Source organism: Pseudomonas sp. TWI628, assembly GCF_039673865.1.
In the GTDB taxonomy this organism is placed as follows: Bacteria; Pseudomonadota; Gammaproteobacteria; order Pseudomonadales; family Pseudomonadaceae; genus Aquipseudomonas.
Window position 1 is genome coordinate 1 of the sequence record NZ_JBDJMM010000040.1, and the last position, 53,715, is coordinate 53,715.

At 61.3% G+C, this 53,715-nt stretch carries 38 protein-coding genes, 5 tRNA genes and 1 pseudogene; 20 read left to right on the forward strand and 24 right to left on the reverse strand.

The genetic code is table 11. The features are described 5' to 3' along the window. Window positions 1–158: 158 nt before the first annotated feature. From ABE528_RS24880 to ABE528_RS24890, 3 genes are all read left to right on the forward strand, one after another. Window positions 159–569, forward strand: coding sequence for a PA2817 family protein (locus ABE528_RS24880; RefSeq protein WP_346654347.1), 411 nt, complete (start codon window positions 159–161; stop codon window positions 567–569). 171 nt (window positions 570–740) lie between these two features. Beyond that, a complete protein-coding gene (locus ABE528_RS24885; RefSeq protein ID WP_346654348.1) occupies window positions 741–1,286 on the forward strand; it encodes a fimbrial protein in 546 nt (181 codons plus the stop codon). 58 nt (window positions 1,287–1,344) lie between these two features. Then, window positions 1,345–2,085 carry a molecular chaperone gene (locus tag ABE528_RS24890; RefSeq protein ID WP_152959124.1) on the forward strand — a complete coding sequence of 247 codons (741 nt, stop codon included), beginning with the start codon at window positions 1,345–1,347 and terminating at the stop codon, window positions 2,083–2,085. 9 nt (window positions 2,086–2,094) lie between these two features. Here ABE528_RS24890 and ABE528_RS24895 read toward each other — a convergent pair whose 3' ends face one another. From ABE528_RS24895 to ABE528_RS24925, 7 genes are all read right to left on the reverse strand, one after another. Then, a complete protein-coding gene (locus ABE528_RS24895) occupies window positions 2,095–3,564 on the reverse strand; it encodes a hypothetical protein (RefSeq protein ID WP_346654349.1) in 1,470 nt (489 codons plus the stop codon). Window positions 3,565–3,626: 62 nt separating this feature from the next. Beyond that, a complete protein-coding gene (locus ABE528_RS24900) occupies window positions 3,627–5,786 on the reverse strand; it encodes an autotransporter outer membrane beta-barrel domain-containing protein (RefSeq protein ID WP_346654350.1) in 2,160 nt (719 codons plus the stop codon). Window positions 5,787–5,952: 166 nt separating this feature from the next. After that, window positions 5,953–7,929 carry a hypothetical protein gene (locus tag ABE528_RS24905; RefSeq protein ID WP_346654351.1) on the reverse strand — a complete coding sequence of 659 codons (1,977 nt, stop codon included), beginning with the start codon at window positions 7,927–7,929 and terminating at the stop codon, window positions 5,953–5,955. Window positions 7,930–8,105: 176 nt separating this feature from the next. Continuing rightward, window positions 8,106–12,164: a sugar-binding protein gene (locus tag ABE528_RS24910; protein WP_346654352.1), complete on the reverse strand. Its 4,059-nt coding sequence runs from the start codon at window positions 12,162–12,164 to the stop codon at window positions 8,106–8,108. Window positions 12,165–12,217: 53 nt separating this feature from the next. Further along, on the reverse strand, window positions 12,218–15,100 hold the full coding sequence (locus ABE528_RS24915) for a hypothetical protein (RefSeq protein WP_346654353.1): 2,883 nt from the start codon (window positions 15,098–15,100) through the stop codon (window positions 12,218–12,220). Further along, window positions 15,097–17,829, reverse strand: coding sequence for a hypothetical protein (locus ABE528_RS24920; protein WP_346654354.1), 2,733 nt, complete (start codon window positions 17,827–17,829; stop codon window positions 15,097–15,099). Before ABE528_RS24920 ends, ABE528_RS24915 begins: the two co-directional genes overlap by 4 nt. 39 nt (window positions 17,830–17,868) lie before the next feature. Continuing rightward, the gene (locus ABE528_RS24925) at window positions 17,869–19,659 is read right to left on the reverse strand and encodes a hypothetical protein (protein ID WP_346654355.1); all 1,791 of its coding nucleotides are present in this window, start codon (window positions 19,657–19,659) and stop codon (window positions 17,869–17,871) included. A gap of 223 nt (window positions 19,660–19,882) precedes the next feature. On the opposite strand from ABE528_RS24925, the gene ABE528_RS24930 reads away from it, so the two are divergent. The 5 genes from ABE528_RS24930 (at window position 19,883) to ABE528_RS24950 (ending at window position 30,484) form a co-directional block, all read left to right on the forward strand. After that, a complete protein-coding gene (locus ABE528_RS24930; protein WP_346654356.1) occupies window positions 19,883–20,416 on the forward strand; it encodes a hypothetical protein in 534 nt (177 codons plus the stop codon). Between the two features lie 21 nt (window positions 20,417–20,437). Further along, window positions 20,438–21,445, forward strand: coding sequence for a hypothetical protein (locus ABE528_RS24935; RefSeq protein ID WP_346654357.1), 1,008 nt, complete (start codon window positions 20,438–20,440; stop codon window positions 21,443–21,445). 15 nt (window positions 21,446–21,460) lie between these two features. Continuing rightward, window positions 21,461–26,632 carry an RHS repeat-associated core domain-containing protein gene (locus ABE528_RS24940; protein WP_346654358.1) on the forward strand — a complete coding sequence of 1,724 codons (5,172 nt, stop codon included), beginning with the start codon at window positions 21,461–21,463 and terminating at the stop codon, window positions 26,630–26,632. 349 nt (window positions 26,633–26,981) lie between these two features. After that, window positions 26,982–29,378 (forward strand): fimbria/pilus outer membrane usher protein, encoded by a 2,397-nt coding sequence (locus ABE528_RS24945; RefSeq protein WP_346654359.1) that lies wholly within the window; start codon window positions 26,982–26,984, stop codon window positions 29,376–29,378. Between the two features lie 29 nt (window positions 29,379–29,407). Further along, window positions 29,408–30,484, forward strand: a complete 1,077-nt coding sequence (locus ABE528_RS24950; RefSeq protein WP_346654360.1) for a fimbrial protein — start codon at window positions 29,408–29,410, stop codon at window positions 30,482–30,484. A 131-nt stretch (window positions 30,485–30,615) separates the two neighbouring features. Here ABE528_RS24950 and ABE528_RS24955 read toward each other — a convergent pair. The 5 genes from ABE528_RS24955 to ABE528_RS24975 form a co-directional block, all read right to left on the reverse strand. Further along, a tRNA-Gly gene (locus ABE528_RS24955) sits at window positions 30,616–30,691 on the reverse strand. Between the two features lie 86 nt (window positions 30,692–30,777). Further along, a tRNA-Gly gene (locus tag ABE528_RS24960) sits at window positions 30,778–30,853 on the reverse strand. A 3-nt stretch (window positions 30,854–30,856) separates the two neighbouring features. Further along, window positions 30,857–30,932: transfer RNA gene (locus tag ABE528_RS24965), tRNA-Glu, on the reverse strand. Window positions 30,933–31,024: 92 nt separating this feature from the next. Continuing rightward, window positions 31,025–31,100: transfer RNA gene (locus tag ABE528_RS24970), tRNA-Gly, on the reverse strand. A gap of 4 nt (window positions 31,101–31,104) precedes the next feature. Further along, window positions 31,105–31,180, reverse strand: a tRNA-Glu gene (locus tag ABE528_RS24975). Between the two features lie 337 nt (window positions 31,181–31,517). Here ABE528_RS24975 and ABE528_RS24980 point away from each other — a divergent pair. Beyond that, on the forward strand, window positions 31,518–32,285 hold the full coding sequence (locus ABE528_RS24980) for a hypothetical protein (RefSeq protein WP_346654361.1): 768 nt from the start codon (window positions 31,518–31,520) through the stop codon (window positions 32,283–32,285). A 73-nt stretch (window positions 32,286–32,358) separates the two neighbouring features. Here the strand turns inward: ABE528_RS24980 and ABE528_RS24985 are convergent, their stop codons facing one another. Both ABE528_RS24985 and ABE528_RS24990 read right to left on the reverse strand, forming a co-directional pair. Then, window positions 32,359–32,841 carry a GAF domain-containing protein gene (locus ABE528_RS24985; protein WP_346654362.1) on the reverse strand — a complete coding sequence of 161 codons (483 nt, stop codon included), beginning with the start codon at window positions 32,839–32,841 and terminating at the stop codon, window positions 32,359–32,361. 2 nt (window positions 32,842–32,843) lie between these two features. After that, on the reverse strand, window positions 32,844–33,731 hold the full coding sequence (locus ABE528_RS24990) for an ATP-binding protein (protein ID WP_152958051.1): 888 nt from the start codon (window positions 33,729–33,731) through the stop codon (window positions 32,844–32,846). Window positions 33,732–33,807: 76 nt separating this feature from the next. Here ABE528_RS24990 and ABE528_RS24995 point away from each other — a divergent pair, with 76 nt between their 5' ends. Beyond that, window positions 33,808–36,162 carry a response regulator gene (locus ABE528_RS24995; protein WP_346654363.1) on the forward strand — a complete coding sequence of 785 codons (2,355 nt, stop codon included), beginning with the start codon at window positions 33,808–33,810 and terminating at the stop codon, window positions 36,160–36,162. Here ABE528_RS24995 and ABE528_RS25000 read toward each other — a convergent pair. Further along, window positions 36,152–36,640 carry a glutathione peroxidase gene (locus tag ABE528_RS25000; protein ID WP_152958049.1) on the reverse strand — a complete coding sequence of 163 codons (489 nt, stop codon included), beginning with the start codon at window positions 36,638–36,640 and terminating at the stop codon, window positions 36,152–36,154. The genes ABE528_RS24995 and ABE528_RS25000 overlap by 11 nt on opposite strands. Before the next feature lie 2 nt (window positions 36,641–36,642). Beyond that, window positions 36,643–37,044: a peptide-methionine (R)-S-oxide reductase MsrB gene (msrB, locus tag ABE528_RS25005; protein WP_152958048.1), complete on the reverse strand. Its 402-nt coding sequence runs from the start codon at window positions 37,042–37,044 to the stop codon at window positions 36,643–36,645. A gap of 178 nt (window positions 37,045–37,222) precedes the next feature. Between msrB and ABE528_RS25010 the strand changes: the two genes are divergently transcribed. Together ABE528_RS25010 and htpX are read left to right on the forward strand one after the other, a co-directional pair. Further along, on the forward strand, window positions 37,223–38,434 hold the full coding sequence (locus tag ABE528_RS25010; RefSeq protein WP_152958047.1) for a pyridoxal phosphate-dependent aminotransferase: 1,212 nt from the start codon (window positions 37,223–37,225) through the stop codon (window positions 38,432–38,434). 292 nt (window positions 38,435–38,726) lie between these two features. Next, window positions 38,727–39,614 (forward strand): protease HtpX, encoded by an 888-nt coding sequence (gene htpX / locus ABE528_RS25015; RefSeq protein WP_003259721.1) that lies wholly within the window; start codon window positions 38,727–38,729, stop codon window positions 39,612–39,614. Window positions 39,615–39,664: 50 nt separating this feature from the next. On the opposite strand, the gene ABE528_RS25020 is transcribed toward htpX, so the two are convergent. Continuing rightward, window positions 39,665–40,312, reverse strand: a complete 648-nt coding sequence (locus ABE528_RS25020) for a thiopurine S-methyltransferase (protein ID WP_152958046.1) — start codon at window positions 40,310–40,312, stop codon at window positions 39,665–39,667. 101 nt (window positions 40,313–40,413) lie between these two features. Here ABE528_RS25020 and ABE528_RS25025 point away from each other — a divergent pair, with 101 nt between their 5' ends. After that, window positions 40,414–41,166 (forward strand): class III extradiol ring-cleavage dioxygenase, encoded by a 753-nt coding sequence (locus ABE528_RS25025; protein ID WP_346654364.1) that lies wholly within the window; start codon window positions 40,414–40,416, stop codon window positions 41,164–41,166. A gap of 72 nt (window positions 41,167–41,238) precedes the next feature. Here ABE528_RS25025 and ABE528_RS25030 read toward each other — a convergent pair. Next, window positions 41,239–42,967 (reverse strand): annotated as a pseudogene (locus tag ABE528_RS25030) (DEAD/DEAH box helicase). Window positions 42,968–43,264: 297 nt separating this feature from the next. Beyond that, the gene (locus ABE528_RS25035; RefSeq protein ID WP_346654365.1) at window positions 43,265–44,020 is read right to left on the reverse strand and encodes a spermidine synthase; all 756 of its coding nucleotides are present in this window, start codon (window positions 44,018–44,020) and stop codon (window positions 43,265–43,267) included. Between the two features lie 117 nt (window positions 44,021–44,137). Between ABE528_RS25035 and ABE528_RS25040 the strand changes: the two genes are divergently transcribed. Continuing rightward, window positions 44,138–45,484: a 3-deoxy-7-phosphoheptulonate synthase class II gene (locus ABE528_RS25040; protein ID WP_152958042.1), complete on the forward strand. Its 1,347-nt coding sequence runs from the start codon at window positions 44,138–44,140 to the stop codon at window positions 45,482–45,484. Here the strand turns inward: ABE528_RS25040 and ABE528_RS25045 are convergent. Further along, window positions 45,465–46,685 (reverse strand): crosslink repair DNA glycosylase YcaQ family protein, encoded by a 1,221-nt coding sequence (locus tag ABE528_RS25045; RefSeq protein ID WP_346654366.1) that lies wholly within the window; start codon window positions 46,683–46,685, stop codon window positions 45,465–45,467. The two genes, ABE528_RS25040 and ABE528_RS25045, sit on opposite strands and share 20 nt — an antisense overlap. A 73-nt stretch (window positions 46,686–46,758) precedes the next feature. Beyond that, entirely contained in the window at window positions 46,759–46,977 is a 219-nt protein-coding gene (locus ABE528_RS25050) for a DUF1127 domain-containing protein (protein ID WP_152958040.1), read from the reverse strand. A gap of 96 nt (window positions 46,978–47,073) precedes the next feature. On the opposite strand from ABE528_RS25050, the gene ABE528_RS25055 reads away from it, so the two are divergent. Beyond that, window positions 47,074–47,925: a LysR substrate-binding domain-containing protein gene (locus ABE528_RS25055; RefSeq protein ID WP_152958039.1), complete on the forward strand. Its 852-nt coding sequence runs from the start codon at window positions 47,074–47,076 to the stop codon at window positions 47,923–47,925. A gap of 2 nt (window positions 47,926–47,927) precedes the next feature. Here the strand turns inward: ABE528_RS25055 and ABE528_RS25060 are convergent, their stop codons facing one another. Next, on the reverse strand, window positions 47,928–48,677 hold the full coding sequence (locus ABE528_RS25060) for a sulfite exporter TauE/SafE family protein (RefSeq protein ID WP_152958053.1): 750 nt from the start codon (window positions 48,675–48,677) through the stop codon (window positions 47,928–47,930). A 113-nt stretch (window positions 48,678–48,790) separates the two neighbouring features. Here ABE528_RS25060 and ABE528_RS25065 point away from each other — a divergent pair, with 113 nt between their 5' ends. The 3 genes from ABE528_RS25065 to ABE528_RS25075 all read left to right on the forward strand — a co-directional run bounded on the left by ABE528_RS25065 (window position 48,791) and on the right by ABE528_RS25075 (window position 50,828). Then, the gene (locus ABE528_RS25065; RefSeq protein WP_346654367.1) at window positions 48,791–49,747 is read left to right on the forward strand and encodes a LysR family transcriptional regulator; all 957 of its coding nucleotides are present in this window, start codon (window positions 48,791–48,793) and stop codon (window positions 49,745–49,747) included. Between the two features lie 55 nt (window positions 49,748–49,802). Then, the gene (locus ABE528_RS25070; RefSeq protein ID WP_027919493.1) at window positions 49,803–50,258 is read left to right on the forward strand and encodes a MarR family transcriptional regulator; all 456 of its coding nucleotides are present in this window, start codon (window positions 49,803–49,805) and stop codon (window positions 50,256–50,258) included. A gap of 141 nt (window positions 50,259–50,399) precedes the next feature. Continuing rightward, the gene (locus tag ABE528_RS25075; RefSeq protein ID WP_152958037.1) at window positions 50,400–50,828 is read left to right on the forward strand and encodes an organic hydroperoxide resistance protein; all 429 of its coding nucleotides are present in this window, start codon (window positions 50,400–50,402) and stop codon (window positions 50,826–50,828) included. A 57-nt stretch (window positions 50,829–50,885) separates the two neighbouring features. On the opposite strand, the gene efp is transcribed toward ABE528_RS25075, so the two are convergent. Then, window positions 50,886–51,455 (reverse strand): elongation factor P, encoded by a 570-nt coding sequence (gene efp, locus ABE528_RS25080; RefSeq protein ID WP_012271109.1) that lies wholly within the window; start codon window positions 51,453–51,455, stop codon window positions 50,886–50,888. Window positions 51,456–51,503: 48 nt separating this feature from the next. Then, on the reverse strand, window positions 51,504–52,637 hold the full coding sequence (gene earP / locus ABE528_RS25085; RefSeq protein ID WP_152958036.1) for an elongation factor P maturation arginine rhamnosyltransferase EarP: 1,134 nt from the start codon (window positions 52,635–52,637) through the stop codon (window positions 51,504–51,506). Window positions 52,638–52,767: 130 nt separating this feature from the next. Between earP and ABE528_RS25090 the strand changes: the two genes are divergently transcribed. Further along, the gene (locus tag ABE528_RS25090) at window positions 52,768–53,166 is read left to right on the forward strand and encodes a hypothetical protein (RefSeq protein WP_346654368.1); all 399 of its coding nucleotides are present in this window, start codon (window positions 52,768–52,770) and stop codon (window positions 53,164–53,166) included. 2 nt (window positions 53,167–53,168) lie between these two features. After that, window positions 53,169–53,663 carry a transcription elongation factor GreAB gene (locus ABE528_RS25095; RefSeq protein WP_346654369.1) on the forward strand — a complete coding sequence of 165 codons (495 nt, stop codon included), beginning with the start codon at window positions 53,169–53,171 and terminating at the stop codon, window positions 53,661–53,663. Window positions 53,664–53,715 lie beyond the last annotated feature (52 nt).

A 53,715-nucleotide genomic window follows, 5' to 3' on the forward strand; every position in this document is an offset into this window, starting at 1 on the left:
AACTGGCTCTACGAAATTTTATCTTTGTGTATGCATTCTACATGGGGCTGTTACGGCCGTAACATGGCATGGTCCGTTGTGGGGTGGGGCCGTTTTGCGGCCCCTTCTCCATCCCGCGTATACTCCGCGCCCGTTTCAACCATCCCGAGGACCGCCCCATGGCCAATCCCCACCTGGAATACCACCTGCAACTGCTGAACCACCTGCGCACCATCCTGGTAGCCCTCGGTGAGGCCGAGCAGGTGCCGGAGGAAAGCCACGCCCTGTTCCTCGAACGCTTCGACGAACTGCTGACCTTGCTGCCGCAAGAACCGCTGGAAAGCCAGTACCTGGGCCAGGACCTGCTCTGCCAGGTCATCCAGCGCTACCCGCAGATCGCCCACCTGGTGCCGCGCGACCTGTTGTGGTTCTTCGGCGGTGACTGCCTGCACTACATGCCCGACGAAGAGCTCGCGCTGTACCAGCAACTGGAGGAACTGCGCTACGAGGCCTCCGAGCGGGGCGAGCCATTCGACTGGCACCAGCAGAAGCAGCTGCTGAGCCTGCCAGACAACGGCCACAATCACTGACGCCACGCTCCCCTGCCAAATGGCAGGGGACATCGTTGTAAATATCCCCCGATTTGCGCGACTCGGCTTACAGCTAGACGCCGTCGCAGTCCCTACCCTGATCGGCGCACCGGAATCATCCAGTCGCCGTGCGTATGGCGCACGCCAACCCTCAGCGTAGGAACGAGCTTCATGAAAATAAACATAATCCCCCTGGCCCTGGCGTTCGCCAGCACGGCTGCCTTGGCAGCGCCAGAAGTCGGCACCATCAATTTCTATGGCAAAGTAGATGCTGGCAGCCCATGCCCCATTGAGGTCATCGACCCCTCCACGGGCGCCAGCCGTATCGAATTGGGCTCCCCCAACTCGGCCCACTTCGCGAACGTGGGCGACAAGTTCGAAGTGCGTGATTTTGCGCTCCAGATCACCCCCAAGGCCGGTGTCTGTACTATCCCGCCAGGCACAGAAGTGGACGTCGTGTTCGCCGCACTAGGCAGCCCTGTCGGCCCGGCAAACGACCTGTATCCGCTGTTGCCAGGCTCCACCCCGGATATGGCCGTCTCGATCCTCGACAAGAACAACACGCGCCTGGCTCCCGGCGATGCCTCGGCAAAATACCAGATAGACGAATTGCGACCCACGCTCATGGCGTTCTCCGCCCATTACGAAGCCATCAAGGTACCGGTTACCGAGGGGTCCGCGCTGGCCAACGTGAACTTCACCGTCAACCTTCCATAACGCTGCAATCCGGGCACGCAAGTGCCCGACCTTGCCCCACAATCGCCAGGCCAATCCCATGCCCCTCACATTTCCTCTCCTGCGCTCGGCCGCCTGTCTGTTCGCCCTGCTCGGCTGCCTGAACCACGCCCATGCGGCGCTTACCCTCAGCAACAACCGCATCATCCACCAAAGCGACAAGAACAGCAGTTCGGTCACGGTCGGCAATCATGCCAAGAAAACCTATGCGGCGCAGGCCTGGGTCAACACCGAAGCAGACGATACCACCACCGCCGTGCCGTTGATCGCCTCGCCCGCCCTGTTCCGTATCGCGCCGGGCGACGAGCAAGCGGTGCAGATCAACCGCCTACCCAACGACCTGCCGCAGGACCGCGAGTCGCTGTTCTTCTTCAACCTGCAGGAAATCCCCCAGACAGAGCCTGGTGAGGCGAGCAATACCCTGAACATTGCGCTGCGCACCCGCATCAAGCTGTTCTACCGGCCTAGCCAGTTGAAGGGCAACCCTCAGAGCCTGATCAAGGACCTCACCTGGTCAGTGCAACGCATCGAGGGCAAACCGCACCTGGTAGTGGACAACCCAACACCCTTCCACTACACGTTCGGCCTGCTCGAAGTGACCGGCAACGGCAAGTCCGAACAGCTCAAAGGACGTGAAATGGTGCCGCCGTTCGGGCGCCAGCGCTACGCACTCGCCAGTACCGCGCCGTCAGCCAAGCTGTCGGTGACGTTCACCACCTTCAATGATTACGGCGGCGTCAGCCCGGCGATTACCCAGCCCTTGGGCAACATCACACCTTGAGGCAGCCCGTTATTTGAGGGTCAACTTCATTTCTTCGAAGCTCGGGACAAGTGGCCAGGTATGACCATCGTCATAGCTGAGCGTACAGCTCACTATCAACTGCGTTCCGAGCTCCAGCCCCTTCACGAAATCCAGGTCGATGGTCACGTCATCTCGGCTGCCGATACCCCCGGTCACGTCCAGGTCGATCAACTTGTAGCGGGTCAGTACGGGATGAGTGACCCAACCGGAGGGTGTCTTGCCTCTCGCCTCGAGCGTGATCCGCTGGTCGGTGGAAATATGCTTCCACTTGGCCAAGGTGACCCGAGGGTTGGAGGTCAACTTCCACACTTCCAGTGAGTCGCCGGTACGCTCTGGGATCTGCGGCGCGGGCAGCTTGTTACGGGGCATGGGTAGCACTGTCACCTCACGCTCACCGGAGTCCAGCGTGTCGTCAGGTAAAACAATCCGATAACGCAACTTCACCACCTGGCCTGCCATGGCGACCACATTGCGCATCGGAACAGCATATTCGCGCTGCCCTTCGACCCAGGGTTCGAGCCAGCTTCCGAAACTGCCCTCCTCCCCCAGGAGCAGCTCCACATGCTCCCCAGCTTTTATGACCGCGTCCGCTGGAATGATCACATCGAGCGGCGCGGAAAAGTCCAACAAGGCCAGTTCGACCGACGTCCTGTCACCCAACGTGGGGGTTTCCAAGGCTGGAGTGTGACGCGGCAATGGTTGCGCAGCCACATCCAGGCTCGCTGGCACGGGATAGGGGCTGGAATTGCCAGCGCGGTCGCGGATGAGATAGTGCGCATAGCGCAGACCGTCGAGTCGGTCGCGAATCATCCCGCCCTCATAGACGAACTGCAGGGGCTTGCCAAGGTCGTCCTCGGTCAGCGTCCAGTGGCCGGCCTCATTGTTCTGGTACGGGGCGCTGTCCCAGTAGTAGGTGATCTCATCCCCCACCTCGGCAACCGCGTAATCAGGTATCAAGGCCAGCAATTGGTCATCGTGGCGGAGCAGGAAATCCTCCGTAAGCTGACCGCCGCCCAACGTGGGAAACTGCAAGCGCCCATCATCGTCGCCCAGTTCGGGTTTCGTCTTGTCGACCGTCACGGTGAGCTTACCCGAGCTCAGTTCGGCGTGGTTCCACACATGCCCTACATAGTCAAACCGTAGTGTCCCCTCTGCAAAGTAGCGAGGCTCGATGTCCACGAAGCGCTCGCTTTCGGGCAAAGCCTGCGTCCATTCCCTGTGGCCCACATTGACCGCTTCGCCGTCGTTATCGACACAGTAGATATCGACCCACTCGGGCCAATCGGGACTGGGTTTGGAATGGGTCCACAAGGTGAATTCGACACGCACCGGACCGGCCAGCGCCTCGATGGGGATCAGGTTAGGCGCCCCGCCCGGAATGTCCTTCAGGGCATCCGGAATGACCGGTGCTGGCAGATCCGCGACAATGTCTGCCGATAGAGTGTTTGTCATACGCATGGGCCTGCTCCCAATCCGCAGCAAAAAAAGGGTAGGCCCATTGCCTACCCTGTATTCAGGTCCTACCAGCTGTAGCGCACCCCGACATTCGCCCCCCAGGGCTGTTCGATGTGATCGCCATTGCTGTAGTCAAAATCGGCATGCAATTGCAGCCTTTCGTTGAGCGATACGGCCAGCCCCGCCCCCAGCTCACCGCGCGAGCCGGACAAGTCGTTGTCGAAGCGGTTGTCATTGACCTTGACGTCGTTACCGTTGACGAACTCATGGGCATAAGCCAGGCGCAGGTAAGGCTGCGCAAAGCGGCCCTGGCCCAGATCGAAGGTACGCCCCGCGGTGGCACCGACCTTGCCCAGCAGCGAGCGGGTGTCATCACCCTGTGCCTGCAGGCCGTTGTCCAGGTGGTAGTCCTTGCCCTGGATGGTGACGGCGGACCATTGGGTATAAGGCGCGACGAAGTAGCCATCGTCCAGTTCGAACTGGCGGCCGAACTCGGCGGACACACCCAGCCCGAGGTTGTTGTAGTCACCTTTGGTACGCTTGCCGTCGCTCAGGGTCACATCGGACGAATTGTCGAACCGGTTGAGCTTGACCACGCCATCGAAGTAGTAACCGCTGGCGGCGTCCAGCCATGTCCCATACAGGCCCAGGTAGTAACTCTTCACCTCGGCCGAGGCACCGCGCTCAAGGTTCAGGTCCGAGCTGCTGTGGCCCGCCATCACACCCGCCAGCCATTGCCCGTCACCAAATGGCAGTACGCCATCAGCGCCGAGCGAGAAACCCTGCTGGACCTGCTGATAATCACTGCCGGTTGCGGTCGCGACATTGAACTTGTTGCCATAGGCCCTGCCCCAGGCGCCCGACTTGCCTTGATCCCGACGCACCTCACCCATGCGGCTGCGCAACGTCGTCAGTTCGCCATACCAGACCGTGGGCGAGGTGTTGAACAGGGCAAGGACAGAAGCCGTTCCCGGGCTGATGATCTTGCGCGAACCGTCGAGGTACCAATCGTTGCCACGCTGCACCAGTTCGTAGGAAAACGCACCAAGATCGACAGGCCCATTGAGCAACGAGAACTGCGCATCGCCGCTGGCGGTGTGAACCAGATGCAACTGGTTTTCCGCCACCGGATCGGCGCCGCTGCTACCCACCAGCAGGCTGTGCTGCCCCGTGGCCGAGCCGGTCACGTCGAGGAAATCGGTTTGCCCCGTACTGAAATCGGCATCCATGATGAAGGTACCGTTACCGCTCAGTTCGCCGACCGTCAGGCGCTGGTACTGCCCGGCCTCGCCGAAGCGCACCGAGCCTGCATTCAGGGCCAGGCTGCCCACGCTGCTGTCTTCGACCATGTTCCAGCGCGCCTGGTTGGCCACGGACAAGGCCTCGACATTGTCCAGGCGCCCGGTCAGGCTGGCATGGTTGTCCAGGCTGATGCTGGCGCTGGAGCCCGCTTCCACTTTGACGTCCCCTACCAGGTCACTGGCATCGACCGCCAGGGTCGCCGCCGAGTTGCCCTGCACTTCCAGCAAGACGCCATTGCTGCCTACCAGGTTGGACCCCGCCCCCACCTTGATGTCGGCCTTGGCGGCAAGGCCGGGATCGCCCACGACGATCGCCGACCCGTTCCTGCCCTCCACCGTACTGCCCACCAGGTTGACTTGCGCCGCATCGCTGAAGGTGTCGTCAGCGGATACCTGCACGCCGGCACCGGCCCCCACCAGGTGGCTGCCCTGGGCATTCAGTTCGGCATTGCCGAACAGCACAGCCGCACTGGACGTGCCGGTGCCCACCAAGGTACTGCCCTGCAGGTTCAGGACCGAGTTGCCCGAAAGCAGCGCCCCGCCTTGTGCACCTTCCACGTAGCTGTCAACCACGGTGGCCGTGGACCCGTCGAGGCCCCTGCGCTGCAAGCGCAAGCCTGTCCTGTCGCTGACGATCCTCGACCCGCCGTCGATGTTGGCCTTGGCATTGACCAGTGCCACGCCATTGGCACCGTTGGCCGTTACGGTGCTGCCTGTCATCTGCAGGCTCGCCCCTTCACGTACATCGATAGCTTCGGTCGTTGCCTGCTCGGCGATCAGTTTCCCACCCGGGCTGACCCGATAGCTGTCCACCGGGGTGCCCTGGCCGATGTTCAATTCTCCTTCGACCAGCGTCAACGCGTAGGCGCCTGGTGATGCCGTGACCGCCGAGGCCAGCAGCAACGCACGGGCGAGCGGATGCATTCCTGAATATCCAGGAGTCATGGGTTTACCTCGTTAATGCTTCGTTCAAATGAAAGTACGGTTAAGACGAAGTTACGAGCCTACAAACTTAGATCCGAAATACCTGTAGGAAAATTCCGATGTCGTGCAGGATTTATCCTCACCCTCGCGTGCATCGCAATGCTATTCAGGGTTTGGGCCGTAACGGGCAACTTCCTATCCCGTTGTGCATGACAACGAAAACTTCACGCACGTCTGACTCCCTGGGTTTTCCACCTACAGTGAAAGAGATTTTCACTCGCCCACGACCCTCCGGTTGCGCGGGCGTATAAACCTGTTTCACGTATGTTTCGAAGGGGATCCGCCAGACAAAGCCATTTATATTTGTCTCGTCCAGCGTAATGACGGGCTCGTAGAGGGCGCCGTCGACCGGGTCGTTACTGCCATCCTCGCCATCGCCGTGCACTGCAGACCAGTGCATGGTTATCTTGTCAGTTACGACGAGACCGTATTGGGTGAGGTCATCAACCTGAACTCGCACGGCCGGGTCCGTGTCATCGTCATCTTCATAAATCGATTGGCAAGTCAGCAGCGTGAGTCCACCACTTTGCACAACCCCCAGGAACTCAGGCTGGACGGGATACACACCCACAGCCTCGACCAACACATTGGTATCGAGCGACCGGATCGGGTTAGGGTTACTGGGTCGCTCTACCCGGTAATGGACGGGCACGTTGCCATTGCGGCCGGGCTTGATGACCTCATCCCAGCTGACCGTTTTGGTGATCGTGGTCCCGGGTTCGCCAACCTGGACCTCATGTTCGAGACCTGCAATCAGTGCCCCCCCCCAATAAAACGTGAGCACATCCTTCGCTTGCAAGGTGGCGTTGATCACAACCGTCAGCGTTGCATCCTCGAACTCGTCATCGGGATCGGTCAGGTGGTTGTCCTCACCCGATGCACTCGTAATCGTCACCTTTTCCAGGTACTGGTTTTCCGGGTCGGGTACTTCGGGTTCAGGATCCACGGGGTCCACCGGCCCGAAGCGCTCGAGGTTGACCTTCACAGTGGTATCCATCGTGCCTTGCGGCACGGTGCCACGCCGAAGCTCGTAGGTGACTACGGTGTCCTTTTCCCCCGTGCCGTCTACGCCATAGTCCGCATACAGCACTTCTTTGCTCAGGGTGAATTCCACCGGGAATGTGCCCGTATCAGACATCGCACGCCATTCCGAGGCGGGCTGGTTCCCCCAGATGACGCGCAGTTCGTCCTTAGGCTTCCAGTTGTCAAATGCCAATACCTGCACAATGACCCCGGCAAAAGCATCGTCCTTGATGATCCGTCCTTTCGCAGCCTGCGGCACGACAGGGGCCTTGAGATTGGCAGGTAGAGCGCCCAGAGCGACGCCTACGTAGGTCGGAAAGGAAAAGTTGCTTCTATTGCCCGCCTTGTCGATCAATACATACACGACTGCGATGCCGCCATCCCCGGCGTCATCAATCACTGCTTTGGAAACAGGAATGTTCTGGGGGCGTGACGTGACCTCCACAGCAATATGCGGATCAAGATCTTCGGGAATCTCGGTAACTGAAGCGTCCAGCCACCAGACTCCTACCTTGTCTTTGGGCTTGAAATCAGCGTAATCGGGCAACTCGATTACAACCTTGTCTTTATTGGCATCCGTGACCGGTGCGATATCCGCCATCTTTTTGGGCGGTGTCTGGTCGTAAGGGGCCTTGCGGTCGAAGATAAGGGTCAGGGGCAGCGAGTCACTGAAATCTCCGTGACCATGTTCAACCTCATAGCCGAACGTATGAACACCCTCTCCCAAACTCTCTATGAAGTCTTTCGGCACAGTAATAGGAAAGGGGAATAGCGTTTCGTCACCCTTTGTAAAGAAGTCAGAGCTCAGCGCATTACCACTTGGCAAATGAATAAGCTTTAACTCATCTTGGAACAGCGTACTTCCTGGCAATTGCCAGGGGTTTTCAACGACAACAACCAGCTCCAAGTCCTGCTCGGCGAGATACTTCCTGAGTACCGTGTTATCCGCTCTATCTGCTATCAATTCGTCGTCTACGATCAATGCATCCAGCGTCGCCCTGCGCACTCGAGAGCCGACGGGATTGACGCCAGCGGATACCGAATCTTCGTTATCGTTCATGATTAATCTCCCGGAGAAATACGCATTCGTCGACGGTTCAATTAACCTTCGACCTACTCCCATACTGTTATCCCCCCCGCCGTCACGCAACTGGCATTTTTATCAGGTTGACAATTAACTTACCCATAAAAAAGCCCGCCTTCACGGCGGGCTTCAAACAACTTCAGCGGGCAGACTCAATATTCCTCGCTGGTCAACCTGTCCAGCGGATCATAACCGTATTTCACCACTTCCGCGTTCGCCACACTGACGCACCACAACAGCCTGCCGCCCTTCTCCCTCACGGCCGTCAGCAAATCCCCTGCCGGGCTACGCATGACCCTGAAGGTATCGACCGGGTGGGTCGCCGAGGGCACATCGACCCTGATCACCCTGCCCTGCTCGTCAGCAGTGAAGCGCCGACCGTCCTCGTCCCATACCCGATTGCCGTGCTGGTCGAACGCCTCTTCGATCAGCGCCGGTACTTCGACATTGATCAAGCGGCCCAGCCCATCGTAGGTCAACACCCGGCCGGCATCATCGAGCGTGAGGTTGCCGTCCTTGTCATAGTCCAGCGGTATAGTGGCCGGATAATCCGGATGATCATTCTCGATACGGCTCAGTTGCGCCGGGTCTTCATTTTCGAAGTAATACCTGGCCTGATTGAGCCCCTCGGCAAAGCGCGTATTCACCCGAGTAATGTTATCGATTTCATCGTGCCGGAAGACTTGCTCCTGCATGACGTTGCCGTACTGATCCACCGGAGAAAGCCTGCCCTCGCACAGATACTTGCGCAGCCGGCCACGCACGTCGTATTCATAGGTTTCATGGCGCAGCACCTCGTGAATATCGCCTTCGGTCAGTGTCTTCCAGACAATCGCGTCTTCGACATCGTAGCCCTGTGTCAGTGACTGCAACGTACCGCCAATGTCGAACTGGCGTTGCACTTCCCTGTCGAACGCGTCGAACATCATGACCGTTTCCAGGCGTTGCCCCCCGCCCTGGGTCAGCGTCCTGCACATCCGCCCCAGGCCATCGTATTCGAAGGTGGCGACCGAAGTCTCCAGGGTCGTCTGCCGCAGCCTGCCATAGCCGTCATATTCATACACTTGAGGCACATCGCCCACGTCGGTGTAGCCCAACTGGCGGCCCAGCAAGCTGGTCTGGTAGTGCATCTCGGAGGTCTCACCCTGATATTCACGGGTCTCGCTCAGCACTTCCCCATTGCTGGAGTACTTGCGCTTGAGTACCAGCCCTTGTTCCTCGCAGCGCTCGAGGAGCGCATTTTTGTGGTCGTAATCGTAATCGGCCTCGATGCCCTCGGCAGCGATCCGCCGAAGCTCCGGCTCGTCACTCAACTCAGGCCGGTACCGATACTCGATCAGTTCCTTTCTTGGCGTCAGTACTGTATTGGGCTTCATCTGCCCTGGCTCGAACCCGAACACGCGCACGCGCCCTCCAGTAATCGACTCGACCATGCGGTCCAAGCCGTCGAAACGCTGCTCGCCCAGCACCACGCCATTAACACTGATCTTTACAGGCAAGTCCTCGCGGCTATGCGGGGCGTAGTCGCGATGCACCACGCTGTCATCGGCGAGGGTTTCATCCACCAAGCGGTTGAACACATCATAAACATAGTGCTTGGTTTCATTGCGCGCATTGACCTCCCGGGCCTTGCGTTGCAAGCCGTCGTAGTAGGTCTGGCTGACGCTGTACGACGCATCGCTGGCGTCGAGCCGTTCGATGCGAGCCGGTTCATCGAACAGCGTCAACCAGGTGACAGTGGTGCCGGTAGCCTGCTGGCGATCAGCAGACTCGCGCCATTGCGTTCTGATGGGCCCTTTCGAGGCCGAGGTGCCAATCGGATCGTAACGGTCATGGTGACGTACCTCATCGACTGCGATTTCGCAGTACTGCCGGCCCCAACCGTCGAACAGCCTCTGCCGCGGCAAGGCCAATTCGCGTGGCGGCTGGTTCGGGTAGTCGAGCCAGTCGTAATCGGTTTCGCTTACCTTGTCACCCAGCGCGTCGTAGCTCGCGGCATAGGTGGGGCGCAAGGCCGCGCGCTTGCTGATGTCGGCGTTATCAGCATCCTGGCGGAACTGCGCGATGGCACGGTTGAGCCCGTCGACCAGCGTGCGGGTAATCACCCCTTTGACATCCTCGGCCGTTTGCGTGGCCTGCCCGCCGGCCTGGCTGACCAAGGTATAGGTGTACTTGCGCGAGGCCTTGAACCCATTCTCGTCCTCATCATCGGGCGAGACCGTTTCGATAAGCACCCGGCGCAGGGCGTCATAGACGTAGGCGATCTTCACCTCATTATCGTCATAGTTCTGCAGCGGCTGGTTGATCAGTACGGAATGAAGGAGCGTCTGTATCTTCTGAGCGTGACGAACAGCGCCATCTTCAAGCTCAAGGCCATGGTCGAAGCCCGTGAGGGTACGTATTTCTTCAAGCACCTCCTCACCCAACTCCGGGCGCTTGGCAAAACGGTGCTCGGTGGTCGTTTCGTGGTCGTTGAGTATCTTCATCTCCTCGACCATGCGGCCGTGTTGCAAGGGCTCGCCAGGCAGGTCCTGGTACTTGCGGAAGGTGAATTGCTGCGGTTGTTCCTGCTCGCTCACCAGTTGCGACAGTTCTTCCTCATGGGCCACGAGCCAGCCCTTGCCCAACGTCGACCCAGTCAAAGCCTTCAGGGACCGGTAACGATACCGCGTGCGCGACTTGGCTGCCGTGCCCTCGTCGGTCCTGGCCGGGTGCTCGGTGCTGGTCTTGCGGCTGCGGGTGAACAGCTGCAGGTCGGGCGGGCAATCGTCCCCTTCACCGGTGTGCGGGTAATAGGTATGGCGTGTATGGACCGTGGTGTCCAGGGTCGCTTGCTGGTCGATCTCGTTGCCCTTGTAGACTGGGGCAGCCGCCCGGGATTCCAGGGTCAGGTTGCCATGCTCGTCGTAGTCGGTGATCAGCACCTCCTCACGCAAGCGGGTGGCATCTTCCTGGATCTTCCAGCGCTTGATCTGATACTTGGGCATCTGGAAGAACGCCGGCTGAAACTCGAACATGGCGTCGGTTTCGTGGTAGACGGTCTCGGCTTCCTGGATGCAGGTCTCGCGCCGGGGTAGCTCGGCGCCCCGGTCGTACACCTCATGGGTCTGCTCGGTGCGTTGCAGCTTCAGCAAATGAAAACGGTCGAAGCGGCGGGTGATGCTGCGCAGCGGCGTGCTGCCGAGCAGATAGGTGGCGGTCGAGCCATAGCGGAATGCGCGGTCGGTACTCTTGTAAAGGTTGTCCTCGCCCTCGTCCTCCCACGAGGCGCCACTGCCCCAACCGAGGAAGTTTTCGCTGGTGTAGGTGTAGCTGGTGACCATGTCGGCCTGGTCGTGGCCTGGCTTGATCGTGTGCCTGGTCACCCGCGGCAGGGCAGGGCGGGCATCGCCGGGGAAACGATGGCCTTCATCGGCATACTCGATGAGCTCGGTGCCGCCGACCGGGGTGCGCACGGCCGTCAGGCACACCACCTCACGCACCTTGTCGTATTCCAGCGCCCAACTGGCCTTGTCATCGCTCGGCAGGGCGATGGACTCGAGCACCCGTACAGCCGGGGTGAACTGGTTATCGAGCCCGAGGGTGTATGTGGCCAGTGGCTTGCCGCCCGGGCCGGAACAGGGGTGCAGGTCGAGGGTGACCCGGTCGCTGCCATAGGTGATGAGCAGCAGGTCGAGGCCGCTGTCGTCCTTGATACCGATGAGGCACGGGGCGCCGAGGTAATTGTCGTAGCGCAGGGTGATGCCATGGCCCGACGGTGCCTCGACCCGGGTAGGCAAGGCCACACGATTGTCGGAGGGCCCATTCACTTCGAGCAGCTCGATCATGCCGCTCTTGTGCTCGACGCGGTAGCCATCGCCATGGTCATGGAACAGGAAGCTGCGCAGCTTGCGCTCCTTGATCAGCCTGCCGGTGCCGTCGTCAGTGGAGCCATCGACCCGGAAGCTTTCGCCAGTGTGCAGATGCAGCATGTTGTCGGCGGGGGTGTACTGGCTAAGGTTGAGCGTCCAGCCACTGCCGAAGCCCGAGTCCTCGATGTTCATCGGGTTGAAGCCGATACGCAGGGGCAGCGAGGGCCCGGCGAGGTTGTTGGCGACCAGCTCCGGCAGCTCGATAGCGAGGGTGTACTGGCCGGTGCGGGGGTCGACGCTGTTGACGATGAAACTCAGAAAATTGAATGCATTGGAATGCAGCAATGATTTGGTGGTCATTGTGAGGCCCTGAAGTAGAAGGCCCCGCCCCGCTCGACGAGGCGGGAGCGGGGTTATTGCACAGACAGGATCAGCTGGTTTCGGCTGTCTTCGACGGTGGGTTCCGGGAAGCCGATGCGCAACCGATGCCGCGTTCCACGCATGTCGTAAAGCACGAGCATCATGGGCTGGTCCAACGTGATCCTGTGCATTCTGGTTTCATCGCCGTTTGCCCTGCCGTCATACCAGTAAGGCATGTCGGCTAAGCGGTGCAGCATGATGATCAACTCGCCCGGCCCTGGCTCCTTGCCCTCGATCACCTCCTGTTTGATGCCGTTGTAGTTAACTGCCGCGGCCAAGTCTGTCAGCATTTGTTCCTTGTAGAACTTGTGCGGCTTTTCCGGCTTGTTCGGTACTGGCAATTCCTTGAAAATGCAGCCCAGGTAGCTGAAACGCTTCTCCTTTACCTGGTCGCTTTCCCAGCGAATCGATGTTGCGGCCCCCTCCGGCTCGCACGTTGCGAACTTGATGGTTTCCAGTTTTTCCTCATAGCTGAGCGTCCAGTAATCGATCGAATCCCGCATATAAGTGAATTCATCTTTCGGTGCACCCGTGCCGGGATCGAAAATATAGCCCTTGCCGTTGAACACTCGCTCACGGGTAAGTTTGTAATCGCCTGACCCCGGCCTCACCGGCTGCACGGCTGTGGTTTCGAGGAAGGCGGCTTTATCCTTCGACTTCCAGGGCGTGCCATCCTCTGCCGTGAACATGGCATAGAACTCTTCTACTCCAGCTATGCCGCTCTGGAGATAGAAGCGCACCGAATTGCGTGTTTCCTCAGAGCGCACTGCGGGTGGATCGTCACTCGCCTTGGCACCGTCGTAGCGGTCAAAACGGTTTATCACGGCGTTGGTCGCCCACATGTTCACACCAGACGGCAGGCCCTCCTCACCCTTGCCGACATCCTGGACCTCTGCATTGGTGGCACGGTATACCAACTTCATGGTGCTCATTTCGTCGTCCGACACGGGTATCTTGTATTTGATACCACCAAAATCGAACTCGTCGGTTTCGACTGCCACTTCCACCAGTATCTGCTGCATGCCATTGGCCAGGCAGACAGGGGCACCTAATACCTTGATTTCCCATTTCTGGATCTTTTGCCAAGTGATTGGCGGGTTTTGGTAGGCATGCTCGACGATCGCGTAGCCGGTGTAACGATCGTCGATATCCGCCATGATGACGCTGACGGGGGCCGTGGGATGACTCGGCGGGGTGTAGTGACCATCGTCGTCGACGTCTCCCTCACCAAAGACCTTCCAGGTCGCCTCCTCGTGGTCATCGGGGCGCAGCCTGAACGCAATCGGTTCGGCCCCGTTGAACACCGGCACATGAAAAGGCATCACGTTCAGGACTTGCCTGTAGGCAAAAATGACCACCGTGGCGATATCGGTGCTCCCTGTTGACGGGTCCGTCACGCGGATATGCTGCAGGCGAACTTCAGGCAGGTACTCCTCCCCCGGCTCGTACGGTTTGAACAGCCGCCCGCCGGGTTGCTTAGGGTCAGGCAGCAATTCACCGTAGACGCTACCTTCTTCGTCGATCGGAGTGAGCTCCCAGATCAGCTCGGCGCCGGAGAGCGAGCTGGCTTGCAGCTCGACGGGCCCCATTAGCGTGCCCCAGGTAGCTACACGCGGCAAAATGTTGACTGCCCGGCGCGACTCGACCAGCAGTCCGGTGCGTGTCTGCGGCCCTTCGGCCGAGTCGAAGCTCGCCGATACCCGTACCAGTTGCTGATCGCGCCGGAACGTTTCGGCGAGCGGTGCCTGATAGGTTGCGCCTACCATCGCCCCGGTGTGCGCCTCGCTGTTCATGTTGATCGCAGTCCACTTCACATCAACCGTCTGCCCCTCGTTGTCGAGTACGTACGGCTGACGCTCACCGGCCAGCACTGCGCCTTGCATGGGCTCAACGAAATAGGACTGCGCCGAGGGCTCGACGCTACCGAATATCACATGATCCAGTGGATCTTCTCGCTCGGCCATGTCGACCTGGTAAGCGTTGGGCAACCTGAGTTGGCGCAACACGTCTGGCGTTTCATCCCGGCTGACGAAACGGCGCAGGTTTTCCGCGATCAGCGTCGTTGTGTTATAGGCAGCAGTCCCTTGCGCAGTCAGGTCGTCCGGTATCAGGTAAGGGTACTGGTCGGGATTACCCGGCAAGCGACCGGGCCGCATATTGATACGTAGCTGGCAGAACAGCACGAGCGCGCCATCTCCGTATTTCGTCGAGCGTGGATTGCGCCCCTCAGGCGCCGGCTGGGTGAGTAAACTGAAATTGCGCGGGGTCAGCACCCCGTAGTCGTTGAAACCCAGCGTCGCGCAGGTGTAGAGCTGGCGGTAGGTCGGGTGCGCCTTGATACGCTTGCCCAGTGCCTCGCCGATTGCCACGCGGGCATCACCGCTCGCCCCCCCGAGGTTACAGCTGAATCGAGTACCCGACGAAAGGTCCAGCGTCACCATGCTGCGGTCGCCGCGATTGCCTGCCCGTACCTCAAGATCAGCGGTCATTTCCAGCGCCATGCCCATGTCTTCGCGCAAGGGCACACTCTGCCGCAGAAACGGTGGGCTACCGGGTACATGAATGGTCGAGGCGTAGGTACCTGCCAGGATATTGAGCCTGACCGTGACACTGCGGTTGGTGAAGGTAGCGTTCTCGAACGACACCTGTGGCGCACCCAGCACGATATTGCTCAGGGTTGCACGCTCATCGTCGCCAATGCCGACCGCTATGCTGAACGGTGCCAGATAACTGTGGTTGCTGAACGCGGACAAATACTCTTCCCGCAGCATGCGGTTGATCTGGCCACGGTCGAATGCCACGATGGCGCCCCAGTCGAACATCACGTTGCCTTCAGCCAGACGCTTGAGCAACTCGGATTTGGAGTTGGTCTTCATTGCGCAGCCTCCTTGCTGTTTTCTTCGTCGTCCGGACCGTACAGCGTGTCAACCAGAACCTGCGGCTTGATCAGCGGGACAGGCAGGATGGCGTAAGTCCATAGCCAGTACTTGTTGTCATCTTCGATGGCGGCGATGACGGTATAGGGTGTCAACGGCTTACCATCGATGGAAACGGGTGTCAGTAAGCCGTCCTCGAACTTGGCGTTGCCATAGACTCTGTACCAGGTGGTGTCCTCGGCAGGAACGTCATATTCACCGGTCTTGCCAGTGCCCCGGAATGTCACTCGCAGGCCATCTTCACCCCCAGCCACACTCGGTTCGACCTCGTGATTGAACCAGTTGGTTTGATTTTCAATGGGTATCAAGACCGGCGTTTCTACCGTTTCGCCCAGCGATGATGAGGTAACGCGGATGGTTTCGACGCGCAGGACTTCGCTGAGGTCATCTTCCCAGGGCCAGTCGGCCTGGGTACCGCTATCGAGCCATTGTTGACGGCGCTGCAGCCATTGCTGACTCTTGCGCGGCACGTCGGAAACGCGCTCCAACTCGAAACCGGGTAACGGCTTGACCTCACACTGGCAATTGTCGTCTTTGTCTCCTTCGACCTTGCATACCCATTCCTCTTCCCCACCCTCGCCTTCCACCAACTTGCCCGCAAAGACATGTTGCTTTCCGTCAGGGCAGCTGCAGGTACATTTACATTTGGGCAGGTGATAGTATTTGCTCTGTTGTTGGCCCGAGGGATCCGCTTCGGGATCATCCGAGAAGTAACCATATGAATCGGCCGGCAGGGAAAATTCCACAGGGGAGCGGTCAATCGTCGCGGCAGTCAACAAGTACTTGCCATCGGCGGCAGCCTGCATGACCATCGGCGATACCCCTAGGCTACGTCGGGTGATGCTCACCAGGGCCTTGGTGAAACTCTTGCCGCTGGTGGCAGTGACGATGACCCGCTTGTCGCCGCGTACCAGGCTGCCAAGTGCTGGCGCGGTGTATTCGCCCGTTTGGGCGTTGATCGAGCCATAATCCTCAGTTTCCTCCCCTGGCAAGTTCGCCGCCGTCCAGGTCACCGCCCCGACCGGGGCAGGCGTAATCCTGAACTGATGTTTTTGGCCCGCCAACACCAGCGGTTCAGGCGTCTCGAACTCGAACTCGGTGCGCGCCGGCGACAGGTATCCAGGCAGCGTCAGGTCGCCCGGGAAGCGCACAGCCGATGGCTGCGCGGATTCTTTGCCACTTCGAAACAGCAGGCCGTTGAGGCGAAATGCATCGATGTCCTCTGCCACGCTGACGATGGTATCGATCGTACTGCGGATATTCTCAAGTATCTTCAACTCGCCAAAGTCGATGAACTGTGAAAGAAAACCAGGCCCGTCGCCGACCATTCTCAATTTTTCATCGGGTACCATCTTGTGTCGCATTGTGGGAGTGGCCGCTAGTTTGAGGGTCAATTGACCAATATCATTGCCAGCCGTTTCGACATGAAACTGATAGCTGGCCTTGTATTCCCAGATATAGTTCACTTCCCCCTTCTTCCAGGTGCCATTCATTCGCTCCAGCGAAACCGGGCACGTGCCTTGGCCAAACCATTCGAAATTGAGGCTGTCGTCACCGGCCTTGACCTCGAACCGGGTGAACTTATCGTCGCCAGTCGCGACAAAGCCCAGCGCCAACCCGTTGGTAAAATCGATTGTCTTGACGTTCTCCGTAGCGCCCTTGAGGGGAATAATCAACTTCCCCTTGGTCGCCTGGATGCCGGTCACAAACGTGTTGTCTTCGCCTCCAATATATTTCGCCTCAAACTCATCGCTCTGATTCTCGACCTTTTCAAGTCCCCTCGTGACCAATCGCTTGATGAGGAACTTGTTACCGAGTAACAAGTTCATCGTGTAAGGATTGGAAGCATTTTTATCGGGAGAGGGCAACAGGTAATGCATGTTCTCGTCGTTGTCGGGAAGGCCCGCCTCCGAGTTATCGCTGTCTCTCATGGTGACGGGGATAATGACCGCCCCCCCGCCATTCTTTGTGGAGTTTCGTACGCGGCTATCGGGTGATGCATGGGTGCGAACGATGAATTTCTCCGGCTGCAGGAAATCCTTGTCCTTGATCTTCATTTCATTGAGCACCAGGATTTTCTGGGCATCGTCCCAGCCATCGAAAATTTTCTTGTAGCGATCACCGCCGGCCCGGTTCTCTTCGCCTGTATCGGCAAAGCGCAGGTAGAAATCCTGAGCCTTCTTCAAGTCGATGAACACCTTACCGGCTTCGGAAACCGTGCCGGGACTGCTATCGAGTTCGATCCGCACATGCAAGTCGGGGCCATCGAGCCCATCGGCTTCCCTGACGCGGGTAATTTGCTTGTATTTAGATCCCGCAGGCCTGCTCAGGGTCAGCTGTTTGCCGCCACTGATTCGCATCTTCAGGTCTGCACGTGAGTGCGTAATGCTGGCCCTCTCGAACGAGAGCCTAGGCTTATCCAGCACATGATCAACGAGCCGCTCCCATGTGGTGGCGGGGGTGATCACCGTCGTGAATGTCAACGGCGCGAAATATTGACCACTGTCGAAGCGGTCAATGTACTCCTGTAGCAGCAACCGGTTGGCGCGCAGGCGATCATAGGCAAGTATGGCGTCGTAACCGTGGGTTGACGGCCCCTTCCTCAGGTACGCGACAAACTCTTCCAGCGATTCTTTTACGATCGTTTCCAGCGGTTCTTGGATTATCATGATTCCACCTTCGATATACGTTTAGGCATGCCAATGCCATTACTTGCGTAACGTCAACCAACTCGACTCAAACACGGTCCAGTTGTCATGTTCCACATCGCCCTCGAAGTTGACGCTCGCATGGAACGTGACCTTGGAACCATCATCGAACTCGTCGAGTGATGTTTTCTGTAACTTTTCCGTGACCATGCGGTTGCTGACTTCCGCCTCGCGAACCAATTCATTGCGGATAGCGAACACTTTTAGCTTGCCGCCTTTAAAACCACTCACGGTGATGACCAACATTTGCCCGACACTCATGAACGGCCAGTGAGGCAATGTCAACGTGGCCTGATCGTCGCCGATATCGCTCATGTGCAACTCGGTACCGCGGCGCGGCGTGCACTGCAGCGTCGGGTAGTTGCTTTGACCCAACGGAACAATGCGCAAGTTCAAGTTTTTTGACTTATGTTGCTCGGGCATTATTTTGTAATACACGGGAAAGCGTTCGGCCTCGGTATTACCTGGGCGCATGTTGGCTGCAACCGCTGCCGGGGGAATGTGCAGGAGTTCTTCGGGTACCTTGTCGAAGGTAAACTTCAGGTTGCCCAAGGCAGAGCGGCCTTCCCAGTAAACTTCAAGGGTTTCCCCATCCAGCAACTCGATAGCCGAAAGATCGATATAGGCCCCCTCCTTTGCAAGGAGGGCCGGCAAATAGGCATTGAACTCCCCCCCGGCCCCTTCAGCCTCCGCAAAAAACACGTTCAATGGCGATTCATCGCGCCGAACGACCAGTTCGACATCGCGGACTGCCCCGCTGTACGCTACCCCTTCGCGGGCGACCTGGTAACCCAGCCTGATGCGGTCCAACCCATCAAACTTTTCAAAGGGCAGGGTGAACTGGACCACGCCACTTTCCAGGCCGCTCAAGTCGATGCGAAGTTGCTGTACGCCCCAATTATCATTGAAATGCAGCAGCAACCTGTCACTGACCATCAGTTGCTCGGTGCCCGTGATACGCAAAACCAGCCCATCGAGAAACTGCAGGGGGTCGAGCTTCCCGCTGGTATAGCCTTCTATCTCGAGCGGTGCGAGCAGTGGCGGCGCGTCAGGGACTTTGTCAATTCGGAAAGTTTGAGTGGGCGACCGCAATTTTGAGGTCAGATCGGCAAACTCGATCTCATAGTAAACATCGGCGTGCCCCTTGCTTATGAAGTCGAACTGCTCGAGCGGCACTTGCCAGCGCAGTACCTGGCCAACGTCTTGCGCCGTGACCTGGATTGTCTTTTTCCACGTTTCGTCCTTGTCACCGTTACTCTCATAACCCACGAAGTAGAGCGTCACCCCGTCCTTTGCGCGCATGGCCTGATAGGGCGGCACCAGAAAGGTGGCCCCGGCGGCGCCCAGCGTGGATGGGTCGATGTACAAATTGTGTGACTGTGGCGCTTGTGCCACTGGCATATGCTCCAGGCGATGAGGGCGCACCCCCACGAAGCAAAAGGCGCGCATTGATTGTTCAAGTACTGGATTAATAGGCTTGAAAGAAAAGAATGCGTAGCCGCCTTCAGCGGCAGTCACGTATTCATTCGGCACTGGAAAGACTGTTTCTTTATTAACGGGATCGAAGTTTCTCTCGTCAACGTCGTGAAACAGGCCAGATTCGACCGGGTTACCTTGTTGGTCCGCGCCGATCCAGAGCACGTCGACAGTCTGGCCTACATCGATACCGTCGTAGGTAAAATAAATAGCTAAGTCATCACTTCCCAATTTGGCGAGATCCACTTCGTCATAGGGTGTGAGGTCTTTGATTCTCGGCCGCGGCGGGCGCTCGACAACGGCGGGTGGAGGCATATTTGTATTCCCATGAACGAATGAAAAGTATGCTCACGCTATCCCACCACCGGCGGCCTGCCTACTGACAAAAATAACAGGTAGGCATCAATGAAGCGGCTGTGATACTTCGCGCCACTGCCATTCGCAACACCCTGTACCTAGCATTTTTGCTAGCTGTTCCGGCCTCGGCATCTCGCTAGACTCGCCGGGTGAACTTCTCACTCAACCTTGAGGATTCGTGATGAACAACCCATGGCGAATAACTGGCACCGTAGCGCTACTGATTCTGCTTTCCGCACCGGCCTATGCCGAGCTTGCAACCATAAAACATGGCGACAAGTGGTCTTCAGACCAGAAGGAATCGGACCATGATTTCAGATGCCCTTCCAACCAAGTCCTGGTAGGGCGCAAGCACAGTGGTGACGAGAACGCCGACACCAATTTCCTGTGTGCAACTGTCTTTCAGAAGGAAACACTCAAGACATTTAACGAGACCAAGCAGAATGTCGGCACTTGGACTTACGCATCCTGCCCAGAACCTAAAATCATGACAGGCCGAGGTAGGTCAGGCGATGAAGAAGAACCCTACTGGATATATTGCTCTGAAGTTCGCGACGTATGGGGCCACGCCTTAGTTCCAACATGGACAAGCGATAAAGAAGGAAAAGAGTCCGATCACGAAGCCGTTTGCGGAAAAAATCAGGTACTTGCGGGTATGAGACTCAGCGGCGATGAAAACGGACAAACCTTCTACTATTGCGCCGAACTGTACTGACCTATATTACGAGGCATCATCATGTTAACTTTCATGAAGCTAGGCATCATCGGACTACCGCTTCTCCTGACCAGCCTCGCACCGCTCGCACAAGCCGGCGCTCAAACGCCTGCGCAGGCCGAGTCAAAAACCGAGGGCACCATCCTCATAATCGACAAAGATAACGCGCAGTGTTCCCTGAGTGTACCCGGCGAAGGCAGCGGCGAGCTCATACAATATGAATTCAAGCTGCGGGATAGCGCCTGCAAAGATGTGAAACCGCGCAAGATAAAATTCGACAAGCTTCCCTCGGCAACGGAAATCCTGATTACCGATGGGCTCGGTTGTAGCACCAAAGATGGTAAAAGTAACTTCTGGATCAAACTGTTGACCATCAGCCGAACTGATACCGACTGGTTCGAATTCGAAGACCTGGTCAGCTACCCTAAAGAAGAAATCATTTCCAAAGGCCTGGAAATGGTTGACAGCAAGTATAAAGACCCCAGTGAAGTCAGGGACAAAGCCCAGTGCGTGCGGGTGATAACTTCTGCACGCGTTGATCCTCCTACGCCGGTTCCCGTCGAACAAAACAAGCCTACTTCTTACGACGGACTTAAACCCCATGATCGCTTTACTTGTGGCCTGCACCAAGTGATGGTAGCGCGCGCAAACGACGGCGACGCGGAAAATGGCAAAGTTTCCTATACGTGCTCAACCTTCAAGCAGGCCTCAACCGACCTGACTGTCGCTGCAGACGAATGGAGCGACAGCTTCAAGGAAAGTGATGGCGTCTATTTCATGTGCCCGCCTGGCAAAGTCATGACTGGAATGGACCACTCGGGCGACGAGAACGGACCAACCAAGTACCGCTGCAGCAGTCTATATAGCGGCGATAAAAAACTGTCGGTCATCTGGTCCGATGAATGGTCTGATGCACAACAAGAGAACGACAGCGAATTCCTCTGCCCCAAACACTCATTTCTAGTCGGCCGTCGTCACATAGGTGACGAGAACGACAGAACGTTTTATCGCTGCGCAACTGCGCAATAAGAGGGAGGACCGATCATGACTATCTCCTCAAAAACAGCCTCCAATGCGTTCAACTTCCTGAGCTTCGTCAATAACAGCGTTGATCCGCGCACCGGCCTATACACCCTCGCTATCGAACTGCCAGAGCTGGTCGCCAACAACCTCGCCGGGCCTTCGCTACCCCTGCGCATCGGCTTCAACCCGATGAACATCGAGGATTCGGGCTTCGGCCGTGGCTGGACGCTCAACCTTAGCCAGTACACCCCCGACAACAACATGCTGCATCTGCACACTGGCGAAAGCTTCCGGGTCGATGGCTCCACTGACGACGGCACCGGCAGGCTGATCAAGGAGCGCAAGCTGCGCAGCTTCCTGTTCCATGACCATGGCGATGGCTACCGCGTCGAGCACAAGAGCGGCATGATCGAGCTGCTCGAAGTGAATGGGCCCTCCGACAATCGTGTGGCCTTGCCTACCCGGGTCGAGGCACCGTCGGGCCATGGCATCACCCTGCGCTACGACAATTACCTCGGCGCCCCGTGCCTCATCGGTATCAAGGACGACAGCGGCCTCGACCTGCTGCTCATCACCTATGGCAGCGACCGGGTCACCCTCGACCTGCACCCCTATTCCGGCCCGGGTGGCAAGCCACGGGCCACTTACACCCTCGAGCTCGATAACCGGTTCACCCCGGCCGTACGCGTGCTCGAGTCCATCGTCCTGCCCAGCAATGACAGTTGGGGCCTCGACTACGACAAGGTGCGTGACATGGTGTGCCTGACGGCCGTAGACACCCCGGTCAATGGCACCGAGCTCATCGAATATGCCGATGAAGGCCACCGCTTCCCCGGCGATGCCCACCCTGCCCTGCCGCGGGTGACCAGGCACACGATCAAACCTGGTCACGACCAGGCCGACATGGTCACCACCTACACCTACACCAGCGAAAACTTCCTCGGTTGGGGCAGTGGCGCCTCGTGGGAGGACGAGGGCGAGGACAACCTTTACAAGAGTACCGACCGCGCATTCCGCTATGGCTCGACCGCCACCTATCTGCTCGGCAGCACGCCGCTGCGCAGCATCACCCGCCGCTTCGACCGTTTTCATTTGCTGAAGCTGCAACGCACCGAGCAGACCCATGAGGTGTACGACCGGGGCGCCGAGCTACCCCGGCGCGAGACCTGCATCCAGGAAGCCGAGACCGTCTACCACGAAACCGACGCCATGTTCGAGTTTCAGCCGGCGTTCTTCCAGATGCCCAAGTATCAGATCAAGCGCTGGAAGATCGAGGGAGATCTCGCCCGCTTGCGTGAGGAGGTGCTGATCACCGACTACGACGAGCATGGCAACCTGACCCTGGAGTCCGTGGCGGCGCCGCCGGTCTACAAGGACAACGAGATCAACCAGCAAGCAACTCTGGATACCACGGTCTATACCCGTCATACCTATTATCCACAGACCGGTGAAGGTGAAGATTGCCCGCCCGACCCACTACTGTTCACCCGCTGCCGCAAGACCAGCACGGTACACCCGGCCAAGATCGGCGAAGGCCAGGCAGCCACCTTGCGCACCCGTTACCGCTACCAAGCCGTGCCTGCCCTGAGCACGGCAGCGGCGGCCCAGGGCTTCCTCGATGCCCGCGAGGAAGAACTGTCACAGGTACTGGATGGCGACATCGAGCGGGTTCTGCAGGCCACCACCCGCAGCCTGTACAAGGAAAGCGAGCACAACGCCTTCCTGCATGGCCGCCTGGCCCAGCAGGCGGTGACACTCAAGCATGCGACCGACCCTGGCAAGGACAAGACTGCGACGTCGACGTTCTTCCATTCGCTGATCGACGACGACAACCGGCAAAAGACCTTGCTGCAAGTGCGTGAGACGTTCAAGGCGCATGACCTGAGAGAGCGCACAGTGGCCCGCGCGCATTCCATTCATAGCGGCCTGCTCATGCGCGACCAGGACGCCAACAAGGTCAACATCCACTATCAGTACGATGTGCTCGACCGTATGACGGCCGAGACGGTCATGGGTGACGATGGCGCCAATGCCGCGAGCCGAACCTTCGCTTACGTGCTCGGTGCCAAGCCCTACGAAGAAGTCACGGATGTCAACGGCGTGGTCTCGCGCACCTGGTTCGACGGGTATAACCGGCCTATCCAGCATGACCGGGAAACCGAAGACAAAAGCACCGGGCAGCGCAACTGGCACGTCGTGCAGACGACGCAATACGACAGCGCAGGCCGCACCGCGTCGGAAACCACCTACGACTACCTGGACAACGACGAAAAGCGCACGCTGACCAGCACCTATGGCTATGACGGCTGGGGCGAACGCGTGACCAGCCAGCAGCCCGATGGCGTCGTGGTGTGCATCCAACGCTCGCCCTTCGGCAAGGAAGGGTTCATCGTCGACACCTGGCAAGAACGTCACGGCGAGGCCAGGCCACGCAAGTGGCGCCAGTTTGCCAGCAGCGAGTACAACCGCTTCGACAAACCGATCAGCGACCGCCGTCTTGACACTGCAGGGCAGTTGGTGGGGCGCATGCAGTATTACTACGACGGTATCGGCCGTTGCGTGCGCCAGGTGCAGCACCTGCGCGACCCCCTGGACCTGGAGGCGCCCCCACTGCAGCAGGAGACCAAGCTCGCCTACGACGTGTGGGGGCGCATGAACAGCAGCGAACGCCCCGATGGCAGCAAGCTGCTGCGCCGCTTTGCCAGCCACAGTACCGATGAGCTGACCATCGAGCTGTCACTCGAGCCGGCAGAAGGCGAACCAGGCAGCATCATATGCGAGCGCACCTTCGACGGCCTCGACCGGCTGACCAGGCTGACCGTCGGCAAGCGGACCGAGCGCTTCAACTACCACGGCCAGACGACCTTGGTCGACGAACATACGAAGGCCTCCGGCCGCATCCTCAAATATGCCTACACACCGGAGCTGACCCAACAGCCCACCTCGGTCGCCCTGAAGGGGGCAACGGCAGCCAACGACGACGCCCTGTTCGATTACGCCAGGCCCGACGCAGAAATGACCTCGGCCGAAAACAACGCAGGCACGCGAAGCTACGACTACACCGACCAGGGCTATTTGCTTGAAGAAACCTGGACCGACAAGACCACCAACACGCTCGACTACAGCATCACGCACGACACATCGCTTCAGGGCCGCCCGCTCAAGCGCACCGCCAGCAATGGTCCGCAGACCGTTTACACGTACGACGCCCAGGGGCGCCTGCAACAGACCAGGCAAGCGCGGCAGGAACAGCCTACGCGAGGTTACCTCGAAGCCACGTTCATCTATGACGCTGACGGGCGTCTGTACCAGACCACCACGCTCGACAATGTCAGCAAGCGACAGGTCACCAGCACCGTGTTGTATGACGACCAGGGGCGTGAATCCGAACGCAGCGTGGCGCTCGATGACGGCAGCACGCGAACGATACAACTGGTATGGCAAGACAACGATCTGCTGCACAGCCGCGCCACGCTGCAAGACGGTCAGCAGCGCCTGCTGGAAACATTCAGGTATGACGGCCTGAACCGGCTGACCAAGGTCAGCTGCACGCTCGAGGACGAGGGCGACGCCGAGGCCTACTTGCCACGTAACCGCGCCGGCCGCTCCATCACGGCGCAGGTGTTCCGGTTCGACCTGTGGGACAACCTCACCCGCTGCCAGACCACCTTCCACGACGGCAACACCGATGACGGGCGCTTCGAGTATGGCACCGAGAATGCGGACGATGTCTACGACCGGTTCCAGCTACGCGAGCTGAGCCACAGCTTGCACCTGCAAGACCCGGGTGCAGAGGATTATCCGAAGTTCCAGGCGTTTACCTATGACAAGGACGGCAACCAGTGCAATGACGAGTGGGGCAACGCCCTGACCTACGATGACTTCGGGCGCCTGCAGCAGGTGACCAGCAGCGATGGGCAACGCGTGCTGTCGCGTTATCGCTACGATGCGCACAATGACCTGGTGGGTGTAACCCAGCCTGATGGGGTCGAACAGCTGCGCCGCTACGAAGATTACCGCTTGAGCGCGGTGACCCAGGGCAATGAGCAGGTTCACTACCTGTACGGCGACACGCACCCGCTTGGCCTGCAGAACCTTGCCAAACCGCAGGACACACGCTTGCTGGTCACCGACCATGCCGCGTCGGTGACGGCCGAATACAGTGCCGGGGGCGTCAGCCAGGCGCACTTGAGCGTGTATGGAGAGCGTGGCGACGATGACAGCCTCAAGGCCCTGCTGTCTTTCAATGGCGAGGTGCGAGAACAACTGCTCGACTGGTACTTGCTGGGGCGTGGCCTGCGCGCCTACAACCCTGGGCTGATGCGCTTCCACAGCCCTGATTCACTGCCCCAGGAAGATGCAGGGGTCAACCCCTACATGTATGCCCTCGGCAACCCGGTGAACTGGGTCGACCCGACGGGCCACCGGTCCTCGCCGGTGCCAAGCCGGGATCCGAAGCCGCCTTATATCGATCCTTTGGAAGAGCCTAAGGGCGGCGGGTTCATGGACATTCTCGGGCACTTCGGAGCGCTTGCCGCAGGCATTATGGTGGGCGCAATTTTGGCCAGCTTGCTGCCACCGGTGGGCGCGATGGTGATCGGCGTGACGCTTATCGCAGTAGGCGCAGGCATGTATTTCCTGGCAGATAAAATGACCAGCAACAGTCAAACACAGTCGATTATCAAATATGCTGGCGCATTCATCGCAGGTGTCGGTTTAGGCATGCTAGGCAAGGGAGCGTTTAGGTACTTCAAGGGGGCGGGGGGGAAAGTTACAACTCCAGGGTCGCGTGCGGGTGCTGGCAGTCAAAGAGGAAGTATAATTTCGAACGCCCCATCTACGGGCCCTGCACAGCAGATGCCCGCGCCTGCGCCTCAACCTGCAGCCTCACCTTTGAACACAGCGAGTGCAGCACCAGCACCAGCACCGCGTGCCCCCACGCCGCCAGTAGACTACTCAACACCGTCGCCGGCACCTTCATCAGCACCTTCATCAGCACCTTCAGCAGCACCTTCACCAGCACCTACGCAGGCAAGTTCGCTGGCAAGTTCACCGCGAACATCGATATCGTCACAAGGAGGAGTTGACACGACAAGCTATATCAACCAAAGGAATTGGCGCCATCTCCTGTATAGAACAAACGGCAAAACGTGGGAGGCCCTTCGCGATCGACCGTTCACCTCATACAACTAGTTGTAAGCCATAAACAGCAGGGGCCCCAACTGGGGCCCCTGCTTTCTTAGAGCAAAACCGGTCTTCTGATTTATCCCCGCCTTGCCAAGAAGTGCCTTACATCCCCGCGCTCTCATTATCCCTATCGTGCCTCTATCTGAGCCCAGCTCATTGCCGCCATTTGCTCATGATTTGAATTGCCGCACCCAGTATGACTGACGCGCATTCATCTCGAAGGCGGTATCCCGATAGGATCATGCCGATGTTTACCCCTTCAATTCGCAACCCGTCACGCCTTCTACTCCTTTCATGCTGTAGCTTCAGCCTGCTCATCACCTGCCAAAGCAGCGCATACGCCGAACTTCAAGCGATGCCGTTCGACGCCAGCTTCATGTACCAGGCCCCCGGCCAGCCCGCGGACGCCGGCGCCCTGGCCCTGCAATCCCTGGCCGCCGAAACTCCGCTCGCCGCCGGCCGCTACCGCCTGCAAGTGTGGGTCAACCTGGTGCTCCTTGCCGAACACGAGGTAGCCCTCAGGAATATCGACGGCCAGCGCGCCCTGCAGCCGTGCCTGGACGCAGCCCTGTTGCGCCAGGCCGGCCTGCGTGAGCAGAGCCTGGCGCAGCCGTTGCCCGAGGACGACCGCTGCCTCGACCTCGAAGCCCTCGCCCCCGGCGCCACGGTCAAGCTCGACAGCCGCCACCTGCGCCTGGACCTGTCCATCCCCCAGGCCTTCATGAACCGGGATTCGGCGCGCATGCCCAGTGCCGATCAATGGGACTATGGCATCAATGCCGCCTTCATCAACTACCAGGCCTCTGCGCAAATGCGCAGCCAAGCCCACGCCGGCAGCCAGAGCAACCAGGACCTTTACCTCAACGGCGGCCTGAACCTGGGCCCCTGGCGCTTGCGCAGCAGCCAGACGCTGCGCGAGGACCAAGACGGCAGTCGACGCTGGACCCACACCAACACCTACGCCCAGCGCGACCTGCCCGGCAGCTTCGGCACCCTCACCCTGGGCGAAACCTCCAGCAACGGCGAAGTGTTCCGCAGCCAGCCGTTCACCGGCCTGCAACTGGCCTCGGACATGGGCATGCTGCCCGATGTGATGCAGAACTACGCTCCGATCATCCGCGGCGTTGCACAAACCCGTGCCAAGCTTGAAGTGCTGCATAACGGCTACCCCCTCTACAGCACTTATGTGGCCCCGGGCCCCTATGAAATCGACGACCTCGCCGTAGGTAGCGGCAGCGGCGAGCTGGAAATCGTCCTCACCGAAGCCGACGGCCAGGTCAGGCGTTTCATCCAGCCCTATTCCAGCCTTAGCAACCTGCTGCGTGAAGGTATCTGGCGCTACAGCGCCACCCTGGGCCGCTACAAGGGTGCCGAAAACCTCGAGTCGCCACTGCTGTGGCAAGCGACCCTGGCCCGCGGTGGCAGCGCCAGCACCACCCTGTATGGCGGCGTGCAAGGCGGCGACTACTATCGCGCCGGCACCTTGGGCGCCGCGCGCGACCTGGGTAACATCGGCGCGCTGTCGTTCGATGTGACCCGTGCCGAGAGTGATTTGGGCAACGCCCTGGGCAATGTGCACGGGCACAGTTTCGCCGCGCGCTACGGCAAAGCGTTCGATACCGGCACCAACCTGCGCTTCGCCGGCTATCGCTATTCCACCGAAGGCTATCGCGACTACGACGAAGCCGTGCGTGAACGCAACGCCTACAGCGCTTACCATGGCAGCCGTCGCAGCCGCCTGGAAGCCTCGGCCCACCAGCGCCTGGGCATCCGCAGCGCCCTGAGCCTGACCATGACCCAGGACGACTACTGGCAAAGCAACCGGCAGTTGCGCCAGTACCAATTGCAATTCAGCTCCCGCCTGAAAGACGTCACCTTCACCCTCTACGCGTCACAGTCACTCAACGAGCGCAGCCAGAACGACCGCATGTTCGGCCTCAGCCTGTCGATGCCCCTGGACTTCGGTCGCGCCTCCAGCGCCAACCTCGACCTGACGTCCCGCAACGGCGCCCACGGCCAGCGCGCCAGCCTCTCCAGCAGCGCCCTGGACCACCGCCTGAGCTACGTCGCCTCGGCCAGCCGCGACGAACGGCAAAACCAGACATCCGCCCTCTCGGTCGGCTACCAGGGTGCCAACGCCAGCGTCGGCGCCGGCTACACGCAAAGCGACGATTACCGGTCGCTATCGGTCAACGCCAGCGGCAGCCTGTTGCTGCACGAAGATGGCCTGACCTTCGGCCGTTATCTGGGCGAAACCAATGCCTTGGTGCAGGTGCCGGACATCGCCGGGGTCGGCGTGAAAAACGCCCCTGGCAGCCGCAGCGACAGCAGCGGCCACCTGCTGGTGCCGTACCTGAGGCCCTACCGCAGTAATTTGCTCGAACTCGACACCGACGACCTGGGCCCGCAGGTGCAGATCGACAACGGCGTCCAGCACCTGACTCCGCGCCGCGGGGCGATCGTGCAGGCCAGGTTCGACGCGCGCAAGGTCAGCCGGCTGATCCTCACCCTGCTGCATGCCGACGGCCAGCCCCTGCCGTTTGGCACCCAGGTCAACGATGACGCAGGCACGTCGCTGGGCGTGGTCGGCCAGGCCGGCCAGGCCTTGCTGGCGGTCGAAGACAAAGCCCAGGCGCTGCACCTGCGCTGGGGCGAAGACAGCCATGAGCAATGCCGTCTGCAGATCGAGCCCGCCACCATGGACCAAGCACAGGGCTACCACCAACAGACCTTGAATTGCCCCACGACCTGACCCCCCTACCGGCATCGGAATCGATCACCATGACTGCTTCATTCACTCGACGCGCGATCCTGCCCCTGGCCCTGACGAGCCTGCTGGCCAGCAGCAATGCATTGGCCCTGTGCAAATGGGACGGCGGCCAGCCCACCGGGAAACTGCTGTACAACATTGACCTGGGCACGCTGTGGGTGCCACGCGATGCACCGACGGGCACCGTCATCGCCACCACCGGCATGAAGAGGACCGCCAACGCCACGGGCGATGTGCTCCTGTGCCCGGTGGCTGTCGCCGGTGACTATGCCGAAGTCAACCTGACTGTCACCCCACTGGTTGTCCGCCATCTACCGCCTGTCGCCGGCATCGACCCCGACCGCGTGCTGGAGACCAACATACCCGGCGTTGGTGTGCACATCGCCTTGGGCATACCGTATCAGGGAGGACGCGACAACCTCTGGGTCCCGATAGGCCCTGTCTCGATACCTTATAAAGGCTACCAGGACAAACCCAGCCCTGGAGCGATCCGCACGACCTATATGGAAACCGATATCACCGTGATCAAGACCGGTGACATACCGCAGGGCCCGAACGAGTTTGCCGGGAAGGAAGTGTTCAGCGGCACATTCACTGGCGTAGGCAGCGTGCTGAACGCCAGCCTGCACGGCACGGTCATGCAGGCGCAATGCTCCCTGCGAGCCAACCCCGTCAGTGCCGACCCGGTCGAACTTGGCGAACACAAAAAGGACATATTCACGGGCGAAGGCACCGTAACAACCTCGATCCCCTTCCAAATCTACCTGAACCAGTGCGATGACGACCCGGCCAGTGGCAAGGCGCGGGTGCATGTCAAGCTGGACGTGACCAAGGGCGCCACCGTGATCGATGCCGGCAAAGGCTTGTTCAGCCTGATCGGGGACCCTGGCAGCGCGACCGGCCTGGGCGTGCAGGTATTGCGAGGCGACGGTGTGACCCCCGCCGAGCTTGGCCAGGAGCTGGACATGAGCGCGATCACCCCGGGCGATATGCGCATCGACTTCAACGCCCGCTACTATCAGGTGGACGCAGAGGTCACACCCGGAATCGCCAAAAGCGCACTCAATTTCACGATCTATTACAAGTAGGGCGACACGCTGGATGGGCACAACGGGCGAGGCTGGCCCGTTGCGCCAACGACGAACCGCTGGTTCGGGATAAAAAACGGACAGACAGAAACGAAGAAAGGGACTTGCGTCCCTTTCTTCGTTCAACGATTTGGAGCGGGAAACGAGACTCGAACTCGCGACCCCGACCTTGGCAAGGTCGTGCTCTACCAACTGAGCTATTCCCGCAATTTGAAGCTTTACCGCTAATCGGCGTGAGGCGCCTTGACGACCCTCACCACCACTGCACCGTGCGAACGCCACAGTATTTAAACTGGAGCGGGAAACGAGACTCGAACTCGCGACCCCGACCTTGGCAAGGTCGTGCTCTACCAACTGAGCTATTCCCGCATTTGGCGTCCCCTAGGGGACTCGAACCCCTGTTACCGCCGTGAAAGGGCGGTGTCCTAGGCCACTAGACGAAGGGGACACACAACACTTTTCAGTGCACCAGCACCTGAACCTCACGATTCAGACTGGATTTTTATTTCCTGCCCCGCCGTTAAGCGTTGCCGGAGAATCTGGAGCGGGAAACGAGACTCGAACTCGCGACCCCGACCTTGGCAAGGTCGTGCTCTACCAACTGAGCTATTCCCGCAATTTGGCGTCCCCTAGGGGACTCGAACCCCTGTTACCGCCGTGAAAGGGCGGTGTCCTAGGCCACTAGACGAAGGGGACACGCTGCTGGCATTGCTGCCTGCTTTCACTCCCTGCCGCGTTCCGCTGTGTGCTTTACGCTGCAAGTGGCGCGCATTCTATGGATGCTTCGAACAGGCGTCAACCCCTTTGTAGAAATTTATTTAAATCAATGACTTCGGTCCTTATAGGAGGTCCCGCCAGGCGACGCCGAAGGATTGGCGTTGATTTCCTGACGCAGCCGTCGCAAAGTGCCATCACTTGAGGAATGCGGCGCTCGGCCGACAAAGTGCAGCAAGGTGGCCACGTCGGTCCCTTCGCGGTAGCGGCCGCTACCACTACACTCTATTAAGCAAAACTTCTTGATGAGGCGTTAACGGTGACACCACTTCTGATCACTCTACTCATCGTGGCCGGTATCGCGTTGCTGATCGTGATCGGCTACCTCAACAACGTGGTCGAAAACAGCAAGCTCGAACGCGCGCGGCTGAAAGTCGAACTGGCCGACCGGGTACGTCGCTGTGGCGAAATCACCGAGACCTTCCCGGGCCAGTTCATGACCCCGGCCCTCAAGCTGCTGCTGGCGCGCCTGGAGCTGAACCTCAACCAGCGGCAACTGGCGCTGGACAAGCACAACGCCCAACTCAAGGCGCGCATCGCCGAACTCCAGGGGCTGATCGCCCAAGGCGAGCGTATTCCGGTCAACAACCCGCCCTGCCCGATCCAGACCGAGGCCAAGGCCAAGGATGTGCGCTTCCTGCTCGAAGCGCTGCACACCCAGATCGTCAAGGGCACCCAGGAAAACGTGTTGCCGAACAACGAAGGCAAGCATTGGGTCAAGGAGATCCGCCACATCCTGGTGCTGCTGCATATCGAGTTCTTCAACAACCTTGGCCAGCAGGCACTGCAGCAGGAACAGCCGGGGCAAGCGCGCTTGGCCTTCGAGCGCGGCGTGCAATACCTGCGCAAGCAGCCGGAGCCGAAGGTGTATGAAGAGCAGCTGACGTATCTTGAGAAGCTGCTGGCGCGGGCCAATGCCCAGGTGCTGGACAAGATGGAGCCGGCGGAGAACGAGCAGAACGAATTGACCGAAGGGCTCAAGACCGATGAAGACGAGAACTGGAAGAAGCGGGTGATCTACGACTGATCCTCAAGCCTGTACCGGCCTTGTGGGAGCCGCGCTTGCCGGCTCCCACAGGGGCCAATACAAACAACATTGATCAGCAGTCGGTCAGCGCCAGGAAAATCGCCGCCAACCTTTCCAGCCCCACCTGGTCCGCCTCACTGAAACGCGCCAGCTTCGGGCTGTCCAGGTCCAACACGCCAATCAACCGCCCGTCCTTCACCAGCGGAATCACCAACTCGCTGTTGGACGCGCTGTCGCAAGCGATATGCCCCGGGAACGCATGCACATCTTCCACGCGCTGGGTCTGCCGGGTGGCCGCCGCCGCGCCGCACACGCCCTTGCTGAACGGAATGCGCACACAGGCCACCTGGCCCTGGAACGGGCCGAGCACCAGTTCTTCGTTGCGGTTGAGGTAGAACCCCGCCCAGTTCAGGTCGTCCACCTGGTTGTAGAGAAACGCCGAAAACTGCGCGGCATTGGCGATGAAGTCGCGCTCGTCGGCAAACAGCGCCTGTACTTGCGCCGCCAGCAGGTTGTAGCCGTCGAGGCCAGCGCCACTGGCATTGAGGTCGATCATGTTTACTTTTGCTCCAGCAATTGCAGCCCGACCCAGTAGCGGGCGAACTGATAGGCACAACGGCCATTACGGTTGCCGCGCCCGGTTGCCCAGCGCACGGCGAGAATTTCCAGCGCTTCGTCGCGCTGCCAGGCCAGGCCTGCAGGGCGGGCCAGCTGGCCGATCCAGTGCTCGACCACGTCGAGGAAGTGTTCCTGGCTGAATGGGTAGAACGACAGCCACAGGCCGAAACGGTCGGACAGGGCGATCTTGTCCTCTACCGCTTCGTTGGGGTGCAGTTCGCCGTCGACCATCTTCCAGTTTTCGTTGTCGCTCTGTTTTTCCGGCACCAGGTGGCGGCGGTTGGACGTCGCGTATAGCAGCACGTTGTCCGGGGCCTGCTCCAGCGAGCCGTCGAGCACGCTCTTGAGCACCCGGTAGTCGCCCTCCCCGGCTTCGAACGAGAGGTCGTCGCAGAACAGAATGAAACGTTGCGGCAGCTTCTGCAGCTGCTCGACGACGCGCGGCAGCTCGGCCAGGTGGTCGCGCTCGATCTCGATCAGGCGCAGCCCGGCGCCTGCGTGCTCGGCCAGCAGGGCGCGTACCAGCGACGATTTGCCGGTGCCCCGCGAGCCCCACAGCAGGGCGTGGTTGGCTGGCATGCCACTGATGAACTGATGGGTGTTGCGGCCCAGCTGGTCACGTTGCTTGTCGACGCCGATCAGGTCGGTCAGGCGGATGTCCAGGCTGACTTCCAGTGGCATCAGGTAGCCCGTGCGGCCATCGCGCTGCCAGCGCGCAGCCAGCGTGGTGTTCCAGTCGATCTGCGGGCGCGGCACCGGCAACAGGGGTTCGAGACGCGCCAGCACCGATTCGGCGCGCTCCAGGAAAGCATTCAAGCGAGCGTCCATGACGACTCCTAGCAAGACAGGTGAGATTTACCGCTGAATGTGTGACAGGCACGCCAGCAGCCGGGGCTATTCGGCTATGCTTGCGCAGCGCAAGGGACGTGGAACCGGCTCGGGACTCATGGATATCAAGTTCACCAATCGCCTGTCATACAAGCAAGCCCGGTTGACAGTCCTGGTCGGCTTCATCCTGGGAACATTGCTCAGTCTCATCCAGATCGGCATCGATTATGCCAGCGAAGACGCATCCATCAACCGCGAAGTGCGGGCGTTGCTGCAAATCAGCCACAATCCGGCCTCGCGCATTGCCTACAACATCGATGCGGAGCTGGCCCTGGAGCTCACCCGCGGCCTGCTGGAATCGCCGGCGGTCATCCGTGCACGGCTGATCGACAACAACGAAACGGTGCTGGCCGACGTCGAACGGCCGCGGCTCGAGGACCACTACCGGCCGCTGAGCGACTTCCTGTTCGGCGAAAAGCGCCAGTTCAAGGAACGCCTGTACCTGACCCACATGCCCGAGGAATACCTCGGCACATTGTACCTGGACGTCGACACCTACACCTTCGGCAGCCGCTTCCTCGACCGTGCCGGGGTCACCTTGCTCAATGGTTTCGCCCGCAGCCTGGTGCTCACCGGCATCCTCCTGGCGCTGTTCTACATGATGCTGACCAAGCCGCTGGTCACCGTGATCGCCGCCCTCACCGGCCGCGACCCACGCCAGCCCGGGCAAACCCGGGTGGACTGCCCGCCCGGCCACGAACTCGACGAGATCGGCGTGCTGGTCCGGGTCGCCAACCAGCAGTTCGTCAGCATGGCTACCGAGATCCAGCAACGGCGCACCGCAGAAAACCGCCTGACGCAATACCTCAACGAGCTGGAAGACATCGTCTCGGCCCGCACCGAGGAGCTCAAGGGCAGCAACAACCGCCTCAGCCAGTCCAACCAGGAGCTGGAAGAGGCCCGCCAGCGTGCCCTCGACATGGCCCAGGCGCGCGCCGCCTTCCTGGCCAACATGAGCCACGAGATCCGCACCCCGCTTAACGGCATGCTCGGCATGATCGCCCTGGCCCTGGACAGCCCGCTGGCCGGCGAACAGCGCCAGCAGCTGTCGATCGCCCACGACTCGGGCAAGGTGCTGGTGGAGTTGCTCAACGATATTCTCGACCTGTCCAAGTTCGATGCCGGGCAGCTGGAACTGGAGCGCATTCCCTTCGACATGGGCGCCATGGTCGAGGACACCGCCAACCTGCTGTCGCAGAATGCCGCACAGAACGTCGAACTGACCTGCCTGATCGCCGACGACTTCCCAAGCTCGGTGCTCGGCGACCCCACGCGGGTGCGCCAGGTGGTCAGCAACCTGCTGTCCAACGCCCTCAAGTTCACCCGCTTCGGCCGCGTCGACGTGCGCCTGGTGCGCATCGTCGGCGGTGTGCGCCTGGAAGTGCGCGACACCGGCATCGGCATTCCCGAAGCGGCCCAGGCGCGGATCTTCCAGCCGTTCACCCAGGCCGGCGCCGGCATCACCCGCCAATACGGCGGCACCGGGCTGGGCCTGGCCCTGACCCGCAACCTGTGCAAGGCCATGCAGGGGCATCTGCACATCCAGTCCGAGCCTGGCTTTGGCAGCCGCTTCAGCGCCGAGCTGCCATTGCCCGCGCATACCGAGGCCATTGCTCCCGCCGCCTTGCAGGGCAAGGTTGTCGCCCTCAGCGACGCTGGCAGTGGCCTCAGCGAACTGCTGCAGGGCCTGCTGCCGGGCTGGGGGCTGGACTACCAACGGCATGACAGCAGCGCATTCCTGGACAGCAGCATCGACCTGCTGATCACCGACGACCTGGAGCAGCTGTTCCAGCTGCGCCCGGCACTGAAGGCGCCGATTCTGCTGGTGACCGCCTACGGCAACTTCCTGCCCGCCGAGCAATCGGCGCAACTGGCGCCCCTGCACCAGCTGGCCCGGCCGCTGGCGCGCAACGCGCTGTATCAGACCTTGCGCCGCACCTTGCAGGGGCATGCCCCGGAGCACCCGCTGGCCACCCCGCTGCTCACGGCCACCGAGGGCCGCGCGCGCATCCTGCTGGTGGAGGACAACCCGGTGAACCAGCTGGTCGCCAAGGGCATGCTGGCCAAGCTCGGCTGCCAGGTGCAAGTCGCCACCCAAGGCGTCGAGGCCCTGGAATGGCTGGAGCGCGAAGACTTCGACATGGTGCTGATGGACTGCAACATGCCGGTGATGGACGGCTACGAGGCCAGCCGGCGCATTCGCCAGAGCGGGCGCTGGCCGGAGCTGCCGATCGTCGCCCTGACCGCCAACGCCATGCCCGAAGAGCGCGAGCGCTGCCGCGCGGCTGGCATGAGCGACTACCTGGCCAAGCCGTTCCGCCGCGAGGAACTACTGGCGTTGATCGACCACTGGGTGCCGCTCAGCGGCTGAGCAGGCGCTCGATGTCGGCTTCCAGCGCCTGCGGCTTGGTGCTCGGCGCATAGCGGGTGACCTTGCCGCTGGCCGGGTCGACCAGGAACTTGGTGAAGTTCCACTTGATCTTCTGCGTGCCCAGCAGGCCAGGAGCGCGCTGCTTGAGCTCGACGAACAGCGGGTGGGCGCCAGGGCCATTGACTTCGATCTTGCGAAACAGCGGGAAACTCACGCCGAAGTTGGCCTCGCAGAACTGCGTGATTTCCCGCGCATCCCCCGGCTCCTGCTTGCCGAACTGGTTGCAAGGGAAGCCCAGCACCACCAGGCCACGCGCGCGGTAGTCCCGCCACAGCTGCTCCAGGCCCTTGTACTGCGGGGTGAAGCCGCACTGGCTGGCGGTGTTGACCACCAGCAGCGCCTTGCCGGCGAAGTCGCCGAGCTTTTTCTGCTCGCCGCCCAGGGTCACACAGGGGATGTCCAGCATCGATCCGGGCATTTTCAGGCTCCGTCGCGGGGTTTGAAGTCCAGGCACACCGAGTTGATGCAATAGCGCAGGCCGGTCGGTGGCGGGCCGTCGGGGAATACATGGCCCAGGTGGGCGTCGCACTGGGCGCAGGTGACCTCGGTGCGGATCATGCCGTGGGAGGTGTCACGGATCTCGATCATCGCGCTCTGCTCGATCGGCGCATAGAAGCTCGGCCAGCCGCAGCCAGAGTCGAACTTGGTCTGCGCGTCGAACAGCGCCAGGTCACAGCAGATGCAGTGGTACACGCCCGCACGGCGCTCGCTGTTGTACTTGCCGCTGAATGGCCGTTCGGTGCCCTTGAGGCGGCACACCTGATACTGGGCGGGGTCGAGCATTTCGCGCCATTCTTCAAGTGTCTTGTCGATCTTTTGCATAAGTGAACCTCGGCAGGCTGAATTTCACCTCGCGCCGTCTTTTCCGTAACGCGGGTGGCACGTATATTAGTTGGCTTCGTGTGCAAGGCCTCCAGTCTGGCACCCGCTTCCTGCCCTTTCAAACCTTTCGAACGTTTCGAAGAGGGCCGCAGTGCGTATTCTCAATCGGGACCACATCATGCAGTTCAGCAAATCGAACAAGCTCGCCAATGTCTGCTACGACATTCGCGGCCCGGTGCTCAAGCACGCCAAACGCCTGGAAGAGGAAGGCCACCGCATCCTCAAGCTGAACATCGGCAACCCGGCGCCGTTTGGCTTCGAAGCGCCGGACGAAATCCTCCAGGATGTGATCCGCAACCTGCCGACGGCCCAGGGCTACAGCGACTCCAAAGGCCTGTTCAGCGCACGCAAGGCAGTGATGCAGTACTGCCAGCAGAAGGCAATCGAAGGCGTCACCATCGAGGACATCTACCTCGGCAATGGCGTGTCCGAGCTGATCGTGATGTCGATGCAGGCGCTGCTCAACAACGGCGACGAAGTGCTGATCCCGGCCCCTGACTACCCGCTGTGGACGGCCGCCGTGAGCCTGGCCGGTGGCAAGCCGGTGCACTACCTGTGCGACGAGCAGGCTGACTGGTTCCCGGACCTGGAGGACATCAAGGCCAAGATCACCCCGAACACCAAGGCGCTGGTGATCATCAACCCGAACAACCCGACCGGTGCGGTGTACTCCAAGGAGCTGCTGCTGGGCATGCTGGAACTGGCGCGCCAGCACAACCTGGTGGTGTTCTCCGACGAGATCTACGACAAGATCCTCTACGACGAAGCCGTGCACATCAGCACCGCCTCGCTGGCCCCGGACCTGCTGTGCCTGACCTTCAACGGCCTGTCCAAGTCGTACCGGGTGGCCGGCTTCCGTTCCGGCTGGCTGATCATCTCCGGGCCCAAGCACCACGCCCAGAGCTACATCGAAGGCATCGACATGCTGGCCAACATGCGCCTGTGCGCCAACGTGCCGGCCCAGCACGCCATCCAGACCGCCCTGGGCGGGTACCAGAGCATCAATGACCTGGTGCTGCCGCCGGGCCGCCTGCTGGAGCAGCGCAACCGTACCTACGAGCTGCTCAACGACATCCCGGGCGTCAGCTGCGTGAAGCCGATGGGCGCGCTGTATGCGTTCCCGCGGATCGACCCGAAGGTCTGCCCGATCCTCAACGACGAGAAGTTCGCCCTCGACCTGCTGCTGTCGGAAAAACTGCTGATCGTTCAAGGGACGGCGTTCAACTGGCCTTGGCCGGACCACTTCCGCGTGGTGACCTTGCCGCGGGTGGATGACCTGGAAGCCGCGATTGGCCGGATTGGTAACTTCCTGCGGACTTATTCGCAGTAAGTGCCGGCCTCTTCGCGGCTAAAGCCGCTCCCACAGCTACAGCGCAGCCCTTGAGCTGTACGCAAACCCTGTGGGAGCGGGTTTACCCGCGAATGGGCTGCAAAGCAGCCCGCTGCAATCTCACAGAATGTTTCTTACATCCTGCAACGCTCTATCTCACAGCCCACGCAAAATCCTCTGCCATACTCCGCCGTACACAGTTTGAAATAGTCGCCCGATTGAAACCGTGCGACCGGCACCTTATATACCCCGCAGTAAGCAACAACTCATCCGTCAGGAGAACGTAACAACCATGATGCGCATTCTGTTGTTTGTAGCCACCAACCTCGCGGTGGTGCTGGTTGCAAGCATTACCCTGAGCCTGTTCGGCTTCAACGGGTTCATGGCCGCCAACGGGGTTGACCTCAACCTCAGCAGCCTGCTGGTCTTCTGCGCCGTGTTCGGCTTCGCTGGCTCCCTGGTCTCGCTGTTCATCTCCAAGTGGATGGCGAAGATGACCACTGGCACCCAGATCATCAGCCAGCCGCGCACCCGCCACGAGCAGTGGCTGCTGCAAACGGTTGAAGAGCTGTCGCGCGAGGCCGGCATCAAGATGCCCGAAGTGGGTATCTTCCCAGCCTACGAGGCCAACGCCTTCGCCACCGGCTGGAACCGCAACGACGCGCTGGTAGCCGTGTCCCAGGGCCTGCTGGAACGCTTCTCGCCCGATGAAGTGCGCGCCGTGCTGGCCCACGAAATCGGCCACGTGGCCAACGGTGACATGGTCACCCTGGCGCTGGTGCAGGGCGTGGTGAACACCTTCGTGATGTTCTTCGCCCGCATCATCGGCAACTTCGTCGACAAGGTGATCTTCAAGAACGAAGAAGGCCAGGGCATTGCCTACTACGTGGCGACCATCGTTGCCGAGCTGATCCTGGGCATCCTGGCCAGCATGATCGTGATGTGGTTCTCGCGCCGCCGCGAATACCGTGCCGACGAAGCCGGTGCGCAACTGGCCGGCACCGCCGCGATGATCGGCGCCCTGCAGCGCCTGCGCGTGGAGCAAGGCCTGCCGGTGCACATGCCCGACACCATGAAGGCGTTTGGCATCAATGGCGGCCTCAAGCACGGCCTGGCTGGCCTGCTGATGAGCCACCCGCCGCTGGAAGACCGCATCGAGGCCCTGCGCCGCCGCGGTTGATCCCGCCAGTAAAGAAAAGGGCGACTTCGGTCGCCCTTTTCCATTTTCGCTCAGAACGTTACGCGGTACACCCGCTCGACCAGGCTCGTGACCCCGGCCTGCAGGAACTTCGGGCTCTCGCTGATCACTTCCCGCGCGTCAAGCGCCTCCACCTGCCAACCGGCAAACCCCCGCCTCACCTCATCGTCAGCCACCGAAAACGGCGGCCCGGCCAGCAGCTCCTGCTGGTAGTCCAGGGTTACCAACAGCCCGGCACCTGCCGGCAATACCTGCGAAAGCAAACGCATGTAATTTGCACGCATTTCAGGCGGCAGGGCAATCAGTGCGGCGCGGTCATAGAGCGCCACGCAATCCGCCACATCCTCGGCACGCAAGGCAAAGAAGTCGCCACACCAAAGCGCCACATCGCCACTGCACCAGACTTCGAAAGCACCCTGCTGGGTCACCTGCGGCACCAGCCCGTGCTCATGGAAGAATGCCTGCACCGCCTGCCGTGACAGCTCGACCCCCAACACCCGGTGCCCCTGCCCCGCCAGCCAGGCCAGGTCCAGGCTCTTGCCGCACAGCGGCACCAGCACACGGCTGCCCGGCGCCAGCTGCAGCTGTGGCCAATACTGTTGCAGATAAGGGTTCACCTGCGCTTGATGAAAACCGATCTGGTTGTCGGCCCACCGCTGCTGCCAGAACGCTGGTTCCATGATCACTCCCGATTTTTAGATGGTTTTTCGGCAAAACTTGGTTTGGATTTCGATCGGTAGTTGATCGAAGATGATTGCATCTTAACCCTCAGGACCCCGCCATGCTGCCCAGCCTGTTCATTTCCCACGGTTCTCCCATGCTCGCCTTGCAACCCGGCGCCAGCGGGCCGGCATTGGCCGGGCTGGCCAACGCCCTGCCACGGCCAAAGGCGATCGTGGTGGTGTCGGCACACTGGGAAAGCCGTGAACTGCTGGTGACCAGCAGCGCGCAACCCGAAACCTGGCATGACTTCTACGGTTTTCCGCCGGCACTGTACGCGGTGCAGTATCCGGCGCCTGGCGAACCAGCCCTGGCCAGCCGGGTCGCTGAACTGCTGCAAGCCCGCCTGGACCCGCAACGACCCTTCGATCACGGCGCCTGGGTGCCGCTGTCGCTGATGTACCCGGATGCGAGCATTCCGCTCATTCAGGTATCGCTGCCCAGCCAGATGGGGCCTGGGCTGCAGATCAAGGTCGGCCAGGCGCTGGCTGGGCTGCGAAAGGAAGGCATCCTGCTGATTGGCTCCGGCAGCATTACCCATAACCTCGGTGAGCTGGACTGGCATGCCGGGCCGGATGTGATCGAGCCTTGGGCGCTGGCGTTCCGGGACTGGGTGGTGGAACGGCTGCAGGCAGATGACCAGGCGGCGCTGCTGGATTACCGGAAACAGGCGCCGTTTGCGCTGCGCAACCATCCCAGTGATGAGCATTTGCTGCCGCTGTTCTTTGCGCTGGGGGCTGGGGACAGGTTCGGCATCGTGCACCAGGGCTTCACCTTGGGAGCGCTGGGCATGGACATCTACCGGTTCGACTGAAGGGTCCATTCGCGGCGGTACAGGCAAAAAAAATCCCCGACCTAGGCCGGGGATTTTTTCATTGCAGCAGGATCAATCTTCGCGATAACGGCGCAGCTTCAGCTGCTTGCCGGCTACACGAGTGTCCTTGAGCTTGGACAGCAGCTTCTCGAGGCCATCTTCCGGCAGCTCGATCAGGCTGAAGCTGTCGCGTACCTGGATGCGGCCGATGGCGTCACGGGCCAGGCCACCTTCGTTGAGGATCGCGCCCAGCAGGTTCTTGGCAGCGATGCCGTCACGGGCACCCAGGGCGGTACGGCAACGCACGCGGCCTTCGGCCAGCGGCATTGGCGCACGACGCTCGCGGTCACCACCACGGTCACCACCACGCTCGCCACGGTCGCTGCGCTCACCACGCTCGGTACGCTCACCACGCGGGGCGAAGCTTGGTACCAGCGGCTGCTCGCGCTCGACAGTCGCCAGGTCCAGCGCCTGGCCGTTGGTGGCCTTGCGCAGCAGGGCCGAAGCCAGGGCACGCGCGCTGCAGCCGAGGTCGGCGGTCAGGCGGTCGAACAGCTCGCCATGGGTGGCTTCTGCTTCGGCAACCAGCGGCGCCAGGCTGTTGGTCAGCTTCTTGATGCGGGCATCCAGTACCGCCTGGGCGTTCGGCAGACGGGCTTCGGCAACCTTCTGCCCGGTCACGCGCTCGATCACCTGCAGCATGCGGCGCTCACGCGGGGTAACCAGCAGCAGCGCACGGCCATCGCGACCGGCACGGCCGGTACGGCCGATACGGTGCACGTAGGATTCCGGGTCGTACGGCATGTCGACGTTGAACACGTGAGTGATGCGCGGCACGTCCAGACCACGGGCAGCGACGTCGGTGGCGACGACGATGTCCAGGCGGCCATCCTTCAGCGAGTCGATCACACGCTCACGCTGGTTCTGGGCGATGTCGCCGTTCAGCGCGGCAGCCTTGTAGCCCTTGGCTTCCAGCGCGGCGGCCAGGTCCAGGGTGGCTTGCTTGGTACGCACGAAGGCGATCAGTGCGTCGAACTCTTCGACTTCCAGCAGACGCAGCACAGCCGGGATCTTCTGGTCGGCGTGGACCATCAGGTGGGCCTGGTCGATCGCGGTAACGGTCTGGGTCTTGGTCTGGATCTTGACGTGCTTGGGTTCACGCAGGTGACGTTCGGCGATCGAGCGGATCGACGACGGCAGGGTTGCGGAGAACAGTACGGTCTGGCGGCTGGCCGGGATGGCATCGAAGATCACTTCGAGGTCGTCCATGAAGCCCAGCTTGAGCATCTCGTCGGCTTCGTCCAGTACCAGGTACTGCACGGTCGACAGGACTTTTTCGTCACGACGCAGGTGGTCGCACAGGCGGCCCGGAGTAGCGACGACGATTTGCGCGCCGTTGCGAATGGCACGCAGCTGTGGGCCCATCGGGGCACCACCGTACACAGCCACCACGTTAACGCCCGGCATCTGCTTGGCGTAGGTTTCGAAAGCGGTGGCTACTTGCAGCGCCAACTCACGGGTTGGCGCCAGGATCAGGGCTTGCGGTTCGCGCTTGCTCACATCGATCTTGTTCAGGATCGGCAGGGCGAAGGCAGCGGTCTTGCCGGTGCCAGTCTGCGCCTGGCCGATCATGTCGTGACCGGCGAGGATGATCGGGATCGATTGTTGCTGAATGGCCGACGGCTCTTCGTAGCCGGTGGCCACAACGGCAGCAACAATGTTCGGATTAAGATCGAGAGCGGCGAAGCCGCCGGTTTCCTGGGTCATGGGTCTGCCTCTAAGTGCATCCGCAAAGACCCATGCTGCAAAGCTGCACGTGCCTTGAAAGACCGGAACGGTCACCCAGGCAGCTTTGTCGGCGGGGATTTGCGAAAACGATTGAAAAAGAAAACTTTGGGAAGGTCCGCCTAGCGGACGTGCAGCCGAAGCTGGACTCGGAGGATTTGCACCACCTGATTTTGAGGTCCGCTAAAAGACCGGCGCGTACTATACCCGAATTAATGCCGGGTAGTGAGTAAAATTTTCTGGCCCAACGGCCAGTATCAGGCCATCTGGCGGTGCCGGCTGAAACGGTTGTCTGCGCAAGCCCGCACGGCCTTCAGGTGGCGGGGCGAATCTCGCGGATCAAGCCTTCCAGGCTGTACCCCAATCGCGGTGCCAAGGCCTCAGCCCGCGCCCGCAGGCCGTCAAGGTCCAGTTGCTGCTCCAGGTCCGCCGGCACCAGCAGGATCACATTGCCCTCCTTCACCGGCAACTCCCAGTAATGCCGGTGGTACAACCCGCGCAACAGCGCCGCGCCCAGCGGCTTGCCGTCGTCGTTGGCCCACTGGTTGATCACCAGCCAGCCGCCAGGGTTGAGCTGCTTCTGGCAGTTTTCGAGGAAACTCCACGCCAGGTGCCCGACCCCCGGCCCATGGTCGGTATACAGGTCGACGAACAGCAAGTCGGCCTGCTCTGCCGTGGGCAGCAACTCCAGGGCGTCGCCAATGCGCACGTACAGCCGCGGGTCATCGTCCAGCCCCATGTACTCCATGGCCAGGCGCGGCACGTCTGCACGCAACTCGATGGCCTCGATGTCTTCCAGCGGCAGGAACTTCATGCAGGCCTGGGTCAGGGTGCCGGCGCCCAGGCCGAGAAACAGCGCACTCTCCGGCTGTTCATGGCACAGCGCACCCACCAGCATGGCGCGGGTGTAGTCGTACTCCAGCCAGCTGGGGTCGGCGGTGAACACGCAGCTCTGCTCAATGGCATCGCCGAACTCAAGGAAGCGGTAATCCTCCACCTCGTACACGCTGATGACGCCAAAGGCATCCTCGACCCGGGCCAACAGCTTCTCTTCCCGCTCCGTCGCCATCTACCTGCCACCCACCCGCGCAAAAACGCGCATTGTCCGCCAACGCCCCGGATGCAACAAGCTCGGCGCCGCTGTTACCATGGCAGGCAGCCTATAACAGATAAAACCGAGCCTGTGATGAACCGACCGTGGAGCCCCGACAGCTGGCGTGCCCTGCCGATCCAGCAGCAACCGACCTACCCCGACGCCGCACACCTGCTCAAGGTCGAGCAGACCCTGGCCAGCTACCCGCCCCTGGTGTTCGCCGGCGAGGCGCGCGAGCTGCGCCGGCAGTTTGCCGAGGTCACCGAGGGCCGCGCCTTCCTGCTGCAAGGTGGCGACTGCGCCGAAAGCTTCGCCGAGTTCTCGGCGGCGAAGATCCGCGACACCTTCAAGGTGCTGCTGCAGATGGCCATCGTCATGACCTTCGCCGCCGGCTGCCCGGTGGTGAAGGTCGGGCGCATGGCCGGGCAGTTCGCCAAGCCGCGCTCATCAAACGACGAAACCATCGGCAACGTCACCCTGCCGGCCTACCGTGGCGACATCGTCAACGGCATCGGCTTTGACGAAAAGAGCCGCGTCCCGGACCCGGAGCGCCTGCTGCAGGCCTACCATCAGGCCACCGCCAGCCTCAACCTGCTGCGCGCCTTCGCCCAGGGCGGTTTCGCCGACCTGCACCAGGTGCACAAATGGAACCTCGACTTCATCGCCAACTCGGCGCTGGCCGACAAGTACCACCAGCTGGCCAACCGCATCGACGAAACCCTCGCCTTCATGCGCGCCTGTGGCCTGGACAGCGCGCCACAACTGCGCGAAACCAGCTTCTTCACGGCCCACGAAGCGCTGCTGCTCAACTATGAAGAAGCCTTCGTGCGCCAGGACAGCCTGACCGGCGACTACTACGACTGCTCGGCGCACATGCTGTGGATCGGCGACCGCACCCGCCAGCTCGACGGTGCCCATGTCGAGTTCCTGCGTGGCGTGCACAACCCGATCGGGGTCAAGGTCGGCCCGAGCATGAACCCTGAAGAGCTGATCCGCCTGATCGACACGCTCAACCCGGCCAACGACCCTGGCCGCCTCAACCTGATCGTGCGCATGGGCGCCGGCAAGGTCGGCGCGCACCTGCCTGGGCTGATCCGCACCGTCGAGCGCGAGGGGCGCAAGGTGCTGTGGAGTTCCGACCCGATGCACGGCAACACCATCAAGGCCAGCAGCGGTTACAAGACCCGGGATTTTGCGCAGATCCTCGACGAGGTGAAGCAGTTCTTCCAGGTGCACCAGGCCGAGGGCAGCCATGCTGGCGGCATCCATATCGAGATGACCGGGCAGAACGTCACCGAGTGCATCGGCGGCGCCCGGCCGATCACCGAGGATGCCCTGTCCGACCGCTACCACACCCACTGCGACCCGCGGATGAACGCCGATCAGTCGCTGGAACTGGCCTTCCTGATCGCCGAAACCCTCAAGCAGGTGCGGCGCTGAGCAGGGCCTGACGCAACTGGCTGCCCTCGGCCCGAGGGCAGTTCAGTTGCACCCTGTCCAGGCCCAGCCACCGGGCCAGGCGCAGCAGATTGGCCGCCAGGGCCTGATAGCCCTCCTCGTCCAACGGTAGCGACTCCACATGCACAGCGTGCACCGCCAATTGCCCCTGGGCGCGCTCGGCGCGCAAGTCCAGGCGTGCGGCGATGCGTTCGCGGTGCAGGAACGGCAGCACGTAGTAGCCGTATACCCGCTTGTGCGCCGGGGTGTAGATCTCCAGGCGGTAGTGGAAATCGAATAGCCGCTCGGTGCGGTTGCGCTCCCAGACCAGTGAATCGAACGGCGACAGCAGCGCGCTGGCTTCGACGCGCCGCGGGATGCGCGGTGTGCCGGCGCAGTAAGCGAGCTGTTTCCAGCCCTGCACCTCGACCGGCTGCAGGCGGCCATCGGCGAGCAGTTCTTGCAGCGCTGCCCGGCCCTGGCCGGGCTCGAGGCGGAAGTAGTCGCGCAGGTCGCGCTCGGTGGCCACGCCCAGGGCCGTGGCGGCGTGCAGCATCAGGCCTTGGTGGGCTTCGGCCTCGCCTGGCAATGCCTGGTCGAGGATGGCCTTGGGCAGGACCTTTTCCGGTACATCGTAGAGCCGCTCGAAACCGCGGCGCCCCGCCACCGTCACTTCACCTGCGGCGAACAGCCATTCCAGCGCGTGCTTTTCTTCGCTCCAGTCCCACCACGGGCCGGCCCGCTCCTGCCGGGTGGACAAGCTGCCCGCGCCCAGCGCGCCCTGTTCGCGCACGGCGGCCAGCACGCGGGCGATCACGTCCTGGCGCTCGCGGCCAAACTGCGCGAGCTGGCGGTAGATGCCACGGCCATCGGCGGCATGGGCCATGCGCCAGCGCAGCAAGGGGTAGAGGTTCAGGGGTAATAGCGAGGCTTCGTGGCCCCAGTATTCGAACAGCTGGCGCTGGCGGCCACGGCCCCAGGCGAGCTGGTCGAGCATTGCTGGCGGGTAGTTGCCCAGGCGCGAGAACAACGGCAGGTAATGGGAGCGGACCACGGCGTTGACCGAGTCGATCTGCACCACGCCCAGGCGTTGCAGCATGCGCTTGAGTGCAGGCAGGGTCGGTGGGGAGTCAGGCAGCTTGCCGAATCCTTGGGCATACAGGGCCAGGCGCCGGGCCTGGTTGATGGACAGCTTGAGGGGCAAGCCTGATCTCCTTGTTGTGCCTGAAAGGGCCTCTTCGCGGGTTTACCCGCGAAAGGGCCCTTACAGGTTTAGCCTATTTGCGCATCGGGTCATCCCAGAAATGCCGCTCGGCCTCTTGCTGGATGTCCGCCCGGCTCAAGCCCAGGTCATGCAAGGTCGCATCACTCAGGCTGGCCAGTTCCTGGCGCTGGCGGTACAGCTGCAGCCACCGGGCCGGACGGTCCAGGGCCACATGCCACAGGTGGTTCAGGGAAAAGGCAGGTTGCTGGATGCTGCTGACATGACCTTTCATCGTGAAGCCCTCCGTGTTGATGGCTCCAGTCTCTGCCCAGGCTTAAGATCAATCCAACGAATGTTTCTGATGCCATGCATCTCGGAGATTGATGCAATGTCCCAATATCAGAGCCTTGATGCCGACGTGCTGCGCACCTTCGTCGCCATCGCCGAGCAAGGCGGCTTCACCCGCGCAGGCGAAGTGGTCAACCGCACTCAGTCGGCGGTGAGCATGCAGATGAAACGCCTGGAAGAAGATATCCTCCAGCGCCAGCTGTTCGAGCGCGACGGCCGCCAGGTCCGGCTTACCGCCGAGGGCCAGGTGCTGCTCGGCTACGCCCGGCGCATCCTCAAGTTGCATGGCGAGGTGTTCAACACCCTGCGCATGCCGCACATGGTCGGCATGGTGCGCATCGGTACGCCAGACGACTACGCCATGCGCTTTCTGCCGACCATCCTTTCGAGCTTCGCTCAGGCCTACCCACTGGTACAGGTGGAGGTGCATTGCGACTCGTCCAAGCAACTGATGCTGCGCCAGGACCTGGACCTGACCATCGTCACCCGCGAGCCGGGCAACGAGGTTGGCCAGCTGCTGCGCCAGGAACGCCTGGTCTGGGCCGCCGCCGAAGGTTTCTGCCCGCAGGAACAGCGGCCAATGCCACTGGCCCTGTTCAACACCGACTGCTTCTGCCGGGCCTGGACCTGCAACGCCCTGGAGGCCCAGGGCATCGACTACCGCATCGCCTACACCAGCCCCAGCCTGGCGGCGATCTTTGCCATCGTCACCGCCGGGCTGGCGGTGACGGCGCAATTGCAGAGCCTGGTGGGTGGCAACATCCGCATTCTCGGCGAGAGCGAAGGCTTGCCGCAGTTGCCGGTGGCCAACGTGATGCTGCTGCGCAACAGCCAGAGCCAGTCGCCGATCACCGACTGCATGGCCGATTACATCGTCGAAGGGTTCATGTGACCTTACAACTCAAAGCCCAGCATCACCGCACACACCACCAGGAACACACAGAACATCGCCCGCAGTACTTTTTCAGGCAGCGCATGGGCCAGTTTCACCCCCCAGCTGATGCTCAGCAGCCCGCCGACCGCCAGGGGAATACCCACGCTCCAGTCAACGCTGTGGTGCACCCCATAGGTCACCAGGGTCACCAAGGTACTTGGCGCCGCCAGCGCCAGCGACAGCCCCTGCGCCACCACCTGGGTAGTGCCGAATACACTGGTCAGGATCGGCGTGGCCACCACCGCCCCACCCACGCCGAACAGGCCGCCCATGGTTCCGGCAAAGCTCCCCAGCACCCCCAGCCACGGCCAGGCATAACGCAGCTCGGCGCTGGGCGGCGAGACCTTGAGGAACATCCGCGCCACGTTCCAGATTGCCAGTGCCACCAGGAAACCGACAAAGCCCAGGCGCATCGAGTGGGCATCGATACCCACCGCCCAGATCGACCCGAGCCAGGCGAACAGGAAGCTGCACAGCGAAAGCGGCACGGCATGGCGCAGCTCGATGCGGTTGCGCTGGTGATAGCGCCACAGCGCCAGCAGCACGTTCGGCACCACCATGACCAGCGCAGTGCCCTGGGCCAACTGCTGGTCAAGGCCGAACAGCACGCCCAGTGCCGGGATGGCGATCAGGCCGCCGCCGATACCGAACAATCCCCCCATGGTGCCCAGGCCGGCGCCCAGCACGATATACAACAACCACTCGATCATCAGGGCCTCATCCGCCTGTGTTTGCAATGCGAGCATGCTAACGACTGCGCTCTGGCGGGGAAACGCATAGCAACGCACAATGGCTGTGCGTTTCTCGCACAAGCGGAATGACCATGAGCCCCGATACCCTGACCGACCAGCTGAGCCTGTTTCTCGATGTACTGGAGAGCGGCAGCTTCTCTGCTGCCGCACGCCGCCACCCGCTGACCCCGTCCGCCGTGGCCCGGCGCATCGACAACCTGGAGAGCGCCGTCGGCAGCCGCCTGTTCACCCGCAGCACCCATGCCGTACGCGCCACCCCGGCGGGCAACGCTTTCGCCGAGCGCGCCCGGCGCATCATCGAAGAGCTGCGCCTGGCCCGCGCCGAGGCAGTATCGTTGAGCAGTGCCCCGGAAGGCCTGATCCGCATCGACGCCCCGGCCGCCTTCGGCCGCCGTCACCTGGCACCAGCGATCGCCGACTTCCTGGTGGCCTACCCGGGCCTGGACGTGCAGCTGCGCCTGATCGACAGCTTCGTCGACCTGCACGGCAGCCACTTGGGCGAGGTCGACCTGGTGCTGCGCGCCGGCCCCCTGGCCGACACCCGCCTGGTCGCCACCAAGCTGGCGCACATGGTGCGCATCGCCTGCGCCAGCCCTGCTTACCTGGCCAGCCGCGGCATGCCCAGCTGCCCCAGCGAGCTGCCCGGCCACGACGGCCTCGATTGGGACGGCCTGGCCCCCCCCTTCGCCTGGCGCTTCGCGGTCGACGGGCAGATGCGCCTGTACCGCCCGGCGCGCATGCGCATGGCCGCCAACAACGCCGAGACCCTGTTGTTCGGCGCCCTCGCCGGCCTCGGCATCGCCCACTTGCCGACCTGGCTGATCAGCGACTATCTGCTGCGCGGCGAACTGCTGCCGTTGTTCTGTGACAACGGCCTGCCCGCAGCCGAAACCAGTGGCATTTATGCGCTGCGCCTTGAACATGAAACGAACTCTCGCAGCCGTTTGCTGCTCGAATTTCTCAAGAGCCGCTTCAGCCCGGTTCCACCCTGGGACCTGGCACTGCGCAGCGAACTGCGCTGGCAGTAAGCGCCCCAACCTTCAGCGTGCTAGATTTCTCCATTGATGACATTCAAGGACCTGCATGAACGCCAACACTCAAGCTTCCTGTGACGAGCTGCTGCTGGACAACCAGGTCTGCTTTGCCCTGCACTCCACCTCGTTGCTGATGACCAAGGTCTACAAGCCCCTGCTGCAAGCATTGGGGCTGACCTACCCGCAGTACCTGGCCATGCTCGTGCTGTGGGAGCAGGACGGCCTGACCGTAGGTGAAATCAGCCAGCATTTGCTGACCGACCCCGGCTCGCTCACGCCACTGCTCAAGCGCCTGGAAAGCGAAGGCCTGCTGCAGCGCAACCGCAGCCGTGAGGATGAGCGGGTGGTGCTGGTGCAACTGACCGACAAGGGCCGGGCCCTGCAGCAGCAGGCCCGGGAAGTGCCGCAGTGCATCCTCAAGGCTAGCGGCCGCAGCCTCGAACGCCTGCAACAACTGCAGGCCGACCTGCTGGAGCTGCGCGACAGCCTGCAAAAAAACCTCTGACGGCTACGCTGTGTGATGCCCGTTCGGATGAGCGGTGAAAATTTATCTTGCGCACTAACTAATTGCGCGCTAATTTAAATCCCGTACCCACATGACGCCACCTGATCACCAGGGGCGCACAGCACACTAGCGAGGCTCAAGATGCAAAAGGTCACTCCGCTGTACATCGCAGAAGCCACCTCCACCGGCGGTCGCGACGGCAAATCCCGCTCCAGCGACGGCAAGCTGGAAGTCAAGCTGAGCACCCCCAAGGAACTCGGCGGCGCCGGTGGTGATGGCACCAACCCGGAGCAGATGTTCGCCGCCGGCTACTCGGCCTGCTTCATCGGCGCACTGAAGTTCGTCGCCGGCCAGGAGAAGAAAGCCCTGCCAGCGGATGCCTCGATCACCGCCAAGGTCGGTATCGGCCAGATCCCGGGTGGCTTCGGCCTGGACATCGACCTGAACATCAACCTGCCGGGCCTGGCCCAGGCCGATGCCGAGGCGCTGGTGGAAAAGGCCCACAAGGTCTGCCCGTACTCCAACGCCACCCGCGGCAATGTGGATGTGCGCCTGCACGTGACCGTGTAAGTCACAGGCACAAAAAAACCCGGCCGAGGCCGGGTTTTTTGCGTTTCACAAGAAGGATTACTTCTTGGAGCGGCCTTTGAAGCTGTTGTCGCGAGTGTCGATGTCGATCCACTCGTCGATCTGGATGAAGTCGGCAACCTGGATCTCGGTACCGTTCTTCAGTTTGGCAGGCTTCATGACCTTGCCCGAGGTGTCGCCGCGAGCAGCGTTCTCGGTGTAGACAACCTGACGGCTGATGGTGGTCGGCAGTTCAACCGATACCAGACGGCCTTCGAAGAACACGGCTTCGCAGATGTCTTCCATGCCTTCTTCGATGTACGGCAGAACGGCGTCGATGTCTTCGGCGTTCAGTTCGTACATGGTGTAGTCGGTGGTGTCCATGAAGGTGTACGAGTCACCGCTGATGAACGATAGGGTCGCTTCTTTGCGATCCAGGATCACGTCGTCCAGCTTGTCGTCTGCACCGTAGACGGTTTCAGTCTTGTAGCCGGTCAGCAGGTTTTTCAGCTTGGTCTTCATGATCGCGCTGTTGCGACCCGACTTGGTGAACTCGGCTTTCTGAACCAGCCACGGGTCGTTGTCGATCCGCAGTACGGTACCGGGTTTCAGTTCTTTACCAGTTTTCATTACGAAGTATCCGAATCTGGATGGATTTATAAAAATCGAGGCCGCATATCATAGCCAATTTCGGTAAAACTGTACCAGCGCCTTGGCAAGGTCCGGCCGAGCGGCCTGGCGAGTGGCCCAATCACGGGCGTGCTGCTGCAGTTCCGCCCAGTGTTTGCGGGCCCCTTGCCAGGCCGCGTGCATGTCGTGGTTCATGTTCCAGGCACGCCAAAAGGCCATCAGCGCCTCGCTGGCGGCGTCCGACAAGCCCTGTCGATAATGCGCGAGGAAGGCTTCGAGCTTTTCCCAGTGGGCATTTTCGTCCTGCACATAGATGTGCCACAGCATCGGCCGGCCGGCCCACTGGGCGCGCACGAACGAATCCTCCCCGCGCACCGCGTTGAAATCGCAGCTCCACAGCAGGCGGTCATAATCGTCCTGGCTGACGAACGGCAGGATTTGCACGGTCAACGTGCCACGCCGGTGCACATCGCCAGCCTGCAACTGCTGCTCACCCAGCCAGGCGCCCAGGTCGCCGAGAATGCGCCCTTGCGGGACCAGCAGGTGAACCGGCTGGGCATCCTCGGCCAGCGCATCGAGCCAGCGGCCCAGTTGACCGTTTTCGTAGGCGAACAGCGACATCAGCAGGGCCCCGGGCTGCGCCTGCACGCCCAGGCCCTGGAGGAATGCCGCACGCGCCTCGGCCGACTGCTCGAAGGCTTGCCGGCGCGGCAGCAGGCTGGCCTCACGCAACAGCCCACCGGTCTTGTCGGTGAAGCCCGGGAAGAAGAACACCTTGCGCAGGCCATTGGGCTGGGGCGATGGCAAGCCATGGCAGCCTTCGACCCAGTCCTCGGCACTGAGGTATTCGAGGTTCAGCCACAGCACCGGCGCCGTGCGTGCGCGCATCGCTGCGACGTAAGCTGCCGGCAACTGGCAGGCAAAGGCACCGATCACCACGTCGGCCGGCTCTGCGGGCTGCCAGTCGGCAGGCCAGGCACGCACCTCGACACCCTGCTGCCATTGCTGCGCGGCACCGGCATCGGCGCCCGGGCACAGCGGCACGAAGGCATTCAGGTCGTCCACCCACAGGCGCACCGCCAGGTCGTGCTCGGCCACCAGCTGCCGGGCCAGGCGCCAGGTCACGCCGATATCGCCATAGTTGTCGACGACGCTGCAGAAAATGTCCCAGGTGGTTTTCATGTGCCCTCCCTCGCCCTGCGCAAAAACCGCGAATTCTGCGGATAAATTGTCGCCGACAAAAGCACCGCACGGAAAAAACTCCAGCGCCATGCGACAATGGCCCCTTCGCCCGCCCTGCCAGGAGGCCGCCATGCCCCGCCACCGTGAACTGAAGATCACCCTCAAACCGCTGCAACTGATTTTCTGCGTGGCCCTTGGCCTGTGGCTCGGCGCCGTGGCGATCGCCCTGAGCCTGTGGCTGGCCCTGCAGCTGTGGCCCGAACAGGTGGAACCCGTGGCCCAGGCGATGGCACCGGCCTACAGCAAGCCAGCGCCGGCGACTACACCCGCTCAGCCGGTGGACGCGCAAAGCGAGATGTTCGAGCGCTACAAGGACATCCTGCACAAGCAGGAAATACAGCAGGCCGCCGAGGCTGCCCAAGGCAACCCGCGCAACCTGAACAGCCCCAAGTGCCAGTTCTGGCTTTCGCAGAACCGCACCGCACCTACCGACAAGAGCCAGGCCAACGTACTGGAGTTCTGTTACTGACCATGGACAAGGCCACCCTGCTCACGCGCATCGTCGCGGCCCTGAAAACCGACATGGAGGTATTGCGCCGCGCGGCCCAGTCCGCCTACGAAGCGGCCACGGCCGAAGAGAACATCGCCGAGAACAAGTACGACACCTTGGGGCTGGAGGCGTCGTACCTGGCCACCGGGCAAGCGCGGCGCACGGCTGAGATTCGCCAGGCGCTGCTGACGTACCAGCAATTGCTGTTGCGCGAGTACGACCCGGCGCGGGGGGTGCAGGTGAGCAACCTGGTGACCCTGGAGGATGAGGATGGAGGCCAGCGGTTGCTTTTCCTCGGGCCTGAGGCGGCGGGGTTGAAGATTGGCGAGGGGGATGAGCGGGTGACCGTGATTACCCCGCGATCGCCCCTGGGGCAGCAACTGGTGGGCAAGAAGGTCGAGGATGAGGTGAAGCTTGGGGACTGTCAGATTTTTTGTGTGCGGGCCGGTAACGGCCTGCCGTTAGGCAGGCCCTGATTTTCACCAGGTCGGCCTGATGAACCGATCTCCGTACAGAACCGCAAATTGA

Coding starts and splice junctions, on each gene's coding strand:
- ABE528_RS24880 (WP_346654347.1), top strand. CDS start 159: ATGGCCAATCCCCACCTGGAATACCACCTGCAACTGCTGAACCACCTG.
- ABE528_RS24885 (WP_346654348.1), top strand. CDS start 741: ATGAAAATAAACATAATCCCCCTGGCCCTGGCGTTCGCCAGCACGGCT.
- ABE528_RS24890 (WP_152959124.1), top strand. CDS start 1,345: ATGCCCCTCACATTTCCTCTCCTGCGCTCGGCCGCCTGTCTGTTCGCC.
- ABE528_RS24895 (WP_346654349.1), bottom strand. CDS start 3,564: ATGCGTATGACAAACACTCTATCGGCAGACATTGTCGCGGATCTGCCA.
- ABE528_RS24900 (WP_346654350.1), bottom strand. CDS start 5,786: ATGCATCCGCTCGCCCGTGCGTTGCTGCTGGCCTCGGCGGTCACGGCA.
- ABE528_RS24905 (WP_346654351.1), bottom strand. CDS start 7,929: ATGAACGATAACGAAGATTCGGTATCCGCTGGCGTCAATCCCGTCGGC.
- ABE528_RS24910 (WP_346654352.1), bottom strand. CDS start 12,164: ATGACCACCAAATCATTGCTGCATTCCAATGCATTCAATTTTCTGAGT.
- ABE528_RS24915 (WP_346654353.1), bottom strand. CDS start 15,100: ATGAAGACCAACTCCAAATCCGAGTTGCTCAAGCGTCTGGCTGAAGGC.
- ABE528_RS24920 (WP_346654354.1), bottom strand. CDS start 17,829: ATGATAATCCAAGAACCGCTGGAAACGATCGTAAAAGAATCGCTGGAA.
- ABE528_RS24925 (WP_346654355.1), bottom strand. CDS start 19,659: ATGCCTCCACCCGCCGTTGTCGAGCGCCCGCCGCGGCCGAGAATCAAA.
- ABE528_RS24930 (WP_346654356.1), top strand. CDS start 19,883: ATGAACAACCCATGGCGAATAACTGGCACCGTAGCGCTACTGATTCTG.
- ABE528_RS24935 (WP_346654357.1), top strand. CDS start 20,438: ATGTTAACTTTCATGAAGCTAGGCATCATCGGACTACCGCTTCTCCTG.
- ABE528_RS24940 (WP_346654358.1), top strand. CDS start 21,461: ATGACTATCTCCTCAAAAACAGCCTCCAATGCGTTCAACTTCCTGAGC.
- ABE528_RS24945 (WP_346654359.1), top strand. CDS start 26,982: ATGCCGTTCGACGCCAGCTTCATGTACCAGGCCCCCGGCCAGCCCGCG.
- ABE528_RS24950 (WP_346654360.1), top strand. CDS start 29,408: ATGACTGCTTCATTCACTCGACGCGCGATCCTGCCCCTGGCCCTGACG.
- ABE528_RS24985 (WP_346654362.1), bottom strand. CDS start 32,841: ATGATCGACCTCAATGCCAGTGGCGCTGGCCTCGACGGCTACAACCTG.
- ABE528_RS24990 (WP_152958051.1), bottom strand. CDS start 33,731: ATGGACGCTCGCTTGAATGCTTTCCTGGAGCGCGCCGAATCGGTGCTG.
- ABE528_RS24995 (WP_346654363.1), top strand. CDS start 33,808: ATGCTTGCGCAGCGCAAGGGACGTGGAACCGGCTCGGGACTCATGGAT.
- ABE528_RS25000 (WP_152958049.1), bottom strand. CDS start 36,640: ATGCCCGGATCGATGCTGGACATCCCCTGTGTGACCCTGGGCGGCGAG.
- msrB (WP_152958048.1), bottom strand. CDS start 37,044: ATGCAAAAGATCGACAAGACACTTGAAGAATGGCGCGAAATGCTCGAC.
- ABE528_RS25010 (WP_152958047.1), top strand. CDS start 37,223: ATGCAGTTCAGCAAATCGAACAAGCTCGCCAATGTCTGCTACGACATT.
- htpX (WP_003259721.1), top strand. CDS start 38,727: ATGATGCGCATTCTGTTGTTTGTAGCCACCAACCTCGCGGTGGTGCTG.
- ABE528_RS25020 (WP_152958046.1), bottom strand. CDS start 40,312: ATGGAACCAGCGTTCTGGCAGCAGCGGTGGGCCGACAACCAGATCGGT.
- ABE528_RS25025 (WP_346654364.1), top strand. CDS start 40,414: ATGCTGCCCAGCCTGTTCATTTCCCACGGTTCTCCCATGCTCGCCTTG.
- ABE528_RS25035 (WP_346654365.1), bottom strand. CDS start 44,020: ATGGCGACGGAGCGGGAAGAGAAGCTGTTGGCCCGGGTCGAGGATGCC.
- ABE528_RS25040 (WP_152958042.1), top strand. CDS start 44,138: ATGAACCGACCGTGGAGCCCCGACAGCTGGCGTGCCCTGCCGATCCAG.
- ABE528_RS25050 (WP_152958040.1), bottom strand. CDS start 46,977: ATGAAAGGTCATGTCAGCAGCATCCAGCAACCTGCCTTTTCCCTGAAC.
- ABE528_RS25055 (WP_152958039.1), top strand. CDS start 47,074: ATGTCCCAATATCAGAGCCTTGATGCCGACGTGCTGCGCACCTTCGTC.
- ABE528_RS25060 (WP_152958053.1), bottom strand. CDS start 48,677: ATGATCGAGTGGTTGTTGTATATCGTGCTGGGCGCCGGCCTGGGCACC.
- ABE528_RS25065 (WP_346654367.1), top strand. CDS start 48,791: ATGAGCCCCGATACCCTGACCGACCAGCTGAGCCTGTTTCTCGATGTA.
- ABE528_RS25070 (WP_027919493.1), top strand. CDS start 49,803: ATGAACGCCAACACTCAAGCTTCCTGTGACGAGCTGCTGCTGGACAAC.
- ABE528_RS25075 (WP_152958037.1), top strand. CDS start 50,400: ATGCAAAAGGTCACTCCGCTGTACATCGCAGAAGCCACCTCCACCGGC.
- efp (WP_012271109.1), bottom strand. CDS start 51,455: ATGAAAACTGGTAAAGAACTGAAACCCGGTACCGTACTGCGGATCGAC.
- earP (WP_152958036.1), bottom strand. CDS start 52,637: ATGAAAACCACCTGGGACATTTTCTGCAGCGTCGTCGACAACTATGGC.
- ABE528_RS25090 (WP_346654368.1), top strand. CDS start 52,768: ATGCCCCGCCACCGTGAACTGAAGATCACCCTCAAACCGCTGCAACTG.
- ABE528_RS25095 (WP_346654369.1), top strand. CDS start 53,169: ATGGACAAGGCCACCCTGCTCACGCGCATCGTCGCGGCCCTGAAAACC.